Origin of the sequence: Pseudoalteromonas sp. SG43-6, from assembly GCF_014164365.1 — a bacterium.
Classification (GTDB): Bacteria; Pseudomonadota; Gammaproteobacteria; order Enterobacterales; family Alteromonadaceae; genus Pseudoalteromonas; species Pseudoalteromonas rhizosphaerae.
In genome coordinates, this window is sequence record NZ_JACJEZ010000021.1 from 1 (window position 1) to 53,508 (window position 53,508).

The window sequence follows — 53,508 nt, forward strand, 5'->3', positions numbered from 1 at the left end:
GCGACGGCGAGATTATTTGGAAGGACTAGCCTATTTCGTACAGGTAGTAGTGCAAATCGATTGGAAAAATATGGATGTGAGTGATGTAATTGAAACTTAATAATTATTTTTGGGGATCCCTTAGGGTGGAAAGTCGGCTTCTGTTTATCACTCAAATGATGGTGGACTATTTTGGCTAAGGAAAAGTGTTCCTTTGTATCGTAGCGCGGATACTGCTGGTGGTTATGGTCTGGCTTTGAATAGTGATGATGATTTATTTGTTGTTGGTGGTGATTACCTGCAACGTGACAAAAACTATCCAAATATGGCACGGTATGACGTTATAAAAAATCGTTGGAAACATGTTAAATCGGGTGACCGTGGACTAAGAAGTGCGATGGCATGTAACGCATTCGCTTGCATTGCAACGGGTAAAACAGGCAGTGACATTTCATACGATCAAGGAAATACGTGGCAACCACTTGCTAATCCAAAATATGATAATACCGGTTATTTTACATTAAGCGCCAGTAATGCTCGTTTTTTATTTGCAGGTTCTGAGGGCAAAGTAGCTGTTTTAATAATACCGACTGAATAATTAGTTTGATTAAAGAGTCACTAGTGCTTAAAGGCTTTATTTTTCAGAGGTTATCGGCTTTTATCGCTGATTTAGCCTACTTTAGCGCGTTGTTATGGCATCACACTTTTGGCTATAGTAAGTTTAGATTGAAAATTCATCAATAAAAACATAGTTAAACTAACTATGAAGGTACTTTATGAAAAATAATAAAATGACAAAATTTATAGGGTTATTTTGCTGTTTAATTTTTGCAAGCTTCATACAAGCAGAAGAAAATAAGCAGGAAGATAAAAGAGCTGAATATATTCGCTCTCATTATGCTAAATACGAGTACCAAATACCAATGCGCGATGGTACTAAATTATTTACAGCGGTTTATGTACCTTATGATAAATCAAGTAAATATCCAATCATGATGCAACGCACGCCGTATCGTGTTGCTCCCTATGGTGTAGATAAGTATAAAGCCAAGTTAGGGCCCAGTGAGATTTTTGAAGAAGAAGGGTTTATTTTTGTTTTTCAAGATGTTCGCGGTAAGTTTATGTCTGAGGGTAGCTATGTAAATATGCGTCCTCAAGATGCCGGAGACAAAGGTGGTAAAGCGGTTGATGATGCAACCGATACTTACGATACCATTGACTGGCTAGTTAAAAATATCCCAAACAACAATGGCAAAGTAGGCATGTGGGGTACCTCTTATCCTGGTTACTACACGTCGGTGGCTGCAATTAATAGTCACAAAGCATTAAAAGCGATTTCACCACAGGCTCCTATTGCTAACTGGTTTTATGATGACTTTCATCGCAACGGAGCTTTTTCAACACCAATGGCATTTATCTTTTTCGATACCTTTGATAAACAACGGGAAGGTCAGTTTGCTTATTGGCCTGAAGGAATGGATTCTACAACACCCGATGGCTATGAATTTTTCCGTAAATTAGGCCCGCTTTCAAACGTAAATAAAAAATATTTTAATGGCGAGCGTCCTTTTTGGAATGAATTAACTGAGCATCCTAATTATGATGAGTTTTGGCAAAAGCGTGATGTTTTGCAACATCTTGATAATGTAAAGCCAGCGACACTAATTGTCGGCGGGTGGTATGACACTGAAGACTTGTATGGGCCATTAGCGACCTATCAAAAAATGTCTAAGCACAATAAAAAAGATAATGTACATATCATTATGGGCCCTTGGTATCACGGTCAGTGGAATCGCGGAGAAGGCGACAAAATGGGCGAAGCTAATTTTGGCTTTGATACCAGTGAGTGGTTCCAAGAGCATATATTACTGCCATTTTTTAAGCATAATTTAAAAGGCACTAAAGAAGCGTCTTTAGCGAAAGCGACGATTTTTGAAACGGGTGCCAACAGATGGCGTGAGTTTGATACTTGGCCGCCAAAAGAAACGAGCGATGTGACGCTTTATCTTGGTAACAACGAGCAATTATTAACTTCAACAGATAAGCAAGGTGGTTCGAGCGATTATATTAGCGACCCTAATAAACCCGTGCCACACTCTGCACATACAAGTCGAGGTTGGGATCGACCTTATATGGCTGAAGATCAGCGTTTTACAGCTCGACGTACCGATGTATTAGTATTTAATAGTGATGTAGCTAAAGAAGATCAAACTATTGCAGGTGCTATAGATCTAAACTTGTATGTTTCTACCAGCCAAAGTGCAGCGGACTTTGTAGTAAAACTAGTTGATGTATTTCCTGGTATGGATGAATCCACTAACAAAGTTGATGAAGCCACAGGTAACCGCCACGAATTAGTTAGATGGGGCATTATTCGTGGTCGTTTTAGAGACAGCATGAGTGAGCCCAAACCATTTGAGGCAAATAAACCCACTTTAGTTAATTTTGAATTACTGGATGTTTTACATACCATTAAACGCGGGCACAAGTTACAGATTCAAGTTCAAAGTAGCATGTTTCCATTTATGGATATGAACCCACAAAAGTATGTTGATAATATCTTTAAAGCCAAGGCTGAAGATTTCGTAAAAGCGCAACATAAACTTTACCATAGTGAGCAATACCCAAGTTCGATTTCATTTAAAGTTATAGGGCACTAGTTAAATTGTAGCTACTGCTCTTGAATGAGAAACAAATAATAATTGCCAGCTGATAAATATGTTTATCAGCTGGTGGTTATTAACTGTAGTAGCACCTACCTGATCTTAAAGTTTTGACACACCGGTTTATATTTCATCTGATAGACAGTTGTGAGCTGTATGCAGATATTGGTATAAGTTAAATTTAGCCCCACCGCCATAAATATTTTAATTTTGCCCGATAACATTATTCACTGCTGTTTTGATGCAAAATAACAAGCCTTGATTTTAGCTATTTTAATTACTTGTTTACAAAGGTAATTATTAATAGAATTATCAGAGTATGTAATATAGGCCGTTTTGAGGTGTTATAAGCCACCAAAATGGTGTTCAATAAGACGTTAGGCGTAAAGGGAGTTTCAACAATGTTTGGTAAAAATTCAACGATTCGAAAGTATAAATACAAACTTCGTCCCGCATTAGCTAAAAGGTATGGCGGTTCAGCAACGTATGCCAAAGGTCAAGTTGATAAAACCATTGATGAAATGGGCTTTGATAAAAGGCATATTCATTATGCATATTTAATGTATTGTGATGTTGCAACTTTCAAAGCTAATACACCTGTTAATGAATCTAGCGAGTCAATGAACAATACAATTACTTCCGTAACTGGAGTTGGGCTTTTTGGTGCTCTATTTGGTTCTTCACATTATGGCGGAGGGGGTGATGGAGGTTTTTCTAGCAGCGACTCTGGTGGCGGTGACTGATTTATGCACAACACATATAGGCGCGTTACGCAGTAATCTCTTATTGTGATTTCATCGCAGCCAGTTTTTTCCCGTATCCTTTTGGGATCGCTGAGGCACTTCGACTAAATGGATTTAGAAGGTAGAGCGAAGCAGGATGCCAGAGCCGAGACATTCATCAGTTAACCTGATCATGGCATTATTCAAGGCTGCTGGCTTCATTATTGGTAAAAGCATAAACAGTTGCCCTTACGTGGATAAATAGAAGTGAATGCCTTCACATCATTCTGCGGCAACTGTATTGCCTTGTTCATAATCTAGAAAAACTGCAAAACACGACGCACTAATTAGTGTGAGCCATTACCACCTCAAATAAGCCACTCAAACACCTGCAATACCTTCCAAAACGCCATTAAAGCAACAGCAAATCCTCTTTTTATATTTCACATGAAATAGAAGTAAACGATTGAATCAAAATAGGAACTCGGCTATGGTTAATGCATCAATAAAAATAAATTAAAAACGAGTAATTCTACAGGCTCGTTAGTTCTTCGTGAGAAATCGTATGAAATTAGCGATCGGAAACATAGTTTTTACTAAAGTGAAAAGTGAATACGATGAAGACTGGTATGATTGGCTTTCTTCGGAATTATCGATCCCTTTTCTGAACAACTCAAAGCTTCAGATAAGACTTGATTTCAATGATCAAGAATTAGATGAATTCAAATCTGAATTAGAGAAAACACTAAATAATACATTGGCTCTGGACAAAGATGACAGAGAATATCTCAAGGAGCACCTATTCGCATACTATAGAGACTTTGTCTTAGACGTCGGAGAAGAGTGCCTTGAAGATATGCCAGCTCAGGAGAATGAAGATGATATATTTGAGTTCGTACATATATCATCTTTATCAATTAGCAGAAGCTCTATAACTGAGGAATTTTTCTGTCAATTTACAGGTGGATGCGATTGGGAGATTGAACATGGGATTTCTATATCTTTTAAGGACGGGAAGAATCTAGCTAAAGTTGGGGGTTGTGGACACATAAATAACTCTGATGCTTACGCGGATAAATCCATGGATAAGTATATTTATTATGGCAATATCGTCAAAACATATGCAGCGGAATAGCACTAACAAGCGGTTGTAATCTGACCTCGGCAGTTGAGCCGGGAGTTGGTATGACTCCTACTTTTAAGTTAAACACACTGATCCTGTACTAGATCGAGTCAATATTAGCCCTGAGAACTGGTTAAAACTGATAACGCAGTTTACTCGTGTATTCCATGGTGCAGTCGGTCGACTATCTTCACAGACGAGCTATTGTGAAAGCTTAGGCTGGAAACGACGAGCGAACCTTAGTAACAGTGAAAGTTATTAGCCTAGCGCTGAATATCATTAATTAAACATTCACACTGCAACAATGCAATTATTTGGCTGTCTGTAATTAAAATTTTGATTCCGATAATCAGTTTTTATAAGTATTTTAAGCGTGGAAATATTTAGGTTTTTAGCTACACGGCAAGTTTTGTGGTTCAATTTTGAGAGATAAATTAAAGTGGGTATCTACATAAAATCCTTCTTAAAACACCTGTAATACCTTCCAAAACGGCAATTAAAGCAACAGCAAATCCTCTTTTTATATTTCACATGAAATAGAAGTAAACGATTGAATCAAAATAGGAGCTCAGCTATGGTTTAACCATCAATAAACATAAATTAAAAACGAGTTAATCTAAAGGCTTGTTAAATATTACAGTGGAATAAACTATGGCTACACATTTGGTTTCAGAAGTGCAACATCTTGATAGAAACCCACCAGAAATTCACTACCTAATGTTGGAAGAAAGTGATAATAAATATTATTTTCGAGCAGGTGAAGTCATTGGCAGAGGTGTCGCAAGTGGAGGAGGAGAAGCTAAATTCGATATAAGCTCACTTTTGAAAATGAATGGTTATGAAACGTTTTTAAGAGATACTGATTGCGAATGGATGCACGAAATTCTAATAAACGAAAACACAACAGAAAACGAAAAATACTTAAAAGTATTAAATCGGTGCAAATTGAAAAATATTAATATTTAACAAATTGCTCCACTCCAAAAATGCAGCTGAGCAAGGCGTTGAGGCTTTTTGAGAACGATATGACATCCACTGCATTCAAAAAATTAGATGATTTCCTTAACAAGAGCGATCACGAATCAATGGATTGGTGTGATGGCGGGGAGTCCGAAATGGCTGAAAAGCTTATCGAAAAATTTGACGAGCAAGATTGGAAAACACTTAGCGAAGTATCGCAAAACAGAAGTCTTCAATGGCAGGGCTGCTTGGTCAGTATTTTATGTCCTCAGTACGGAGCAGTTGCTCAATATATTCTCGTTAAAATGACAGGTAGCAAAAATCCCGACATTGCGTTTGCAGCGATGTATGCGATCTCATTTTACTGCGGTATAAACGCAAATTCTGCAGGGCCTTTTATAGATGACTGTATTGTACATGAAGAGTTTAGAGCCAAGCTTAGATTGAACTCAGAGTTTTTGGCATCCATTCCCCAAGTAGGTAATTTGGTGGGGCGTAATTATGAACTGTTACAAAGCATTCTACGCGGCAAGCCATAACAAAGAGCTGCTAACAAGGGGTATGAGGTAGCATCTTGCTTTTTGCTACTTTTTGTTTGAATGACCGAAATGACGCATATGCGACTGTCAGATTTGATTGAATCCCACTAACCAAATCTGACAGTTCAAGGTAAGGTTTATTCATATAACGATTTTGAACATTACCTCTTAAACCCCAGCTGTGGTTTAAATTTGTTGGTTTATACACTCTCTAATTTCATTTAAGCTGGTTTCTTTTATTAATTTACCGTCTTCAAAAACAACCTCTAGTAACCCTTGTGTTTCTTCTTGCTCGGTTACGTCATCAAACAAGGTAAGCTCACCATTGACTCGCTCTATTTTTAAGAGTCCTTTCGCTGATTTTTTCTTTGAATCAGTTTTAGGATCTTTAAAAATAGCTAAGCGTTCACCTGCTTTTACTACGCTTGTTGCTTTTACTGCGGAGCCATGTGTATCGCGAGTTACGTATTGATAGCTGTAAGAGCCAATGCCTAGTACGACTTTTGATGCAAAGCCTTTATCCATCAACCTTTGTAAAATTTGGCGTTGACGGGTTAGCGTTATAGCATCACCATAAATAGCGCCAATGTGTTCATCAAGTAGCTTGTAGCCTTTTGGTGTTGTTGTGCCACCAAATATATCCCATAAACATTCAATAAGCCCTTTTACTTCACATTCCATCAATTCAACGGTGTTGTTACCTTCAAAGCCAAAATATTGGCCATTAAAACGATATGCCTCAAAACCTTTTTGTAAGACATCTTTTTCAGCTTCATCTTGAGTGGCGAATAATTCACGGTAATCAGATATCGGTGAAATAGTGTAGCCTGTGAGTACTTTTACTGGATCACCTGAGTCTGGACGTATAACTAAGGTACCGTCGCGGGTCATAATTTCGTTTTTTAATTGCGGTAGGTAATCAGTTACTAATGTCCAAAAGTCCCACGTGTCGGAAACAACACTTAAAATTCCTTTTGGCGATTGCTCTTGCATCAAATATTTGAAGAACTCAACTTCACCTTCCATGATCCACGAACACGTAACCGAGTGTTCTGTTGCATCAACAGAGCAGCCAACAAGCTCATTATCAACATTAGCGCCGTAATATTTCTCAGCAAACAAAACGGCAGGGATGGTATCGGTGCCTACAAGTCCTGACGCTAAATGACCAAAGCCACTCATAGCAGCTGCATGTTTACCAAACATCCCTCTAAAGCTAAAGTCATGCCCTTGAAAAGGAACAAACTCCATAGGCATGCCTGTTTTTTGTGCAAACTCCTTAAATACTTTGAGGTAGGCAACAGAGGTTGTGGTACTTGTTTGTATTGGCCAATTTTCACAGCTAAGTACAGTTTCAATCATATTTGTTAGCCATTGAAAACCAGTTTTAGTATTGACGATTGTCATAGGTGGAACTAAATAAGGAACTAGGGTTCCTTCTGGTAATGCTTTTATTTTTAATGGTAAATAGCCTAAGTCATGTAAGTCTTCTAAATATTTTACGTCAACGGTATAGCCAAGCATTGCGCTCATAATACGTTGGTGATTAGCGACTGCTGTAGCCTTATCTGTTTTGAAAAACTCATTCCATTCCTCTAAAAGGTAGCTTTTAATAAAGTACTGTAAGCCAACAAACGCCACTTTATCGTTGTTTTCTATGTTACTTAGTTTTCCGCTTCGTGATGTGAAATTTGCATATACTTCACTTACGTCAGGGTGATAAGCGCGGCTATGGAATTCTTTATAAACATCTTTTTGCATACTTGCAGCTGTAATAGTCATGGTGTTTTCCTTACATCTCAATAATTTCTAAATTAATATTGTTACTGTGTTTAAATTCATTAGCAGGTTTAAATGAGTCAGTGGTGTAAATTTTGTCTATTAGCCCTTCAAAAACATCCAGTCCTTTTGAAAAAATACCATGGGTAATAAAAAGAGATACTTCAACTGCACCATGACTTTTTAGCACTTTGGCAAGCTCGATAAATGTTCTGCCGCCATCACAAATATCATCAGCAATTAGTACACTTTTACCTTTTACATCGCCAACAATTTCGGTTTTAATTATTTCGCCTGTTTTTAAGTTTCTGACTTTTTGCGCTTGGATGACTTCAGGTACTCCATTGAATTTTTCTGAAATCTTAATGGTTTTTTTGCTCGCCCCTGCATCTGGAGAAATAAGAGTCAGTTCGCCTCGCGATAAACGTTGGCTTAGCACTTCGCATCGAGTGAGCAGCGAAATTTGTTCAATATTAGTCACTTTATTTATTAAAGCGGGAGATACGTCGCTATGAGCATCCCAAATAGTGACTTTAGAAAAATTTAAGCTGTTAATAAAATTAGCCATAACAGCAGCACCTAATGCTTCACCTTCAACGCATACTCTGTCTTGACGTGCATAAGGAAAGTAAGGAATAACAAGTTCAATAGGTGTACTTTCATTTGTTAATCTTTTTAACGCATCGACAGCAATCATTAATCTAACCATGTTTGAAGAGTTGGTTAGTCGTTCAAAAATCTCTATTTTTTTAGAGTCTGAAAAATTAGCGGTATTAAATCTGACATGTTCTTCACCACCAGAAAAAGTGAAATTATCATAATCGATTAACGATTTACTTCCTGTTGAGTCATAGCTAAATACTTTCATTTTTTGTCCTTTAAATGTTTGTGTCCTAGTGACACAAACAAGTTATCAAATGTACTCATTATATTCAAGCTATTTTTTAAACTAAATTACTGAACTTATGCTAAGTGTATAATTGTGCTATAGGTTGAAATTGAGAAGTGTTTGATTTATTGTGTCATTAAGACATTAAATTAGCGTGAGCATATTGTGGCTAATCATTACGATATTACTGAATATAAAAACCCTTTATTTACAGTCGACAGTGTACTGTTCACAGTAAAAGAGGGCGCTTTAAAGGTTTTAATGGTAAAGCGTGCAAGCGAGCCTTTTGCTGGTAGATGGGGGCTCCCTGGCGGATTTGTAAATATTGATATTGATGACAATGTTGGCATGACTGCGCTGCGTAAACTTAAAGAAAAAACCAGTGTTGCCCCTCAGTATTTAGAGCAATTACAAACGTATTCAGGAGTTAACCGAGATCCCAGAGGTTTTAGTGTTACTTTGGTTTATTTTGCATTAATTGCAGAGGCGCAAGTATCAACTCATATAGCAACTGTTGATGATGCAAAATGGATAGATCTAAATAAACTAACTGAATTCCCCGTCGCTTTTGATCATAAGTTTATAATTGAACAAGCAAAAGAGCGGTTAAAACAGAAAGCGCTTTATTCAATGATCCCAGTATATTGTTTACCAGAGCACTTTACTGTTGGGCAGTTTAAGTTAGTCATTGAAACTATTCTTGGTAAATCAGTACAGCGAAAGAGTATTATTAGGCGAATAGAAGCTGCGGATATGTTTGAAAAAGTCGATGAAAAAGTGAAGTCTGGTGGCCGCTTAGCGCAAGTCTACAAAGTTAAACCCGATGTGGATATTATTAACTTTGAACGTAACTTGAGTGTTTAATATAAGGTGAAGCGCTCCTCGTCTAATTTATAAGAGCGTTAGTTTATTCCTGCTTATATGAGTATGTACTAGCTCAGACTTGTTTGATTATATTGAAGTATTTTAAAATCGAGTTCGACTGCACAACCATCTTGGCCATCAGTCCCCTGAAGAGTTTAAAACTAGGTATAAATAGGCAAGCTAGGTGTCTTGAGTTTCAAGGGAAGATCATTTACATGATTTATAGTGAAGTGAATCAAAGTCTTTCAGACTACATTGAAAAGTTATTCAATTCGGAGAAATAAAATGACAATGAAATTTAATATAGAGCATATAGCTTCTTACTACAAGTACCTTCAAGATAGTAGTAACTATCCACAGGATAGCCTTTATGAACTTTTCATAATAGGTAAACTCTACAGAAATAAAGAAGTTGTACAAGAAATTTCAGAAATCTTAACCAAACATGCTAGCAAAGCACAAATCAAAGCATTTAAAACCCGTAATAAGCTTCCTGAAAAATTAGATGATACCGGAAAACTCATCAGTACGCTTGTGCATTTTGCAGCTATAGATCCAGATTTTCCTATTGGCAAGCTATACAATATGCTGGGCTATACACGCTTCTTTTTAAGTGAAGAAAGCGTGGCTAAAAAAATAAGTAAAGACCCTTCTATTATTTTACGACTTCAAGGCATAACTGGTTTGTACATAACTAATGTATTTGCAAGTGGTATTCCAGAAGAATTAGGAACATTAAGTGGAATAAATACGCTTGACATTAAAGGGCCGTATACAGTACTCCCTGATTCTTTCAGTAACTTTAAGGACTTAGAAGTCATATCGCTAAAAACCCCATATTTACAACAGTTTCCAGAATATTTCAGTCAATTAAAGCAACTTAAGGAGCTCACTATTGATCAGACTAAAGAAGGAGAAACGGTAACCTTAGAAATGCCAACCGACTTGCAGCAACTGAGCAACCTTGAAACCTTAAAATTAGAAGGCTTAACCACCACAAGTATTGATCAATTAAAACTTCCAACTTCTATTAAAATATTGGAATTGGAGGATTTAGAAAATTTAAAAACCTTACCGGATCTTTCTTCCTTGAAAGAATTAGAAGAAATAGAAGTTTTTGATTGTCCTAATCTTACCAAAATTCCCGATAACCTCCATCACTTAAAAACACTAAAAAAAGTACAGTTTAGGTATTTGCCAAAAATTAAAGAAGTTGATGATACCTGTGTATTTATGCCAAATATAGGTGTTATCCAATTAGATGGTTCTATACAAATCATAAATACTGGTGCAGCTCTACAAGTTTCTAAATTGATGCTTTATCGAGCAAGCTACCTGGCTTATATACTACAACATCCTGAAAGCTTTCCACATTTAAAGGAAATAGAACTCTATCGTATTGAAGAATTTTCTAACTATCCTTCAGGTTTTGAAAGTTTACCAGCGTTAGAAACTATTGCGTGTTTTGGAGTGAACGAATATGGTTCATTATTGACAAATATTGGTGCTTGCCCGAACTTATCTACTCTAAAAATATGGAATTCTGATATAGAAAAGTTGCCTGAAAATCTAAAAAATATGGACCTGCTAGACTCTTTAGAAATTCAACGATGTCCTAACTTAGTCATTGAAAGTGATAAACTTCCTCAAAAGATCAATAACCTCTACATTCTAAGTATTAAGGAGCTTGTTCCTGGAGAAAAATTAATACAAACTGAAAAAGCTTTATTTCAAACGTTGAGCATCTCTAATATGGTGGGATTTTTTAGTAAGATTGTTGCCGCTAGCTTAGATATATCTTTATATAATGAAACATCAGCCCCTACAACAGATTATTCGTCCTATTTTCCTAAGCCAGAATACTTAAAAAAACTACAGGTTATTTGGTCAACAGCGGCTATAAAAGATGTTTTAAAATACTGTCCTCAATTAGAAAAACTGTTTATAGAAAATCAAAAAGAAAGCGAAGCTGCACTTAATGTGCACCCTGCTGCTCAATTAAAAGGATTAGAATTAGGCTATTATAAAGCGCAAAATGTAAAAGAATTGCTTCAGCAGATGCCTAATTTACAAGCGCTCTCAATAGAAAATAACCAAATTATAAAAGATTTCCCTGCTGTACAGCTTCCTCATTTAGAAAAGCTTTCCCTATCGCGTACAGAGCTATCGTCTTTAGCAGCTTTAGAGGCTCCCAAACTAAAAGATTTAGAGATTACGTTATGCTACTCTTTTGATAAAAAGGCTTATGCTCAGCTTAATCAATTTACAGCTTTACAGCGCCTTCATTTAATGGGCGTAGGCAACGATATTACAACCATACCAGAAAGTTTAATCAGCTTGGATCTTATCGATTTTAACCCAAAACATAAAATTGAGAAACTCCCAGAGTATGTTAAAGAGTTTTCTAATTTAGAAACCCTCTATTTGGAAAGGATACATTTTGTCGATTTCCCTAAATGGATTGCTGATTTAAAACATCTACAGTATTTAGGAATTAATGGTTGTACGTTTGAACATGCTATTCCTGAATATTTTCAGAAACTAAAGTTGAAAGAGGTGAAATACTTCATTTCTAAATTTAGTGGTAGTAACATATCATCTAAAACCTATCAAAATTTGATCACACCCAATTACACGAAACTTAAAGATGAGTTCAGTCATGAAAAGTTTTCTTTTCTTTTTAGTGCCGATTACTACTAAGATGAAAAAAGAGTTAGCTGAGTTAATATACAAAGCTTAACCGTTCGGTAATAGCCAAATTTAAAAACTGACGTTACTTCTGCATGGTGTTCTTTTTCTAAGGAGAACACCAGAGCACAAAAGTGACACCCATCTTAACGCTTTGCGCATCTTTAGCTGCTTTATTTTCTTGCATTTATAAATCGTTTTTTTCAACAATGCGCGGGGGTATTTCTTGTATTTTACAACAACAAAAAACAACAAATATAAATCTCTTGATTTACATTTAGATACAGAGTTAGACTGAAAGTATCAAAAAAATCAAAGGGTTTTCTGTCTGCAACTCGCGGGTTTAGATCCTTTGAATAAGTTGTTATGTTCTTGGGGGACATTGATGATCATCAGGAAGGTGGAAGAGAAGGACCTTGAAGCTGTAAGTGCAATTTGCATGGACTCTTTTTTGCAGTCTGTTGCAAGCACATTGTCTGATGAGGGGATTACAACCTTTTCGAATATCGCTGCGCGCGATGCATTCCTCGATAGGATGAGAGGCGATAACTTGATGCTGGTTGCTGAGAACAACGAAAATGTCGAGGGCGTCATTGAGCTTAAGGAAGGTCGCCATGTTGCGATGCTTTTTATTCGGCCGGAATCACAGAAAAGTGGTATTGGAAGAAAGCTGCTTATATCCGCCTTGAATCATGCGAAGGTTGAAACTGTTACCGTTAGCGCGTCGCTATCTTCAGTGACCGCTTATGAAAATTATGGGTTTGAGCGTAGTGGCGAAATCGGCGAATCGGCAGGCTTGGTTTATCAGCCTATGGAGCTCAAACTTAACAAGCCAATGCACGCGTGATTGCGACGTTATGTGACGATAGGGCTCTATGGAAACTGAAGCAATGAAAGATAACATGGAAAAGGTTTTAACACACCTTGAAAGTTTTCTGTGTGACTCAGAAGAATCAATGTTCAGTAGTAAAACACCTGAAGAGCTACTTGTTGTCGTTTCAGCAAACCTTGCCTCTGTTAAGTCTACTGGGTATCTTTCTAGCCCAGAGCAAATGGTCAACATGTTCTTACCTACTGCCTCCTTGCAAGAAATTGCAATGGATAATGGCTGGGGTAGCCAATACGTTGAGCTAGCAGATCATTTCGAGCAGGCTCTAGAATCGTGCAGTTAAAAGCACATAACAGCTTAGATTATGGCTGTGCAATCGAAAAGGCTTAACAAAACGTTGCAATTGACTTCGTATTGTCACGAAATGTAGTTTCCAACACGTTAAGACCAAATTTATCTTAATTATCTCGATGCTTACGGTATTAAAAAGTAATATCTTCTAAATGGAATAAAATTTTGAGTAGTAAAAATGTACTTTCGTATTACCGCGATTGCTATAAAGAAGATAGCGCGGATTTAAACCTATGGGATTTGAGTAAATTAAAAAAACAAGACTGCTTTGTGCTTGAAGGAAGGGATGATGTAGGCTCAGGTTTTTTACCGCGAATGCCTATTCCTCAAGAGTTTGCTGAGCCAATAATAAAGCGTGTTGAGGTATATCAACGTGAACGTGTTTTGTTGTATGTGCGTTTTATATTAGTCGGTAAGCTTGAGATCAAAGGTGAGATAAAACAAGTTGTTTCACCTATCTTATTTAATGAAGCCTTGATAGAAAAAGATGATGATTATTACTTTTCGGTTATCGACTCTCAACCTGAAATTAATGAATCGCTCACCCAACTGTTAATGCCAGAAGCAGAACCTCTTGATGAAACTGCCGATATTCAATCAGCTTATTTTTGGACTTCATTATTAAAACAAAGCCCATTAGCGCTAAACGTATTTGAACTTTTAAATTATCCTGAGCTTGTTAATTATGCCGAAATAAAAAAAGCCTTAAAAAGTAAAAATTTGACACTTTTACCTGCCTCTATGCTGGTGTTTGTTGAACGTTCAAGCAGCAGTCGAGGGGTGATCCATGAGCTCGAAGAAATAATAGCCTCAAAGATGCTTTCGCCCCCTATAGATGCTTTAATTTCAAATGATTTGCCGCCGAACACGGCTAAGTCGTTAAAGTATGACTACTTACCAGGCTTATTGTCAGCACCACAAAAGAAAGTTATTTCGATTGCTGCTAATGCGCATTTAGGCTGTGTGTCAGGGCCGCCAGGTACAGGGAAAAGTTATACCATTGCCGCAGTTGCTGCAGAGCACATGGCGCGAGGTGAGTCAGTACTTATTGTCGCGAATAATGATCCGGCACTTGATGTGATTGCCGATAAATTGAATGAGAATTTTGCGTTAAGTGAAGTATCAATCAGGGCTGGGCAAAAAGAGTTTTTAAAAAATCTAAAAGCGTATATTGCAGACTTATTGTCTGGTTATTTAGCGGATGAGCAGGAAAAAGCCCCTGCTATTTTTGAATCAGAGCTAAAAGCACAAAATGTGTTACTTAATGATTTAGAGCAACGGTTTGATAAGTTTTGTCGCAAAGCGATAATCCGAGGTCAACGCCTTAAAAGGCTTGAAGATAAAGACATTCAATGGTTAAGCAATTTATATCTCAAGTGGGCTCAGCGCAGTATTAAAAAGCTTGCAAAACAGTGGTCTGCTTTAGATGAAATTAACGATCAACAAACAAAAAGAGAGCTGCTGGCTAGTCGTTATTTAACCGTGTTAAAGAATACTAATTTGCGAACGTTAGTTAACACTCAGCGTAAATCGCTGCAGGCGTTTAATCAGGCTATTCGCAGTCGTACTTCTAAAAGGCAGTTTGAGCTGTTTGATAATATAGAATACTCATCATTGCTAGCGGCGTTTCCTGTGTGGTTAGTGAGTTTGAATTCGCTGTATAGGGTATTACCCTTAAAGCCGCAAATGTTTGATTTAGTTATTATCGATGAAGCAACACAGTGCAATATTAGCAGTTGTTTACCAGCACTTTATCGTGCAAAACGAGCGCTTGTAGTTGGCGATACAAAGCAATTAAGGCATTACTCTTTTTTAGCAAAATCAAAAGAGGCTCAGCTTCGCACTAAGAATCAACTATCACTCTCGAGTGAGGGGGTTGTTAGTTATCGTGATAATTCAATTTTAGATTTGACATTAAATACACTCAATAGCGATCAGCAATTAGCCTTTTTAGATGAGCATTTTAGAAGTAAACCTGAGTTAATTCATTTTAGTAACCGCTATTTTTATCAATCAAAATTAAAAGTAATGCAGCATCGCCCTTGTACAAGCAGTGGGCATTTATTTATCCATCGCGTTAATGGTGAAAGAGATAAAAATGGCGTTAATCAGCTCGAAGCCAACGCTGTAATCGCGAGCATAAAACAGCAAATGAGTGATGATCGAGAAGCGGGTGTTTATCACAGTATCGGAATTGTTTCGCCATTTCGAAGCCAAGCAGATTTTATAGCAAAGCAAATAGACGCTAATTTTAGTGACGCTGAAATAATTAAACATAAGCTCAGAGCCGCCACTCCTTTTGGTTTTCAGGGGGAGGAACGCGATGTTATGTTGATCTCTTTTGCCGTCGATAATGATGCAAAACGTGCGGCAGTATATTTAAATAAAGCAGATGTTTTTAACGTGACTATAACGCGGGCAAGACAAGCACAGCATTTATTTTTATCCATTGATGAAACACAGTTACCAGAACATTATTTATTAAGACGTTACTTAGGCTCGGTAAGTGAGTTTGCAGCCGCTCATACGTGTTTGTCTGATGTCGATGATTTTCAACGCAATGTAATACAAGAGCTGATGAAATTGCAGATAGAAACATGGCCTGGGTATGCTGTTGCGGGGACCGAGGTTGATATTTTATGCCGCTATCATGGCCGCTACTTAGCTGTCGATCTGATTGGTTACCCTGGACCTTGGGCTGATTTCTTTGAACTGGATACCTATAAGCTATTTAGTCGTGCCAATATTGAAATGCTACCCATAAGCTATGGCTTATGGGTTGTCGATAGAGATACCTGTATACAAGCAATTGTTAGTCGGTTGAAGATGAGTAACAACAAGACTTAATATTTATTTAGGCTTGTTGTGTACTGGCATCTTTAACTTCTTTAGTTTCGAACAAGTTTACTTCGGCACTTGATTGGCTGACGCTGTTTTTTTGTAAGGCAATATAGAGATCTGAATGCACGTAGATGCCGTCTTTACCGGATGTCATACCAGCAATTTCAAACCATGATAGTAATTGCCGCTTTCTGCCAGCAAGTTCTAATCGAATACCACGTTTTTTAAATATCACGTCTAAATCGGCGAGCATGGCCATGACACTTAAATCTAAATGGGTGAAGCAGGGGACTGCGTCGATAATAACGCATTGCGTGTCGTCTTTTTGCCGCGCATATTGTTCTAGCAAACGCCGTTTAAAGTAACCGGCATTAAAGTAAGTTAAAGGAGAATTAAAACGATAAATAAAGACTCCTTGTACTGACTTTGCTTTATCTGTGGCATCAAGGCTCCTAACAACGCCCTTAATATCAACACCTAATATATTGTCGGTAGGGCGCATTACGGTGCGAATAAACTGGAATAACCCCAATAGTACAGCGAGAGTGATGCCTGGTATTACGCCAATAAATAACACTGCGAATAAGGTGGCTAGCGCAAGGTAAAATGCTTGTTTGTCTTTACGCTTTAATAGCCAAATGGCTTTTAAGTCTAATAAATGGATTGAAGCAATAATAAGCACAACACCTAATGCTGCACTGGGAATAAATTCTAGGGGAGCGGTTAAAAATAGGGCGATAACAGCAATAATTCCCGCTGCGATAATCGACACTAATTGCGTTTTACCACCGGAATCATCGTTAACAGCTGTACGAGAGTCTGCACCACTGACAGCAAAACCTTGTGATAAAGCAGATCCAATGTTCGCAATACCTAACGCTCTAAACTCTTTGTCAGCATCTATGTCGTAACCATTTTTAGCTGCAAAACTGCGAGCGGTTAGCATCATACTGACAAAGCTAACTATTGCTAAGTTAAGTGCAGGCACGACAAGTTCACGAATAATACCAATATCATAAATAGGGGTGTTAAACACTGGAAGGCCACCGGTTACAGTGCCAATTGTGTTGATATCAAACTGCTTTAAATTAAAAACCCACACTAATAGGGCACCAAATGCGATAGCAAACATAGATGCTGGCCAAGTCGGTTTTAGTCGCTTCATGGCAAAAAAAACACCGAGGGTAAACAGGGCCATTAATAGAGTAGGGATGTGGGTTTGTGATAAATAAGTAGGCACACCTCCTAATCGTTCAAGTAAATATCTGTCATCGAAGGTAAAACCGAATACTTTAGAAAATTGGCTGACAATAATCGTAATTGCAACACCGTTTAATAAGCCCATTAAAATAGGCTTGGATAAGAAGTCTGCTAATACCCCTAATTTAAATCGGCTAGCAATAAAGCACCAAAAGCCAGTCATCGCGGTCATAGTTACAACGAGTTGCCAGTGTTTAACACTGTCCCCAGCTGCAAGTGGTGTCACCACCGCAGCAATAACCGCACATGTTGCTGCATCTGGTCCGACAATCAATTGTTTGGAAGTACCAAACAAGGCATATAAAATCATAGGTAATATGCATGAATATAGCCCGACAGCGGCGTTAACCCCGGTAAGTTGTGCATACGCGATAGCAACAGGTAGAGCAACGGCGGCAACGGATAACGCAGCCCTCACATCATCAGCAAACCACTTTCGTTCATAATGAAGTAAAGTGTTTAAACCCGGCATAAAATCATACAAACGCGACAGCACTAAAGTTTCCTTATTTAATCGTAAGCACACTTGGATAGTAAATTTAATATACCAACAAGTATAGCTCAGGGTTGAGGATTTTTTAATAAATAGCAGATACTTAGGCTTAGGACTACTTTTGGTTCAGTGTTAAGTATGATGAAAGAGTTTAAGGGTGAGCGATATTAGCTGGTTGGTGTTACCACATCGCTAATATCATACTAGATGGTGGTTAAGATAAAACCAGCGCAGAGCAATGGCTTTATCTTAGAGTGTGTAAATGCTTATTAGAAACTTTTAGCGTGCAGAGTATTGGTGAGCCTTTAATACTTCAAGAGAGACTACTTGTAACGATTTTTCATGGGTGGCCTCAAGTATAACCGGCGGAGCTACGTTTTCAGCAACCGCATGGTGCCAGCGCACGGCACATAAACACCATTTATCACCAGCCTTTAGGCCTGCAAAATCGTACATTGGATTAGGCGTTATCAAGTCATTGCCTTGTGCTTTTGAAAACTGTAAAAATTCATCAGTCATGATGGCACATACACTGTGGTTACCAACATCAGATGCAGGGACATAGCAAAATCCTTCTCGAGTGTAGCCTGTATTCCCGCAGCACAAATGCAAGCGCGTACCTAATACATTTAATTGATTGCTCATAAAACTACCTTGTTATAATTTGTATTGTTTTACATTGAGTCTGCTTTCAGACTATGTGAAAACGTGGTGGATGAAAAGCTGAATATTGATAGATAGCATGGAGATCACAAATAACATAGCCATTAAAAATATTAAACGTCAGTTTATTAAACTAATGGCGAGGCCAAAATCAGTTCAATATTCATTTATAGTTGCTTGTTGTGTGATTATTGTGCAATTGTGTTTTTGTTGGCTAGCAATTTTTACGTTTACTGTACTAGTAAAAATTTATTATGGTAGCTTTGCGGCTACTATACGTTTGTCTTATATCCAGAATCTATATATATGTGAATATGGTATTTGAATAGCTTTTGATTTCAAATAAACACTTAATTGTAATTGGCAGTATAATTACAGTTTTTATAAGCTCTCGATGTATCAATACTATGGAGCTTTACATTGTTACACGTGAGGAAAAATGAGTAATCTAAGTCTGAAAAATAAGCTGTTGCTATTAGCTATTTTGCCGCTCACGCTGCTGTTAATTAGTTTAATGGCCAGCTCATATTATTTAGAGTATCAAAATCAGCAGCAAAATTTTGTATCGTTTAAAACAAAATTAATTGCTGACAAAGAAAGTTTATTAGCAACTGAGGTTGAGATAGGCCGCCAAATAATTAATTACGAACTAGCCAAGGGGACTAAAGAAGATGCAAAAAATGCATTGCGAGATCTCACTTTTGGTAAAGATGGTTACTTTTTTATCTATGATACAAAAGGCGTTAGTATTTTCCATGCGTTATTGGGTGATGCAATTGAAGGGCAAAATAAAATAGCCATGACCGATCCTAATGGTAAAAAAATAATTGTTGGGTTGCTTGAGCAAGCAAGACAAGGTGGCGGTGCTTTTTATTATGCTTTTCAAAAGCCTAATACAACGGGTTTAGTTGAAAAAATGGGCTATGCAGCGATGGTTCCTGGTACAGATTGGATGCTAGGAACGGGCGCTTATATGGATGATATTGAAGCTGAGCTAACAAAGTACCAAGCAACAATACAAGCTCATATGAATGAAAAAGTAACGACCCTGTTATTAATTGCATTATTTTGGGTGGTGTTGACGGTGTTTTTTGCCTTAATTGCGGCAAACAATATGGTAAAACCAATTCACAATATGGTGCAAAACTTAGATGATATTGCAAAAGGCGAAGGTGATCTGACTAAGCGCTTAGAAGTGCATAGTAACGATGAAATTGGTCAATTGGGTAATTCATTTAATGTGTTTGTTAGTAAACTACATAGCATTATCACCAATGTGGCAGATGTAACCCGTGATGTAAAAGATTCATCAAATGATATCAATACACAAACACAGTTAATTGAAAATCAGTTAGTAAACCATAATCATGAAACTGAGCTGGTAGCAACGGCGATCACCGAAATGTCAGCAACATCTCAGGAAGTCGCGCAAAATACCACACAAGTGGCGGTATCAACCCAGTCAGCCACGCAAGATGTTGCCAATGCTCAAAAATGTGTAGATGTTTCTTTAGAAGAAGTTTCAAATTTAATGAGTGAGATTAATCAAGCTGCTGAACAGGTTAATTCATTAAGTGAACAATCTAAAAAAATTAACAGTGTATTAAGTGTTATCGGTGGCATTGCTGAGCAAACTAACTTACTGGCCCTTAATGCGGCTATTGAAGCTGCAAGGGCTGGCGAGCAAGGCCGTGGTTTTGCGGTTGTAGCTGATGAAGTGAGAAGTTTAGCCAGTCGTACACAAGAGAGTACGTTAGAGATTAATGAAATGCTTAATGAGTTACATACGCTAGTCACGGCTGCGGTAAAGGCAATGTTGGCAAGTCAGCAAAGCTGTAATCGCTCAGTTGAGTCATCTCGCGCAATTTCTGAAAGTTTAGGAGCGGTAACCAGCTCGGTTACTACAATTAACGATATGAGCACACAAATAGCTACCGCTGCCACAGAGCAAAGTAGTGTAACTGAGGAAATTAACCGTAACGTTTTTGCGATTCAAGAAATCGTTAATGAGCTTACTCGTTCAATTAAAACAACCTCATCAGTCAGTCATCACTTAGCTGGTCGAGGGGAGAGTTTAGGCGATTTGGTAGGTCAGTTTAAGATCTAATATAAACAAAAAATAGCGGTATTATTGTTGAGCAGTAATAAATAAAGATCAGGCTTTAAATAGCCTGATCTTTGACTTTAAATATAAATGAATCAGTTTAAACTGAACACAAAACCGCTAGATTAGCTATTGAGTTTGCCCGTTGACGATTCTAAGTGTGCACGCACAAACCATTGAAACTGTTCTAAATCGGCAAGTTGGCTAATTAGCATATCCTCAGATACAGGATCGAGCTCTGATAGCTTGCCAATCGCACTTCGGTGATCGCCATTAATCCCATTGTATACTTTATCAAGCGCAACTAAATGATCTTTTACCAAGCCCTTACCAATTGCGTAATCTTGCCATGAACGACGATCAACTATCGATTTTGGAGTACCAACCGGAACTCCGCCCAGCGTAGCGATTCGCTCGGCGATGGTGTCGGTCATTGCTCTGATCACTTCAACCTGAGGGTCGAGCATTTCATGCACGCCAATAAAATTTGGGCCAACTACATTCCAATGAATATGTTTTAGAGTCAATTGTAAATCGATCAGTGCGACCATGCGGTTATCAAGTGTAGCAATGGTATTTTTTGCAGATTCTTCATTCATACCTGGGGCAGTAAATTCAGCGATTTTGTTTGTTTCGTTATTGTTACTCATTATTCCTCCTGATTTATAAGGAATGTTCACAGCGTCTAATAAAGTCTATGAACATGCGTTAGTTTATATAAAGCAATGGCTGTGCCGATAAAAATTATTTTTTAAGTTTCTGATATTTAATGATTTATATGTTTTTTGAAGTTGGGTGATGAAAGCATTTCTTTGAAATGCCATGAAAAATATGCACTTTTTTGTAAAATCTGCAAAATAAAAGATGCTGTTACGTGTTAGCGAATTACTTACTCTCAATAATAACTGTGATACAGAAGTGTATTATCATTGTTGATTAATCATCACTTACATATACTCAACCCATCTTGTTATTAAAGGAGAAGTGCATGTTGAGATTTTTTTCTATCGAGCAGGGGGTGATCAGAGAGTTAGAGCCTTCATCCGATACTTCTCTTGAAGCATCAATCAGAAATGCACACTGGATTGACACAATCAACCCAACGGAAGATGAGCGAAATACGCTCGCAAAAACGCTCAATATAACTTTTCCTGAGTCAGGGGATGTGCAAGAGATTGAAGCTTCATCGCGATGTTTTATCGACAATGAAGGCTTGCATGTGCACGCATTGTTTATGTCGCCCAATGAAGGACGTTTTAATACGGTAACAGTGGCCTGTTTACTTCAGGATAACTGTTTGCTGACCATTCGCGATGACGAGCTGGCTGACTTTCGATTGTTACGCTTAAGAGCACGTAAAGGTCAAGTAATGTGTGATACGCCAAAACAGTTATTGGTTACATTATTCGATCAAAAAGTCGAAAACCATGCTGATATGCTCGAGGATATGCATCATCAGTTAGAGAAGCTCAGTGCATATGTACTAGAAGAAGATGACTCTGATCTAGAAGAAGCGGTCAGTCGTATCGCGCGTTTAGAGGATGCGAATGGGAAAGTGCGTTTGTGTTTAATGGATACGCGGCGCAATATTTCGTTTTTAATACGTCGTTTAGGTGTACAAAATGAGGATCGCGAATCACTACGAGAAATTGTACTTGATATAGATACGCTAATGTCTCACTGTACCTTTTTGTTTGATAAGGTGAACTTTTTGATGGATTCAACACAAGGTTTTATTAACATTGAACAAAATCAAATTATCAAAACCTTCTCTATTGCTTCGGTGGTTTTTTTACCACCTACTGTAGTCGCCAGTGTATATGGGATGAACTTTAATATAATGCCTGAGCTGCAATGGGAATGGGGTTACCCATTTGCAATTGGCATTATGTTGCTATCGGGCTTTGCCCCTTATTTATTTTTTAAACACAAAGGCTGGCTGTAGTGTGTGCCAAGGACTACTTGGCATACACGATTACACGAGTTTATATTCATTTTATACGGATAGCGGTCTTATTATCACCTTGCATTAAGATAATAAAGCGGCCGCTAGGCGTACAAAGTCTGACGAGGTAAGTATACCCACGAGTTTATTTTTTTCAGTGATCACAGGCATGCAACCATGGCGGTTATCAACAAAAAACCGAGCAACATCTTGCAGTGGTTGGGTTGCTAGTACAGTGGTAAAATCGGTTGCCATAATAGTGTGTATTTTCGTTTGTTTTTCCTTTCGTTCAAGTGCGCTAGGGCTGTAATTAGCCATAATATTCATCACTTGGGCAATCATGATTTTTTGTGTCAACATACCCACTAGTTCGCCATTGTGATCAATTACCGGAATATGGCGGATATTTTTTTCCTTCATTAGATTATGTGCGTCGTGTAGGGTGTTTTCTGCACTTACGGCATATGGATCTGATGTCATTAAATCTGCAACTGTTTGGCTTATTTTGGCTCCTGTTAAATTACTAACCAGAACTTTGGTTAAAAAGGTTTACTAAAATAGCTACTGGAGATAGATGGATTATCCAGAGCTCATATTATTATTTATTCTAGCCTGGTTTTTTCTTATTGCACTTTATCAAGATCAAGGCTTTGTATTTTGTATAGAAATAGTTTTTAGCTTGGCCATCCATAGCCATTGAGGATAGATTTATTATCCGAAGCTCAGATTATTTATCTTTATGCGAAAAATTATCCCTGAGTGTACCAACCCAGCTTGAAAATTTATGCATCGCCGAGCTGCCTTTGCCCAGTAGCTCATGCATTTCTGCTTCAAAATGGATTTGTTCTTTACTACTTGGCTCTGGTAATGGCGGTAAAATATGAGCAAAGTAGGTTTTATCAAGCAGGCGGTGTAATAACCGCTCGCCAATAAAGGGCTTGCCGCTGTTGAGCGCTCTAGCTCCTTTAATTAGGTTACGAATATCATATTGGGTTGGGCTAATGTCGGGCACTTGTTTAGGGATATTAAGTAACTTATATACCCCAATACGTGCTGTACGAATAGAGGCTTCCATCGTGAATATAATATCGTTGTGGGTTTCAACAAATTGACCAATCAAACCTAAGTTTGTACAACCTTCAGGAACTGAGGTGGGTCTGTCACCAGCTGCACGAGTCATAAATTGAGCTGTGATATAAGGCATTAGCGCTGTACGTATCTTGGTATTGGCAATGATTTCATCAAGCTGCTGTTCAATGCCCAAATGGTAGCAAAGCTCCGTAATTATTTCTTCACCGCTACATTGTGGCATTGTTTTAACGATACGATTACCTTGTTTGTCCATTAATAAACCATAGACCCAAAGTACTAACGTATCATCGGGTTGATCTGGAAAATGAGGTTGGCGGTTACATGTTACACTCAATAGCCAGTTAGAGTCTGTAAAAGTAATAATGCCGCCAGTTACCGTGCGACCAGAGTAAGGATCGTTTACTGATAATGTCTTTAGCTTATCTATAAGTGGGGATGGCTTGCAAGTCAGTGTGGCTGACTCCCACATAGACTTATCAATATCGCCATAAAATTTTTCGGGTTTACCAAAAACAGCTGATTTCTTCGCGAGGTTTTTCCATAAATTCCACCCGCTATTTTCGCCGGGATCGTGTTTTTCACAGTTCAGCTCGGGCACATTTTGCATGTCACCATAAGCGGTATGCTCTGTCATTGAACCCGTTAGTGCATAAACTAAATCGTCTGGAGCAACGTTAATATGCTGTGCTTGACCTTTTATAGTGGCATGGATCCCCGTTACGGTTTTTTTATTACCGGTAAATGTTATATCCAGATCGTTTACACGGCTTGCAAATTGAAAATTCACGCCTTTGTCTCGTAATAAATTAGCAAGCGGTTTAATAAAGGTATCGTATTGATTATATTTCGGAAAAAGTAAAACAGACATGTCGGCAAAGCCATCAATAGAATCAAGAAAGCGATGCAAATACAGTTTAGTTTCTAACAAGCTATGACAATTTTTAAAGGCAAACATAGTACGAAATAAAAACCAAAAATTGCTTTGTAAAAAACCTTTGCTGAAATAGTCTTCAATGCTGAGATCGTCAAGCTCTTCTTTGCGCTTGAGCATTAAACGGATCAGCTCCCATTGCTGGGCTTTATTCAGGCCAAAGTCACTTGCATCGAGTATCTCACCGCATTTATTTATTAAACGGGCTTGTGAGTAATTAGCGTCGTTATCATTAATTAAACGGTACTCATCAAGCACAGAATAGCCTTCGGGCAGTTCAACAGCGGGAACGTCTTGAAACAGATCCCACAAGGTGTCGTAATTCCAGTTCATTTCACGGCCACCACGAATAATATAGCCGTCATCAGGGTTACCCGCGCCATCCATTGAACCGCCTTCAATATCCATTTCTTCCAAAATGGTAATATTTTCAGCGCTCATATGGCCATCACGGATAAGATAAAATGCCGCTGCTAGGCCACCAATACCTCCACCAATGATCCAAGCATTACGTTTTTCTATACCGGGTGTAGGCAGCGTTTTATGACGTGCATAAGGAGCAATAAAATCATGAGGGGGCAAGGTATTAAGTGGTTTATTGCCCCAAAAATCAGCCGTTGCGTCAGCTTCATGTTGGAAATTACTTGCTGCGGTTGCAGAAATATTAAACTTCGCTATTGCTTTATTCGTCATTAGCCATCCCTCTTCATGAATATAGATAAGTGTCAGTACTGTTTGCAAGTCTCTCCATAATTGCACGAGGCAAGCATAGTCATGTTGCAGTAGATCAAAGTTTTAGTTCGCGAGGGGGTTTATAAGTTAGCTGCTGGAAATTGATTTGTTATCCGAAATTGAGGTTAACAATGGCAACTTAACCAAGTTGCCATTGTTAAGGCGTTTATTTTTTTTATTACTCACAGCATACTAAAAAGTACCGAGGCGACTAACAATACAGCCATAAAAATATTGAATGCTCGTAGGCGCTTGCGATCTTTTAGCCATACTTGTAGCTTTTGTCCGACTAACGTCCATGAGCAGACACAGGGTAAATTAACTATACCGAAAATAAGACCTACAAGTACCACTGCACCAATTCCTTTGGATGGGGCATAAACACTCACTGCACTTAATGCCATAGTCCAGGCTTTCGGGTTAACCCATTGAAATAAAGATGCTTGTACAAAAGAAAAAGGTCTAGTATCGCTATTTTTAGCACCGATAGGAGTTTTATTACTGGCAATTTTATAAGCAAGATAAAGCAAATAAGCCATGCAAAGCACTTTTAATAGCTGGTAACTCCATGGAACAAAGTCAAATAATTGCATGACACCTAAACCAACCAATACGAGCATGATCACAAAGCCAATTGTTACGCCGAGTAAATGTGGCAATGAACGTTTAAAACCAAAGTTAGCGCCTGAGTTCATTAACATCAGGTTGTTAGGACCTGGGGTGATGGAAGATACAAGTGCAAATAATGCTAATGCTGATACCAATTCAATATTCATTTATAGTTGCTCAGTTGATAATGATTGTGCAATTATATTCTGTATGGCTCGCAATTTTTACGCTTATTAATCTATTCAAAATTTACTTTAGCAACTTAATATGAAAAAAGATCGAATTAACGACAGGATATTGCAAGAATTAAAGCGCAGTGGTCGAATTGCCAACGCTGAACTTGCTGATTTGGTTGGTTTATCCCCATCAGCATGCTTGCGCCGTGTACAAGAGTTAGAAAAAGCAGGTGTGATCAAAGGCTATCGAGCAGTTATTAATAATCAAGCGTTTGGACTTGGTTTTGTCGCGTATGTGGGGGTGGGTTTAAATGAGCACTCTACGAAATCACAACGAGCTTTTGAACAAGCACTTGAGTTTATTGATGAAGTTAAAGAGTGCCATAATGTCACAGGAGCATTTGAATATTTACTTAGAGTAGAAACCGCTGATATTAAGTCTTATAAAGCATTCCATGCTGATGTTTTAGGATCAATCCCACAGGTACGAACGATCACTTCGCATGTAGTGATGGACTCACCAAAAGATGAGCGGGCGTAAAGTAGTTGGATAATCTATCTTATTAATAGTTGAGGTTAATAGAGCCTTGCTCGCAAAGCTCAAAATTAAGGCGAATTAATTAAATATTATCTTTCATAGTAGTTACATGCGCCTTTAGTTGAATAACCATTTGGGCTTGCTTTATACCATCCAGATCCAGGGCTGGCTTGAGCACACATCCTATAACCATTTACTTTACTTGCATATACATACCATGGATCAGTAGCGGCAGATGCATTAGATGCTATTGCTGTAAATATAAAAGTTGCAAGCAATAAAGTGGTGTTAATTAATTTCATATCATCATCCTTATTTATAATTTAATATATTGATTTTAAATGAGTATTAAATTTAAAACCAATGGTGTACCGATATTAGCACTGTGTATTGTTTGCGTAAAGGGTTCTTTAAAAGCATGTGTTATGAAAAAATTTAGGTGTAGGGAATTTGCACATAAAGGGATTTTCATTTTAATAAGTATGCTGGCGTTATTTATGTTGCTTCGATTTAACATTAGGACATATTAAGGTAAGTTTTTGATAAACTTGTAGCCACATAGAAGTCACAGGCAATAGTCAGCTTTTTATGTGAAGAAGAGCCATTTTATTGTTAGAATGGCTCTTCTTTAGTTAAGAACTATAGTAACTATCATCGCTGATACGCAGTGCCATACAATCGCTGTGGCCGTTTATAATCATGCTTTTATCAACGCGTACGCCAGCACCGGCGTATTTACCTGCTGCGGTAAAACTACATATTTGCACAAAGTAATCAGCTACTTTAGGAAGGGCAAATAACTGCTGGTATATTTGCTCTTGAGAGGCAAAATGACCCGTTGTTTTTTCTATTACGTGTTGTTGTTCATCAACGAGTTGAATATTTGCACCGCATCGACCAACAATCGGTTTAACGACATAGCCTGTTTGCAATAGCTCATCATTTAAATCAAATGCAGTATTGAGTAAAAACGGATGATTTGGAAATAAACTCCACAGTACTGGCAAAATTGCTTTATTACTGGGTATTAATGTCCATAGCGGCTCAAAAACCATCACATTTTTACGAAGTAATACATCGACCAAGCGTGGGGTTTTACCAGATTGCCAGTGCGGCTCAAAATCATCGCTTTGGGATTGATCTGCCTCACACTCTAGTCTTATTTGATCAAGAGCGGTTTCCCATGACCATGTTTTCCAAACGTAACTGAGTTTTTCGCCATCAGCATCAACAATATTGCCCGCTGCGTCCCAGTGTAAATCAGTCAAACCAATGATTACTTTGCACTCAAAACCAGCGGCTTCAATGGCTTCTTTCATAAACAATGCATGGTAATGTTCTTCTGGCTCATCATCTTGCAATATATGGACAAGGCCGTTTACTTCACTTTTTCGCCATGCCCTTACTAAATCTTTAAATAAATCATGGCCGGCATCAATGCCCGTTTTAACACCAAAGTGTTTGGCCCATTTACCTTGTACTTTGCCACTTTCCATATAGCACGATGCTGAATCGCAGTTGTATTCATAGACTTTCAAGCCTGCGGGAGTTAATGCAAAATCAAATCGACTGGTGATCAGTTGATTTAAGCGATTATCCCAGGATTGGCGGATCTTATTGAGCACCGCATCGGGTAAATTAAACTTTTTTAATAGCTCAGGATGCTGCAGTACATAGTCTGTTGCATGCATAAACAAGCCATGTAATTCATTGGTAGCATGTTCAATAGTTTGTTGAGCGGTTTTTGAAATTGTAAAATAATGATGTTGATCAGCATTAACTGAAGTCAATTTATGCCCATGCATCATCTCTACGTAGGCTGCTTCATCGTCATTGGCAATGTTAAGCCATGACTTAGTGGCTTGCCCATAATCAGTGGCATATTGGGCTTTTATGGCAAACAGATCAGTGCTTATTTCAGGCGTCGGTTCACTAAATTCGCTGTGCTCAGTTTGTGTCATCCAGCCTAAAATAGTGGCGTCACTGTAAGAGCACTCAATCCAGTAGTCACCTTCTTTTGTGACTTTCGCTTTGAGTTCGCGACACCACTGTTGATCTTGCGGCCATAGCTGATGGGCCACGTTTTGTTCAGCAAGACGAATTTTATCCTGATGTACTTCAACCACCACCGCAACATGGCCAGTTTCTTCAAATTCACCGCCTTCTTCCCAAATGAGTAAACTTCCTACCACTGGGTGGTGTTTTGCACCATTACGAAATGCTTGTAAAGGCAACCTGGTTTGATTGTTTATGTCACGCACTGAGCGTAGCTCAAAAATATCGTAAGCCATTGCAACATCATCAAAAATATAGCCATGATTGAGATACATCCAGCGTCGCGCAAATTCAACACATTGCCATTTATAGCCCATGTAAATACCATCGAGGTAACTACGATAGGCGCTACGGTTAGGATAAATTGTTTCGTCAGCTGTATCGTAATCAGACGAATAAACAGCAACATTACCAGGCGCATAACCTAATAATTCACCAAACTGACTGACAGGAACGCGGGATTTGATAGACAAAGTAATTCAAAATTAAGGAGTGATAATTTGCAGACTATAGGAGTGAATAAGGCCGATAGCAAGATAATAAATATAATCTTTCAGGCATTTTATATGTTGCTGCTAGATGCGTTAACCAACCGTTATTGCGTATTACAAAGAGCTCATTAATCACTTAATTATCATTTAGTTGATTTACGTCTTTATTGTCCCCATATTAACTAAAAACAGTCATTAAAGGGAAGTTATGCGTCATTATCCATTATATAAAATTGATGAAAAATGTTTACGTCGCTTAGGTCAGGGAGTTTTAAAAACTTATAATTTAAATAAAATTATAGGTTTAGATACTGAAAAAGCAATCGCTAAAGAGTGTGAAGACTTACTTGCGCTGAATGAAGATTGTAATGCAGAGCATTTTGCCGAGCTTCGTCAAAGGCGGGCAATTAGTGACAGCGTGCCAGATGATGATCTATACGCGCAAGTTGTAGAAGCTGATGATGGTAGCTTATTTATAGTCAGTGTTTGTCGTAATGATGATGACGAGACTATGTTTGAAGTGTTTAGTGAGCATCCGTTATCAGAACCATTACTTGCACAGCTGGTCCGCTATATTAGTAAGGTATTTTGCTGGTGTACGCCTAGATATATTTGTATATGGCCAGCACCAGGATCAATACCAGCCAAACAACTGCTAAGTTTGGCCGGTAGCCGCGCTGTTGATTCATTGTTAGCAGCACAAGATCCTAAACTGACTGTTGATGAATTACTCTGTGCAGATATTGCATTGCAGCCGTTTGAACTTGATAAAGATTGGCCTTGGTATGAGCGTGACTATACTCAGTTTTTAATGCAGCATCCTGAAATGGCAACAATAGTACCAATTAGCGAAAAAGACGATATCAGCGAAGCTATTGCAGCCGGATTGTGCAGCGCGGCGTTTTATAGAGGTAAGCCACTGGGTATGATAATGGCTGAGTCGAGCGATGAGCTAGGGTTTAACGGTTTACTAATCAGTGATATTTTTATTACTGGGCAATTTAGAGGACAGGGCTTTGCATCCCCAATGCAGCGTTTATATTATCAACAGCATATGCAAGATTTTGAATTTTTCTTTGGCTACATTCATGCTGATAATAAACCTTCGTATAACAATGCACTTAAACAAGGACGAGAGTTGCTGCGCCAAGAAGTGTACCTTCCTGCGCATTTATTCTTATAGTTGTTTTGCTATTAATTTCAAAAAAATTAATCAGCTAGAGTAAAAACTTGGTGTTGTCTTGTGGCAATATAGTGGTAATTAAGCTAGCCTTTTTATGGTTATTAGTTTTATTAAGTATGATATGAAGCCTAAACGTTTGACTCGTTATTTGCCGCTTAATTCATTAGTTATGTGCTTGGCAGCTTTGCCAAGTTTTTCATATAGTAATGAGCAAGATACTAACCTATTTGAGATCCCGCTTGAGAGCCTACTTAACATTGAAGTTGTGAGCCCGTCACAAACCGTAAAAAAGATAAGCCAAGCGCCGAATATTATTAGCTCAGTTAACGCCACTCAAATTGCAAGTATGGGCGCGCGAACGCTATCAGATATATTGAAAATGTTGCCTGGCGTACAAATACTGTCGCGGCGAAATGGCCGAGACATGGTGTGGATCCGAGGCATTCCATCAGGTCGAAACAGCAAAGTAATGTTAACTATTGATGGCGTACCTCAGCGGGAAGGCTTAGTTGGAGGCTGGTCTTCTGATGAACAGATACAAATAAATAATATTGAGCGAATAGAAGTTATCCGCGGACCAGGATCTGCATTATATGGTGGTGATGCATATTCAGGTTTGATTTCTATTTTTACGAAAGCAAAAGCGCCTGAACGAACTCGCATCTCAGCAGGGGTTGCCAGTTACGACCGTCAATCAGCTACTATCAATACGGGGAAAGAGTTTGCGGGCGGAACATTTGTTTTGTCAGGGCGACTCTTAGATAGCAAAGGCTATCCTCAACAATATGACCGCAACGGTTTTGCATCAACACATGATAATAATGTTGATGCTAAAAGTCTGGGAGTGTCTTTACGCAATGAACAGTGGCAATTTGCTATAAATTATGATGATTACACGACAGAGTATCCTCATTATTCGTCAAATCAATATAAATCTCAACGCTATCAAACACTCAGTGCGCACATTCAAAATAAACTTAGCTTTGATAAATTATCGATAGAAAATCAATTGTATACCTACAAGGTGAAGCGCTACTTTGAGCGCACGATTACCGATCTGCAGGGCAATATTGATTTTTATTCTGACTCAGACTTGGATTCCACATCAAATGGTGTGCGCAGTCAGTGGAGTTACGCGTTTAATCCAAATCACCATGCTATTTTGGGGCTGACCTTTCAACAACGTCAAGTTGGTGAATATCATGAGACGATAAAAAAACAAAACGCGGTAGAAGTTAATGAGTATGAATCAAGGGTGATTCGAGATGGTGACTTAACACCATCAAGCCATAACCGAGCTATTTACTTTCAACAAGAATCACTATTTTTTGAGCAACGCTTAGGATTGACGGTTGGTGTGCGGGTTGATGACTACCCTGAGTTCAGCTCAGAAACTTCTCCGCGGATTGCTGTGACTTATCAAGGTAATGAACAGTGGTCTGGTAAATTGATATGGGGAACGGCTTTTCGAGCGCCTACTTTTTTACAGCAATATGAAGTGCGCAGTGACAATAATATATCAGGAAATCCAAATCTAAATCCTGAACAAATAGAGACATTTGAAGGTGAGTGGGTTTATCATTTTTCAGCTAATAATAATATTACTCTGCGCGGGTTTAGCAGTTACTTGAGTGAGTTTATTCAGTCTGTAAATGGTAAGCCTTACGAAAATAGCAGTGAGCAATTACACGTTCCTGGATATGAAGTTGAGTGGAATAATCAATATTATGCAGATTGGTCTCACTTTAACCGCATTAGTACTTCATTTAATTATACCCGAGTTAATTCAGAGCAAGCGTCATTGGCAAAAGATACATTAAATTGGCTGCTGTTTATGGAGGATGAGCAATTTTCATTTTATGCGGGAATTAATTACCTTAGTCGGCGTAACCAAAGCCTAAGCTATCATACCAGTGTAAAAGTGCCAGAAATTGCACAACGAGATAATAAAGGTAGCTACTGGACTTTGGATGCTCACTTGAGTTATCGCCCTAGTAAGCAAAGTGCGTGGCAATGGACTATTGGTGTAAAAAATATGTTTGATAAACAGCATTATAACCCTACCTATGCGCCAGATAGCTACTATGACGTAAGGAAAGAGCCACAAAGTTATGAAATGAGTGTGGCATTGTCATTTTAATAGGATGACCTGCTAGGTTATTTAAAACAGTTAATGCAAAGCGGGTTATCAAGGTGCTTTTTAAATTCAATGTTTGCTGATAGCCATGTTGAAGGCTAACTTGCTTGTATGGTCCTGGGCAACACTTGTCCTGCGAATAGATATAAATATTGACTTCATCCAATATAGAATATTGCAATATCTCTCCTAAATATGCACAACTTTAGGTCTAAAAATAAATCCTAACAGAGGTAATAGTTAACTTTAGAGCGAAGTTTTTTAATTTGTTGAAATAGTTTTCCTCTTTCGTCGGTCTTTGCATGTGGGCACTAATAATAATAATCATTTCAAGAGGTCGTGAGTAGGATGACTAAAGTTAAACGCAGTAGGTTGGGTATGCCAGCGATACTTTATCGAGGTAGCTTATTACTAGGGTCGATGGCTGTTTTTGCAACGGCGACACTTTATTTTGCAGGCGCATTTAATCGTGATGCAGTAACAGCACAAAAATTTGTTGATTTGCAGCAAGGTGACACACCACATGCCGGTTTTCGTCGTGCGCATGCTAAGGGTATGTGTATAACGGGTAATTTTGAATCAACAGGGGCACTATCTTCTTACTCGGTCGCAGAGGTGTTTAAAAAGGGCAGTACGCCATTTTATGGGCGTTTCTCAATTGCAGGTAATAATCCAACCGCGCCAGATTTAAAAGCACCGGTGCGCAGTCTAGCATTTGCAGTAAACAGTGGCACAGTCGATGAATGGCGTGTTGCTATGAATACGCCTCCTGTAATGGCAGTTGCTACACCTGAGGCATTTTTTCAGCAATTGCAGGCATTATCACCGGATCCTATAACAAAACAACGAGACCCAGAAAAAATAACAGCGTTCTTTAAAGCACATCCAGAAAGTAAAGCATTTAATGATTGGAAAGCTGACTATGTGCCTGCCAATAGTTTTGCCGCTGAACGTTATCATAGTATCAATGCGTTTTATTTACATAATGAGCTAGGTGATAAACAAGCTGTGCGTTGGGTTGCGCGTCCGCACAAAGCGACAAATAATGCTGCGCTGCTCGATACGTCATCGGCCAACGCACTTCAACAAGAGTTGGCATCACGTTTAGATCAAAACGCTGTTAAATTTGATTTAATTTTTACCTTAGCGGCGTCTAATGATGATGAGAATAATCCAACCATACCGTGGCCCTCAGATAGACAGACGGTAAATGCTGGCACATTATCAATCGTTTCTTGGCACAACCAAGAAAACGCAGCCTGTGGCGACGCAAACTTTGATCCGTTGGTGTTACCGCAGGGCATGAGTGCGACAGCCGATCCGATTTTACGTGCGCGTGGTGCCGCGTATGCGCAGTCCTATCGTCGTCGTGCAAAAGAAACATTGTTAGGTGCTAAAGTTAGCGCAACAAACGGAGGTGAATAATGTCAGCAAATAAGGGTTACTCAGCAGGCAGTCGGTTATTACACTGGGTGATGGCGCTGATGTTAATATCGATGCTATTTTTAGGGTTATCAATGGTACAAAGCTTGGCCGTTTGGCAGGTTGAGGCTGTTACCTTACATAAATCTACTGGTATTTTAGCGCTCATTTTAGTTGTGCTGAGATTAATAAATAAAGTGCGCAGTTGCACGCCTACTTTACCCACTGAGTTACCTAGGTTGCAGCGGTTTGCAGCTCATATCACTCACTTTGGGCTTTATTGCGCGATGATACTGATGCCGCTATCTGGCTGGTTAATGCAAAATGCGGACGGGCGTGTGGTGCAGTTTTTTGGGTTATTTCAGTTACCTAATTTGCTTGACGCTGATATTAAATACTTTGCATTTTTCCGAGAAATGCATGGCATTGTAGCTTGGTTGTTTTTAGCAATGATTTTTATGCACATCAGTGCCGCGCTTTATCATGGTTTAATCAAACGTGATGGCGTTATGAGCGCAATGCTGACAGGCAAAAAGTAGCTGTAATAAAGCTCACTTAGGTATTCATTCCAAGAAAAAGGCCAGTTTTACTGGCCTTTATGCATTTTAGTTTATTCATAGCTGCGGGCTTTTTTGGTTTTAATTACGGCAATATAGCCGTGCCAGCTGGCATAGCTAAGTAGTGGCATAATCACTATAAAACCAGTAGCACCAGTGACAAAACCAAGGGCTACGAGTATAAAAATACATGCAGACCAAACAATCATCGCTGAAAAGTTGGTTTTAACGGCATTCATTGAAGACATAACCGCGGTCATTATATCGACCCGTCTTTCCATCATAATTTGTGGAGTAAATGCTGAAATAGCAAATACAGTAACCAGCAAAATTCCGCCGATAATGGTACCTAAAGTTAAAAAAGCGGAGAGTTCTTCAAATGTAGGATTAGCATGACTGGGGTAAAGTGCATGAACTATCGCTGCCAGTCGCATCCATATAATCATTATTACCATCAGTAAAATTGCAAATCCCCATTCACCGACCGGATTTCTGAACATTGATTTTAGAGAATGGCTAAGTGTTGGTGTGTGGCCTTTTTCTAGCTCCCAAGCAACATCATAGAGACCGACCGCAAATACTGGGCCGATCAGAGCAAATGCGACACTGGCTGGTAAAACAACTAAGTAGCTGTCAGTGAACACCGCGAAATAGACAATTGCCAGCGGGATCAGAGTGAAAACAATCCCATAAATCAAGCTTAAAATAGGGGCGCTGGCCATATCTTTAAAGGCCAGTGCCAGCCAATGAAATGCTGCAAAAGTGCTGACCTTATTGCACTCTAAACAGCGCGCAAATTCGGAGTGTTTATCTATTGTGTTTGTTGACGGCATAAGGAACTTCCTCTAAAGGCTACTCTTAAGGTTTAGAACATTTGGCCGCTATTTACAAATTTTCAATTAAGCTTTTTATGCCTCATAAGTGGGGGGAGTATCCTATTTAATGGGATATCAATTTTGACTTTGTTGAATGAGTAAAAGTAATTCTGCGGTTGCGCTGGCATCAGCGAGTGCTCGGTGATGGCTTATTAGGTTTAAGTCAAAATGCGCACTGAGGTTACCTAAAGAGTATGATTTTAAACCAGCAAACGCTTTGCGAGATTCAACCACAGTACATAATTTTGGCATTTTAAAGTGGATACCCGCCATTTCACATTCTTTACGAATAAAGCCGTAATCAAAGTTTACATTGTGAGCCACAAAAATAGTGCCTTTTAGTTTATTAAGTAAAGTCTCAGCTATTTCAGTAAAGCGTGGTGCAGTTGCTACCATTGCGTCATTAATACCTGTTAAAGACACTATAAACTTAGGAATGCGCATTTGCGGGTTGATAAGTGTTGACCAAGTATCAATTACTTTGCCGTGTTGCATTTTGACTATGCCAATTTCGGTGATCCGATTGCCGCCCTTTAAACTACCGGTGGTTTCAATATCGACCACGCTGTAAATACGATTGGGATCATTAACCCATTTTACGGCCGCAATGTGTACATTGAATCCAGTACTTTTTAGGCAATCAATCGTTGTTAACTGATTACGTCTTAATTTATCACCTGGGGCTTTTACTTCTTCAAAATGGAGTTTATTAGCATTTAGCACCATCAAATCAGGGTAACCATCTTTAAGCTGCATAAAGCGCATGGTCATATTCTTTAAGTGACTTTTTAGCGCTGCTAATGAGCTATTTAAAATCAGCACTTCTAATGGTCGTAATAGCTCGCTATGCCAGCGAAACAGCCCATTAGCTTGCTCAAAATAACGGGCGGCACTTTTACAAACGTGTTTTAGTAAATCATCCGGTGTTTGCCAGTTTGCTAGTAGTGCTTCAATTTGTTGGTGTTGGGTATGATAAAAGCAGTCGGTTCTCAATGATTGTGGAAACATATCAAACTCATTGCAAGGTGGGGTGGGAGTATCTATATAAAGCTCGCGCCAAAAAACTAAACCAAAAAGGCTCTGCCAAAGCGTATTTTCGGTATAAAAAACAGTTAACCCTTGTTGAGTGTAGTGTTCTGTAACACCTTGCTCTACATCGTTTCGATAAACTTCATCAATTTCAATAACACATTGCGTATCGGCGAGCATTGCACTTAAGCGAGAGCGAGTTTGCTTGTTAAATTTACGCATTAAAAAGTCATCAGCAAAATACAGTAAATCATCAGTGAGCGGATCTTCGATGATGGTTTCAAGCTGGATTTTTACCCACTCTTTATTACCTTGGCGGTATTGCTCGCGTATTTGTAATTCAGTTGCTTCAGCGCTATTTTCACAGGCATTTAAAAGTGTAAAACACAGCTCAATATTATATTTTTTTAGTTGTTGGTGAAGTCGTAAAAGGAGCTTGTTTTTAAGGTTGACTGCTAATGTACCTTCGGCCGGTTGATTAATAAGCTCAATAGCTAAAGCTTGATATTCGTCATCACTTTGCGCGCTTTTAAATGCCATGCGATAACGATTTAGCGCGTAGTTAGATTGCGCCTCTTCACGTGTATCAAAGCGAGCTAAACTTACTGTATGGTTTTCTCGTGTGGTTCTTAGGCCCAAATCACGCAGTACAAAGCTATTTTGATGGTTAATATCACCAGTGCTTAAGCGGCCTATGTATAGAAATTCAAAGTATTCATACACAGCAAAGCGGTTATTAATAACAAACTGGTTATAAAGGCAGGTTAAATGTTCCGGCTTAGTAGCAAAAAAATCGCAAGTCTGTGCTACTAATTGCGCTTTAGTAACGCTTTTTTTAATACTAGGTTGGATATCGAAAGGCGCAAGTAGTGCTAGCAATGCGGGTTTAGTTAGATGTGCGAGTACGTGTTGATAGTCAGTGTAATTTGGATGACTAATGAGCTGTGCTGTTTTTAGCTCTTCGAGTGCCAGTGCAGGGCTGTCTATTTCATTATAATTAAGTGTGGTGATTGCTACGAGTAAAGGTTTACGAGAATAAATGCGTGCCAGCATGCACTGGCCTTGCTCAGTAAGTCGGTTTGCTTTATTAATGAAATCGACGTGTTTTTGCTCTAATAAGTGTCTGCATTGAGTGTCGATAAATGTTATTAGCTCTTTAAAGTGGGCTAAATAATATTTTTCGGGTAATTCTTTTTTCATAACACACACCGTAACTGTATAAAAAAACAGTATCTAGCATTTGCTTTAAGTAATCAAGAGTCGGTTAGTTGTTTTAGAATATCAGCCATAACTTGATTGTTATATTGATGGACGATGCGTTGACTCTTAAAAAGCTGTGGTAATTCAATTAACAAAACGACGATGATTAAAAATACGCCAAAGCTATAAATAGTGAGTATGCCAATTAGCATCAGCGTTAAATTCACCGCACCACGTTGAAATCTACCTAAGTAAAAGTGGTGTAAACCTGCGGCAAAAAACCAATTCAGTACCGCATAAGTATCAGGGTCTTTAACGAGACGCTTTTCTTGCTGGTAAAATAGTTTACGCTGTTCAGGGGACAATGCATTTACTTCTGAACGAAGCTGCTCTTCTTGAGCATTTAGTTGTTCTGATGTCATGGCATTAATAAGCCTTAAGGAAGTGGATCGGATTTTACGGTTACACAGTCGGGGTTATTGCAACGCCGTATTCTTTTTACGCCAATAAACAGACCTTTCACTAGCCCATATTTAGTAATTGCTTGATGAGTAAACTCTGAGCAGGAAGGACTGAAATTACAACTAATATTAAAATGTGCCTTAGCGCCGCCATTTTTTTGATAGCGGCGAATTGCACTAAGCGTCATTGCTTTAAGCACGGTTTCTGCCTAACGTTAAGATCACAGCTTCGCGTGACCAAAATAGCAAAAAACGTTTGCTTTCGATAACCTGAAATACCAGTTGCCAGCCATTTTGTGCTTCATCATTAAGTGTTGCTTCTAGCCTTTTAAGTGGTAACCCGCTCGAACCTAGCAGCAATGTGCCACAGCCACCTTCAACAACATGCAATACTTTATATTCATTAAAATTAGACATCGAGTTTCCTATAGTTTGTTTTTTTTGATAGATAATTCTGTGATTTTAAAAGTGACACCTGAGACTAACCAGATATGATTTTCAACCTAATATAGCTGATTTTTGTATCATTTACTTAAAAAACAGCTGTTTTTCAATTTTTTTCGCAACTTTTTTCTAAGCCGATTTATCAACGCTAGTACAGTTACTTAGGGTCACTTAGCTCTCTTCATTTTAGCCTATTCACAGTTTGTCAACCTTGAATTATCAGTTCCATTACTTTAACCTTTATTTTTATTGAACGTTCAATTAATAAAAATATGCCTAAAGTTGGAATGGAACCTGTCCGTCGTCAGCAGCTAATTGACGCTACTATTAGTTCGGTTGCTGAATTTGGCTTACAAGCAACAACCATTAATAGTATCAGTAAAAAAGCAGGATTATCGTCGGGCATTATTAGTCATTATTTTGGTGGTAAGCAGGGCTTGATAGAAGCCACTGTGCGTTATTTATTAACCAATCTAAAACACGAGCTGATCAAACAAGTAACGCCAACAACGACCCCTGAGCAAAGGTTAATGCTGATAATAGAAGCTAACTTTGCCAGATTACAACAGCGCAGCGATACCACTAAAACTTGGTTAAGCTTTTGGGCGCAATCGATGCACGATGTTCAGTTGCATCGCTTACAGAACGTAAATAGCCGACGACTTCTTAGTAATTTAGTCAGCTCATTTAAACAATTGATGGGTGATGATGAAGCCAAACTTGCAGCGCAATTATGTGCGGCAATGATCGATGGCTTATGGTTAAGAGCGGTACTAAGTAAGTCTGATCAAGATCAATTTGCACATTGTGAACAGCTAGCAAAAAACTTTGTATGTTCACTTATCAAACAGTATGGAGCTTAATGTGACAACACCTGTTTATCAAAACTTTATCAATGGTCACTTTTTAAAAAATCAAAGTGGCGAAACATTTGCAGTTAAAAACCCAGCAACAGATGACGTAATTTATTATGTAGAAGTGGCAGATGCGTTTATTCAAAATGCGGCTATTCAAAGTGCTAAACAAGGATTTGCTGCATGGTCAACTATGAGTCCGATTGAACGTAGTCGTATCTTACTAAAAGCGGTTGCATTATTGCGCGAGCGTAATGATTTACTTGCAAAAATAGAAGTGCTAGATACCGGTAAACCATGGCAAGAAGCCGAGTGTGTTGATGTGCAAACTGGCGCTGATGTAATCGAGTATTTTGCAGGGCTAGCACCTGCCCAAGTTGGCCAGCAGCAAATGGTTGGCGAAGATTTTTATTATACCCGTAAAGAGCCATTAGGGATTTGTGCCGGAATCGGTGCGTGGAACTACCCGCTGCAAATCGCTTGTTGGAAATCAGGCCCAGCTTTGGCTGCCGGAAATGCATTTATTTTTAAACCTTCTGAAGAAACGCCACTTGGCGCAATTAAGCTTGCCGAAATATTCATCGAAGCGGGTGTACCTGCAGGCGTGTTCAACGTGGTGCAAGGTGCAGCAGAAGTTGGCCAGTGGTTAACACAATCAGCTGATATTGAGAAAGTATCGTTTACCGGCGAAGTAGGCACAGGTAAAAAAGTAGTTGCTAGTGCTGCGGGTTCATTAAAAGATGTCACCATGGAACTTGGTGGTAAATCACCACTGCTAGTATTTGATGATGCCGATATTTCACAGGCAGTAAGTGCTGCAATGTTAGGTAATTTTTATACGCAAGGTGAAATTTGCACTAACTGCACCCGTATTTATGTTCACAAAAATGTTTATCAGCAATTTATTGATGAGCTTAAAACACGCACTGAAGAAAATATTATAGCGGGCGATCCACTCGATCCTAACGTTAACTTTGGCGCATTAATTTCCAAAAAGCATCAACAATTAGTGATGAGCTATATCGATAAAGGCATCAGCGAAGGTGCAACGTTATTAACGGGTGGTAAAACGCTTAGCCCAGCCTCTGCACCAAACGGTTACTTTGTTGCACCAACGGTATTTATTGATTGCACTGATGATATGACGATCGTCAAAGAAGAAATCTTTGGTCCCGTAATGAGCGTATTAACGTTTGATGACGAAGATGATGTAATTCACCGTGCTAACGATACTCACTTAGGCCTTGCTGCAGGCGTGTTTACCAAAGATATTAAGCGCGCACACCGTGTTATTCATCAGCTGCAAGCAGGCATTTGTTGGATCAACAGCTACGGCAATTCGCCAGCAGAAATGCCTGTGGGCGGTTATAAGCAGTCAGGTATCGGTCGTGAAAATGGTATTGAAACACTTGATCATTACACCCAAACTAAATCGATTTATGTCGGTATGACTAATATAGAGAGCCCATTTTAATGACTGCACTAACGTATGATTACATCATAGTGGGTGCAGGGTCGGCAGGCTGTGTACTGGCTAATCGTTTATCCGAAGATAGCAGCAACCGCGTTTTATTATTAGAGACTGGCGGCAGCGATAAAAGCATTTTTATTAAAATGCCTACCGCGCTATCAATTCCGATGAATTCAGATAAATACGCGTGGCAGTTTCATAGTGAAGCTGAACCGTATCTAGATGATCGTCAAATGCACTGCCCGCGTGGTAAAGTGTTAGGTGGCTCATCATCTATCAATGGCATGGTGTATGTACGTGGCCATGCTAAAGACTTTGATGAATGGCAACAACATGGTGCACAAGGGTGGGATTATCAATCCTGTTTACCGTATTTTCAAAAAGCAGAATCATTCTATTTAGGTAAAAACGACTATCGTGGTGATAGCGGCCCTTTGGGTGTGAACAACGGTAATGAAATGGCGAACCCGCTTTATAAAGCCTTTATCAAAGCGGGCCAGCAAGCCGGATATGCAGCCACTGACGATTATAACGCAGCGCAGCAAGAGGGTTTTGGTCCAATGCACATGACCGTTAAAGACGGTGTGCGCAGCTCTGCAAGTCGTGAATATTTAGACCCAGTGAAGTCACGTAAAAACTTAGTTATTGTTACTGGTGCGTTGGCTGAAAAGGTGTTGCTTGAAGGCAAAAAAGCCGTTGGTGTGCAGTACAAAGTTAATGGCGATATTGTTAAAGCAAAGGCCAGTAAAGACGTTATTTTAAGTGCCGGTCCGATTGGTTCACCGCATTTATTGCAACTTTCGGGTATTGGCGACAGCGAAATACTTAAAGCAGTTGGTATCGAGGTTAAGCACCATTTACCCGGAGTTGGGCAAAACCTGCAAGATCACTTGGAGTTTTATTTCCAGTATAAGTGTAAGCAGCCAATTACCTTAAACGGCAAGCTTGGCCTTATTTCAAAGGGCCTTATTGGCGCGCGTTGGTTATTAAACCGCAGTGGCCTTGGGGCGACTAATCATTTTGAATCTTGTGCATTTATTCGCTCAAAACCGGGGGTTGAGTGGCCTGATATTCAATATCACTTTTTACCTGCGGCAATTCGTTATGACGGTAAAAGTGCTTTTGATGGCCATGGTTTTCAAGTCCATGTAGGGCATAACAAGCCTAAAAGCCGCGGTGCAGTAACGATTAAATCGGCTGATCCAACGGTTGCACCTAAGATCCAATTTAACTATTTACAGCATCAAGATGATATTGAAGGGTTTAGAGCCTGTGTGCGTTTAACGCGTGAAATCATTGAGCAAAGTGCGTTTGATGATTACCGCGATGGCGAAATCCAACCAGGTAAAGAGATTCAAACTGATGAACAAATAGATGCTTTTGTACGTCAGGCAGTTGAGAGTGCTTACCATCCTTCATGTTCATGCAAAATGGGTGAAGATGAACTGGCAGTAGTAAACTCAAACACTCAAGTACATGGCATTGAGGGACTGCATGTGGTGGATTCATCAATCTTCCCAACGGTTCCTAACGGAAATTTAAATGCGCCAACCATTATGGTGGCAGAAAAAGCGGCTGACTTAATTTTAGGTAAGCCACCACTTAGTAAATCGCAAGCAAAGGTTGCCATCGATTCACAATGGCAAACTGTGCAGCGTAGTTCGGAGATTTAATAAAGTCACCTGCAGCATACTTTGTGCTGTGGGGCTTGCAGTGGCGCGCATCATAAGTTGTTTGTGGTGCGTTAATGCGAGGCTAAAAACACGGAGACGTAATGATGTATTTTCATTTATTTTGGGGAGGGAATTATGACCTTATGGCTTAGCGCAGGCATTATTTTCACCCTACTAGCAATTGTTGCAATTTTAGTAAAATGGGGCAATGTAAAGTGTGTTGGCGTCACACCGGTAAGAACATTTACCTTTATCGCCATCTTATTTACATCAGGCTTAGATGTTGGCTTGATCATGTTTCCACTCACTGAGTTTGCAGGTTATGCAGACATAAAAGCAAGCCCAGAGTACGCGTTTGCCAATCCACTAGCTATCGAGTTTGGTTATTGGGGCTTTCTGATCTGGGGATTCTATTTCCTTACGTGCTTTTATTTCTGTGTAATAGAACCTAAAGTGAAATTTTTCGAAATTCCTTGGGTTAAATTAATCAATAACGTAGTTATTATTGGTACTTGTGCCTTCACCGCTTTCTTATTGCTCTCTAACCTACCTTGGTATTTACCTAGTCTTGGTGATGGTGAGTCGATTATTCCGTCATTTTATTTAATTGTATTCGCAGCTATTTGCTTTGCGGTGTATTCAAGCACCGATATTAAATATGTACGTTTTCTAAGTATTTCAACTACCTGGTTATTTATAGCGCTAATTGGTTTTATGTGGTTTGGCGCATTTATGGGCGAAAATGGCCAAGTGTCAGATTTTACAAATAATTTAACGTTAATTGGTAGTTACTTTGGCAATATTAATCAGTTTGTACTGCCACTCAATGATTACCATGAGTTTTATTTATTTTGGTGGTTTGCGTGGAGTATTATGATTGGTCAATTCACATCGCGTTTTGTCGGTGGATTAAAAACCTATCAAGTATTGGGGGCAATGTTAATTTTCCCTTCAATCCCAATCGCAATTTGGTTTGGCGTGCTTTATCAGTATCACGAAGCAGGTATTGCTACGCAAGGGATCAAAAATATTGCAATGGTATTTGTTGGCGTAGTGTTTGTGATCAACTCGCTTGATTCACTGATCCGTTTATACACCGACAATATGGGTATGACGGTTAAACGTTTAGGTAAATTTAAATATATTGCGCTAAATGTTGTCGCTCTTTCATTATTAACCCTATTATTTAAGCAGAACTTTCTACAAATCCAGTGGGTCGGGGTGTTAGTGATTGGTTTGTTCTTTGCGTGTGCAGCCTATATTGCCTATAGCAAAGTTAAAACTGTGAGTAACATTGATAGTTCGCCGAAAGACAACAAAATTGACTACACAAAAATTGAATCAGCTAGCTAGATATTAGCTTATACAGTAGCGAAGGAATTAACATGACAACACAAAAAACATTATTAGCAGTCGCATTACCGTTTGCACTTTTTTCAACCTCAGTATTGGCTGATTGGTCAGCAACCGTAACCGGTGCATCAGATTATACCTTTAATGGTGTGAGCCAAACGCAAAACGACCCAGCGTTACAAGGTAGCCTTGATTATTCATTTGGCGAGTCAGGCATGTATGCTGGCACGTGGGCGTCAAACGTTGACTTTGGTGACGACACAAATATTGAATGGGATGCTTACTTCGGTCGCTATGCGCAGTTAAATGAAGCGCTCAGTATTGATTACGGCCTTGCGTATTACAGTTACCATGGGCGAAGCAACTCAAGCGATGGTAACTACTTTGAAGCTTACACTAAATTTGGTTACGCAAGTGAGTTAGGGCAAACAGAGCTTAACTTTTGGTATAGCTGGGATTATTTTGGTACCGGCGCAGGTCATGTGATTTCTATGGTTGCACACACTATTGAACTTGCACCTAATCACGCACTGCGTGCCAGCTTTGATATTTCAAATTCACTCGATGGCGATAAGTTTGCATGGGATACCGATGGTAAATCGTATAACCACTATCGTCTTGCTTATCAAACAAGTTTAGCGGGTTTTGACATTGAGGTAGCGGGCGAGAACACCAGCCTAGATATTGATACTGCAGATGAGCGTATTGTATTGTCGATAGGCCGTACATTCTCACTATAATTACAGTGCTAGGCAATACTTTTTACATGCGCGGCATAAAGCCGCGCATTATATCTATAAGTCATAGATGATTCGTTATCATTTGTTACATAGAAAATAAACTATGTATTGATTAATCGGTGAAACATATAAGGCCATTGTTAAACCGTAAATTTAGCTATTCGTTGTTGCGCTTATCAGTGTTACGCAGCGAGATTTATAATGTCTCGCTGTACTCAGTCATGATCTGTTCAACCCAGTTAGCGATACGCTCATCACTGTGTTCGTATTGGCTGTCTTCATCAAGGGCTAAACCAACGAAGTGTTTGCCATCTTCGGTGAGTGCCTTAGAGGCTTCAAACTCATACGTGCTGTCGTTCGGCCACAATCCTAATAAAGTATATTGTTGGCTACTTATTTCATCATGTAACATACCAAGTGCATCTTGAAACCATTGACCATAACCTTGTTGATCGCCCATGCCAAATAAAGCGATGGTTTTGCCATTGAGATCAACATCTTTAATGTCGTCCCAAATCGACTCCCAATCTTCTTGTAACTCGCCAAAATCCCATGTGGAGATACCAAAGATGATAAAGTCGTAATTTTCTGCATTTTTTAATGGTTCATCTTTGATGTTATGCAGGCTGACAATGTCTTGACCGATAATATCGCGAATTTTTTCTGCTGCTATTTCTGTATAGCATGTGGTAGAACCATAAAATAAACCAATTTGCATCGTATTTATCACTGTGTATTTGCCTGATATGATAGGCTGAAGTTTACCGTAAGGTATTATTAATTGATACCTTGATAACTATGAGAATAACTGTGACCACGTTACCTGATCATGAGTCATTAGACTCAGCCATTACAGATCACGACGAACTACTCGGTAATAGCGATTATCTTGAATCTTTTTTAGATAACCTCTATTTAGAACAACACGTAAGCGATAACACTTTATCTGCGTATCGCAGCGACTTGGATAAATTTTGCCACTTTTTAAAAGGTCAAGATTTGCTCACCGTGAGTGGCCAAGATATTGAAAGCTATTTAGCGCATCGTGTTGATTTAGGTTTAAAGCCTCGCAGTACGGCGCGCAGTATTAGCGCGTTAAAGCGCTTTTACCAATACTTTGTGCGTGAAAAACACATTACTGATTCGCCAATGGTAAATATTGCTCAGCCTAAAGCGGGCCTATCATTGCCGAAAACGTTGTCAGAAAATGAAGTAGAAGCACTTTTGGCGGCGCCTAATGTTGAAGAGCCGATGGGCTTGCGCGACAAAGCTATGTTAGAGCTATTATATGCAACGGGTTTACGGGTTAGCGAGTTAGTTGGGTTGCGTATTGAACAAATTAATTTGCGCCAAGCGGTGGTGTTTGTTAAAGGTAAAGGTAATAAAGAGCGTTTGGTGCCGCTTGGCGAAGAGGCTATGTATTGGCTCGAGCAATTTTTAAAAGTGGGGCGCGCGCAAATGATCAAACATGCCACCGATTTTGTGTTTCCGTCAAAGCGTGGAGTCGGTATGACTCGACAAACTTTTTGGCATCGTATTAAACACTATGCTATTTTGGCAGCAGTTGAATCGCCTTTATCGCCCCATACGTTGCGCCATGCGTTCGCAACACACTTACTAAATCATGGTGCTGACCTAAGGGTTGTACAGATGATGTTAGGGCATAGTGATTTATCAACCACACAAATTTATACCCATGTAGCTAATGAACGGTTAAAATTGGTACATCAACAACATCATCCGCGCGCTTAGTGAGAATTTTTTCGTACTTCGGCGGTCTGAGTAGTTAAGAATTATCAGGATATAAGAGAACATTATGAAAAAGTTAGTATTAGCCGGTGCGATATTAGGCACCAGTATAAGTGCGTTTGCCAATGGCGTTGCAGCCATTCCTGATGCCAACGATCCAATCGTGACTAAGTTTGCAGAGCTAGGTGTTACTGTTAAGCAAATTAGCCCAAGCCCAGTGGCTGGTTTAAAAGAGTTGATCACTGATAAAGGCGTGCTGTATGCAAGCGCAGATGGTCAATACTTAATGCAAGGCACCTTGATTGATTTAAATAACCGTAACAATCTAACCGAGCAAGCGCTTAATGGCGTTCGTAAAGAAGGCCTAGCGCAATACGAAGACTCAATGATTGTTTACAAAGCTAAAAATGAGAAACATAGCATAACTGTGTTTACTGATATTAGCTGTGGTTATTGCCGTAAGTTACACCGCGAGCTTGATGATTTACTTGAAGCGGGTATTACCGTTAAGTATTTAGCGTTTCCACGTGGTGGTTTACAAGGCTCAGGCTATGCAGATCTAATGAATGTTTGGTGTGCTAAAGATCAACAAGAAGCAATGACAGCAGCAAAATCGGGCGCTGATACAAAAGTAATGGCCGGTTGTCATGCCCCAGTTGCAGAACATTATCAGCTTGGCCAAAGTTTTGGCATTAGCGGTACACCAGCAATTATTTTAGAAGATGGTACGATGATCCCAGGTTATCAGCCTGCGGCCGCATTAGCTGCTGCGTTAGACGCTAATAAATCGTCATAGTATTATGCTTTTTATAAAAAGGCCGTTAAGGCCTTTTTTTGTCTTTATTCCTTAATCTAAAAGTACCGCGCCTGCATGAAAAAATTAATTGTTGCTCGTGATCATCATGATGATTCACACCTGCCAAGCCATTTGCACCCTGTTATTAAACAAATTTATGCCAGCCGCCAAGTTAATCATGCCGATGAGCTAAATAATAGCGCAGCCACTTTACATGACTTCAAATTATTTAAAGACATAGATAAAGCCACCGCTTTACTTCAACATGCTCTGCGAGCGCAAAGTAAAGTGCTGATCGTGGGTGATTTTGATGCCGATGGCGCAACCAGCACCGCTACCTTAATGCAAGGCTTAGCGATGTTTGGTTTTGCTCATTTAGATTATTTAGTGCCAGACAGATTCAGCTTAGGCTATGGTTTAAGTCCCGCGTTGGCCGAGCAAATAGTCACTATGGCACCAGATCTAGTGATTACTGTTGATAATGGTATTTCCTGTATTGCTGGCATCGCAATTGTAAAAGCCGCGGGCATTAAAGTGCTGGTTACCGATCATCACTTGCAAGGCGAACAACTACCCAATGCTGACGCTATCGTTAACCCTAATCGCCATGATTGTGAGTTTCCATCAAAATCAATCGCAGGAGTCGGGGTTGCATTTTATTTATTGATTGCGCTTAGAAGTGCATTGCGTGATGTTGGTCATTTTGCGCAGCAACCACCGCCTAACTTAGCCGATCTGCTTGATATTGTAGCGCTAGGTACGGTTGCTGATGTGGTGGCACTGGATGCCAATAATCGCACCTTAGTTCACCAAGGTCTAGCGCGAATTCGTAGCGGCAAAACACGCCCAGGTATTACAGCGCTGATTGAGGTCGCTAATCGTAACGCAGCGCGTTTAAGCGCCAGTGATTTTGGTTTTTCGCTTGCACCACGCTTAAATGCCGCTGGGCGTTTAGATGATATGAGTTTAGGCATAGCTTGCTTACTGGCTACTGATATCAATCAAGCGCGACGCATAGCCGCTGAGCTGGATAGTTTAAACCATGAGCGTCGAGAGATAGAGCAGGGCATGCAACTTGAAGCACAAGCCGTGCTAGATAGGCTTGCTTTTAGCGATGAACAAACACCTGATGCTATCTGTTTATATCAAGAAGACTGGCATCAAGGTGTGATCGGTATTTTAGCGGGACGTTTAAAAGAGAAATACCACCGCCCAACAGTAATTTTTGCTGGTGGCGACAACGGTGAAATAAAGGGCTCTTGCCGCTCGATTGAAGGCTTGCACATGCGTGACTTGCTTGAGCGCTTAAATACCTTGCATCCACATTTGATCAGTAAATTTGGTGGTCATGCTATGGCGGCCGGTCTGAGTATTAATGAGCAGCACTTTAGTGAGTTTAAACGTGAGTTTGAGCAGGCGGTAAGTGGGCAGCTAAGTGAAGAGCATAAACGCTGTATTATCTTAACCGATGGCGAGCTTGCTGATGACTGCTTTAGCATGGAGTTTGCAAATGTACTCAAACAAGCAGGGCCATGGGGGCAGCAATTTCCAGAACCCGTGTTTGAACACACTTTTGAACTCGTACAGCAGCGCATTGTTGGTGAAAAGCACTTAAAGCTGGTATTAAAACACCGTTCAGGGCGTTTGGTTGATGCTATTGCCTTCGGTATTGATGTGCGCGAGTGGCCTGATACTGAAGCGCGCTTGGTGAAATTGGCCTATCAGCTCGATATCAATGAGTTTAGAGGTAAATTTTCATTACAGTTAATTGTCCGTGAGCTGCAAAAAGTAGCTTAAAAAATATCTATTATCGATGCATAAAGTACTAATAAAACGCACGGTTTTTTGTTAAAATCGGGCGTTTTATTATTTAAAGCGAAATTTAAATAATTATTAGCATAATTTTACCTGGCGATTAGCCGCGTAAACCAGCCATTTTGGAGTAATGTACATGTTTGAAGTGAATCCTGTGATTAATCAAATCAAGGAAATTCGCGAACGTACTGAACTGCTTCGGGGGTACCTTTGACTACGCTCTTAAACAAGAACGTTTAGAAGAAGTTAACGCCGAACTTGAAGATTCAGCCGTATGGAATGAGCCCGAGCGAGCACAAGCACTAGGTCGTGAAAAGTCAGCATTAGAAGCGGTTGTTGAAACTATCGATAATCTAGTAACTGGTACTGACGATGTTGAAGGGTTGCTTGAACTTGCAGTTGAAGCAGAAGATGAAGAGACCTTCAATGAAGCACAAAGCGAACTGACAGACCTAAACGAACAGCTTGAAGGTTTAGAATTTCGTCGCATGTTCTCTGGCGCACATGACGCAAATGATGCTTACCTTGATTTACAATCAGGCTCAGGCGGTACAGAAGCTCAAGACTGGTGTAACATGTTATTACGCATGTATTTACGCTGGGGTGAAGCCAAAGGCTTTAAAGTTGAACTGGTAGAGGCCACTGACGGTGATGTTGCCGGTATTAAAGGCGCAACCGTGCGCTTTGTTGGTGAATACGCGTATGGCTGGTTACGTACAGAAACTGGGGTTCATCGTTTAGTACGTAAAAGCCCATTTGATTCAAGTGGCCGTCGTCATACCTCGTTTGCTTCTGCATTTGTTTATCCAGAAGTTGACGATAATATTGAGATTGATATTAATCCGGCTGATTTACGTATCGACGTATACCGTGCATCAGGCGCGGGTGGTCAGCACGTAAATACCACAGAATCTGCGGTACGTATTACCCACGTACCGACAAATACGGTAGTGCAGTGTCAGAACGAACGCTCTCAACATAAAAATAAAGCACAAGCGATGAAGCAGTTAAAAGCGAAGTTATTTGAGCTTGAGCTACAGCAGCAAAATGCTGAAAAGCAAACCCAAGAAGATGCCAAATCTGACATCGGCTGGGGCAGTCAAATACGTTCATACGTACTTGATGATGCGCGCATTAAAGATTTACGTACCGGCGTTGAAAACCGTAATACCCAATCGGTACTTGACGGCAATTTAGATAAATTTATTGAAGCCAGCTTAAAATCTGGCCTATAACCACCAAGCTAAAAAAGAGCTAAAAAATGACTGATCAAATCCAAGACGAAAATAAGTTAATCGCTGAGCGTCGTGGCAAATTAGACGCTATTCGCGCCAATTGCCCTGCTAACGGTCATCCAAATCAATTCCGTCGTGAGCATTACACGGCAGACTTACAGGCCGAGTTTGGTGATAAGAGTAAAGAAGAATTAGTAGAGCTTAACCACGTTGTGTCTATCGCGGGTCGTATCCTAGCTAAACGCGGACCATTCTTTGTAATTCAAGACATGAAAGGTCGTGTGCAAGCGTATGCATCAAAAGATGTCCAAAAAGATCTGAAAGAAAAATACGGTCAATTAGACACTGGCGATATCATTGGTGTTAAAGGCGCGCTTAATAAATCAGGTAAAGGCGATTTATACGTAGAAATGACAGAGTATCAATTACTGACTAAGTCACTACGTCCACTTCCTGAAAAATTCCATGGCTTATCTGATCAAGAAACTAAATACCGCCAACGTTATGTTGATTTGATCACTAATGAAGCAACCCGTGAAACGTTCCGTATTCGTTCACAAGTAGTTGAAGGTATTCGTCGCTTCTTAGCAGATCGTGACTTTATGGAAGTTGAAACGCCAATGCTACAGGTTATCCCTGGTGGTGCATCTGCGCGTCCATTCGTGACTCATCACAATGCACTTGATATCGATATGTACTTACGTATTGCACCAGAGCTTTACTTAAAACGTTTAGTAGTAGGTGGTTTTGACCGTGTATTTGAAATTAACCGTAACTTCCGTAACGAAGGGTTATCAACGCGTCACAACCCAGAATTCACTATGATCGAATTCTACCAAGCCTACGCTGATTACATTGACCTGATGAACATCACCGAAGACATGTTGCGTACTGTTGCGACTAACGTATTGGGTAGCCCAATTGTGGTTAATACGACTAAAAACGAGAACGGCGAAGTGGTTGACTCAGTAGAGTATGACTTTGGCCAACCGTTTACCCGTTTAAGTATGGCGGATGCGATTTTAAAATATAATCCTGAGTTTAATGCTGCAGTATTCAATGATCCAGAAAATCACTTTGACGAATTAAAAGCGTACGCAAAGCAAGTGCACGTTAAAATTCCTGAAAATTGTGTGTGGGGCCCAGGTAAGTTCTTATGTGAAATATTTGAAGAAACAGCAGAGCACATGCTTATTCAACCTACTTTCATCACCGGTTACCCGTGGGAAGTATCACCACTTGCTCGTCGTAACGATGAAAACCCATTTGTTACTGACCGTTTTGAATTCTTTGTTGGTGGCCGTGAGCTTGCAAATGGTTTCTCTGAGCTTAATGATGCACAAGATCAAGCTGAGCGCTTTACTCGCCAAGTGGAAGAAAAAGACGCCGGCGATGATGAAGCAATGCACTACGACGAAGATTACATTCGCGCGCTAGAGTATGGCCTTCCGCCTACGGCAGGTGAGGGGATTGGTATCGACCGTTTAGTGATGCTATTTACTGACTCATCAACAATTAAAGATGTTATCTTGTTCCCGCATATGCGCCCACAAGCTGACTAATGCTATGTTAGATTAAGTTGATATTATAAACGCCGCTTTAATAGCGGCGTTTTTGTGTCTGTAGCGGGTCCCGTCAATGGAAATTATACTGGCAATAATAAAATTTTAATTTTAACGTATTGAATTATGTGAAAATAAAAATTAATTATATAAAATCATCAAAATGAACGAGCATTATTTCTAAATTTAGCTAAACTATTGACTGAAAAAACAGCATAAAGCATGGTTTTTTAAACTCGCGTCAATCTAAAGGGCTTATATAAACGGATTTTATATGAAAGATAATAAACCTGATTCACCCTCTGAAGTACTCAGTATTGAATTACAAAGAGAAACCTATTATCGAGCATGTATTGCTGAATTTCAGCAATTAGGCTACCAAGATCAATATCTCGAACAATTAACTGACGAATTAGTGCCTGTTCTCGGTGTATCCGCTGATATTAAAACCTCTTAATTTGATTAACGATTAAACAAAGTTGACTCTTTTTTGGCTGTTATGGGTGTTCTCTAACCATACAGTTACTTTAAACAAGAAAAGTGTTTGACATATTTTCTGAAATCTTTATTATACGCCCCACAAGACGGAGAGGTGGCCGAGTGGCCGAAGGCGCTCCCCTGCTAAGGGAGTATAGGGTTTGTAGCTCTATCGAGGGTTCGAATCCCTCCTTCTCCGCCATTTATTTTATAAATGGTTATCTTGTAAAGTAAAGAATGGGCGCATAGCTCAGCTGGATAGAGTACTCGGCTACGAACCGAGCGGTCGGAGGTTCGAATCCTCCTGCGCCCACCATCCTTTACACACTCTGCTTAGAGTTTAAATAAGCAAGTAAAAGTGATTGGTTTAGTAAACCAAGCGGTCGGAGGTTCACTCTTTGAAGATACGTCCTGCGCCCACCATCTTTTACACACTCTGCTTAGAGTTTAAATAAGCAAGTAAAAGTGATTGGTTTAGTAAACCAAGCGGTCGGAGGTTCACTCTTTGAAGATACGTCCTGCGCCCACCATCATTTACTTATTAGTAAGAAACTCGAATTAGAGTATAAAAAAGTGGGCGCATAGCTCAGCTGGATAGAGTACTCGGCTACGAACCGAGCGGTCGGAGGTTCGAATCCTCCTGCGCCCACCACTTTTATTTACTACTGAGAGTTATATTAGTTATTGCATACTAATATGTCAGAGAAGACATTAAAATCGAAATAGAATGTGGGCGCATAGCTCAGCTGGATAGAGTACTCGGCTACGAACCGAGCGGTCGGAGGTTCGAATCCTCCTGCGCCCACCACTTTCTATTAGTGTTAATTTATAAAGAGCCCGACACATGGTCGGTTTTTTTATTTTTAAAATTCGTAATAAGCTTTGTTATTAATTAGCTTAATGCGTCAGTCAAAGTAAGACTTTAAAATCAAAATAGAATGTGGGCGCATAGCTCAGCTGGATAGAGTACTCGGCTACGAACCGAGCGGTCGGAGGTTCGAATCCTCCTGCGCCCACCACTTTCTATTTAAAGGTAACCGACGAGAGTCGGTTTTTTTATGCCTGAAATTTGCTGTAGGCTCGGGTTTATCCCGCGCTTTTTAAAGTTGAAACCACCAACCGAGTGGTCGAAGGTTCACTCTTTGAAGATACGTCCTGC

45 protein-coding genes and 5 tRNA genes are annotated in these 53,508 nt (G+C 39.5%); 34 read left to right on the forward strand and 16 right to left on the reverse strand.

All coding sequences use genetic code 11. From position 1 onward, the window contains the following. Positions 1–193 precede the first annotated feature (193 nt). The 6 genes from H5201_RS10555 (at position 194) to H5201_RS10580 (ending at position 5,986) form a co-directional block, all read left to right on the forward strand. A complete protein-coding gene (locus tag H5201_RS10555; RefSeq protein WP_182784540.1) occupies positions 194–577 on the forward strand; it encodes a hypothetical protein in 384 nt (127 codons plus the stop codon). A 178-nt stretch (positions 578–755) separates the two neighbouring features. After that, entirely contained in the window at positions 756–2,639 is a 1,884-nt protein-coding gene (locus tag H5201_RS10560; protein ID WP_259398791.1) for a CocE/NonD family hydrolase, read from the forward strand. A gap of 404 nt (positions 2,640–3,043) precedes the next feature. Next, entirely contained in the window at positions 3,044–3,385 is a 342-nt protein-coding gene (locus tag H5201_RS10565; protein WP_182719565.1) for a DUF6559 family protein, read from the forward strand. Positions 3,386–3,929: 544 nt separating this feature from the next. After that, on the forward strand, positions 3,930–4,499 hold the full coding sequence (locus tag H5201_RS10570; RefSeq protein ID WP_182717984.1) for a DUF6985 domain-containing protein: 570 nt from the start codon (positions 3,930–3,932) through the stop codon (positions 4,497–4,499). Positions 4,500–5,138: 639 nt separating this feature from the next. Continuing rightward, positions 5,139–5,453 carry a hypothetical protein gene (locus H5201_RS10575; RefSeq protein ID WP_182717985.1) on the forward strand — a complete coding sequence of 105 codons (315 nt, stop codon included), beginning with the start codon at positions 5,139–5,141 and terminating at the stop codon, positions 5,451–5,453. Between the two features lie 59 nt (positions 5,454–5,512). Beyond that, a complete protein-coding gene (locus H5201_RS10580; RefSeq protein ID WP_182717986.1) occupies positions 5,513–5,986 on the forward strand; it encodes a hypothetical protein in 474 nt (157 codons plus the stop codon). A gap of 186 nt (positions 5,987–6,172) precedes the next feature. Here H5201_RS10580 and H5201_RS10585 read toward each other — a convergent pair whose 3' ends face one another. Then, positions 6,173–7,768, reverse strand: a complete 1,596-nt coding sequence (locus H5201_RS10585; RefSeq protein WP_182784542.1) for a nicotinate phosphoribosyltransferase — start codon at positions 7,766–7,768, stop codon at positions 6,173–6,175. Between the two features lie 10 nt (positions 7,769–7,778). Next, positions 7,779–8,633 carry a ribose-phosphate diphosphokinase gene (gene prs / locus H5201_RS10590; RefSeq protein WP_182784544.1) on the reverse strand — a complete coding sequence of 285 codons (855 nt, stop codon included), beginning with the start codon at positions 8,631–8,633 and terminating at the stop codon, positions 7,779–7,781. Positions 8,634–8,819: 186 nt separating this feature from the next. On the opposite strand from prs, the gene H5201_RS10595 reads away from it, so the two are divergent. The 5 genes from H5201_RS10595 to H5201_RS10615 all read left to right on the forward strand — a co-directional run bounded on the left by H5201_RS10595 (position 8,820) and on the right by H5201_RS10615 (position 16,233). Continuing rightward, positions 8,820–9,518 (forward strand): NrtR DNA-binding winged helix domain-containing protein, encoded by a 699-nt coding sequence (locus H5201_RS10595; RefSeq protein WP_182784546.1) that lies wholly within the window; start codon positions 8,820–8,822, stop codon positions 9,516–9,518. Between the two features lie 285 nt (positions 9,519–9,803). After that, positions 9,804–12,218 (forward strand): leucine-rich repeat domain-containing protein, encoded by a 2,415-nt coding sequence (locus H5201_RS10600; RefSeq protein ID WP_182784549.1) that lies wholly within the window; start codon positions 9,804–9,806, stop codon positions 12,216–12,218. A gap of 373 nt (positions 12,219–12,591) precedes the next feature. Beyond that, positions 12,592–13,053, forward strand: a complete 462-nt coding sequence (locus tag H5201_RS10605) for a GNAT family N-acetyltransferase (RefSeq protein WP_182717989.1) — start codon at positions 12,592–12,594, stop codon at positions 13,051–13,053. A gap of 28 nt (positions 13,054–13,081) precedes the next feature. Beyond that, positions 13,082–13,378 (forward strand): hypothetical protein, encoded by a 297-nt coding sequence (locus tag H5201_RS10610; protein WP_182717990.1) that lies wholly within the window; start codon positions 13,082–13,084, stop codon positions 13,376–13,378. A 173-nt stretch (positions 13,379–13,551) separates the two neighbouring features. Beyond that, positions 13,552–16,233, forward strand: coding sequence for a DEAD/DEAH box helicase (locus tag H5201_RS10615; protein ID WP_220497163.1), 2,682 nt, complete (start codon positions 13,552–13,554; stop codon positions 16,231–16,233). Positions 16,234–16,240: 7 nt separating this feature from the next. Here H5201_RS10615 and H5201_RS10620 read toward each other — a convergent pair whose 3' ends face one another. Both H5201_RS10620 and H5201_RS10625 read right to left on the reverse strand, forming a co-directional pair. Next, positions 16,241–17,983: a SulP family inorganic anion transporter gene (locus tag H5201_RS10620; protein ID WP_182740135.1), complete on the reverse strand. Its 1,743-nt coding sequence runs from the start codon at positions 17,981–17,983 to the stop codon at positions 16,241–16,243. Positions 17,984–18,259: 276 nt separating this feature from the next. After that, positions 18,260–18,625 (reverse strand): DUF2237 family protein, encoded by a 366-nt coding sequence (locus H5201_RS10625; RefSeq protein WP_149981770.1) that lies wholly within the window; start codon positions 18,623–18,625, stop codon positions 18,260–18,262. Positions 18,626–19,082: 457 nt separating this feature from the next. Between H5201_RS10625 and H5201_RS10630 the strand changes: the two genes are divergently transcribed. Beyond that, positions 19,083–20,750, forward strand: a complete 1,668-nt coding sequence (locus H5201_RS10630; protein WP_182760978.1) for a methyl-accepting chemotaxis protein — start codon at positions 19,083–19,085, stop codon at positions 20,748–20,750. Positions 20,751–20,872: 122 nt separating this feature from the next. On the opposite strand, the gene dps is transcribed toward H5201_RS10630, so the two are convergent. After that, the gene (gene dps / locus H5201_RS10635; protein ID WP_149981768.1) at positions 20,873–21,397 is read right to left on the reverse strand and encodes a DNA starvation/stationary phase protection protein Dps; all 525 of its coding nucleotides are present in this window, start codon (positions 21,395–21,397) and stop codon (positions 20,873–20,875) included. Between the two features lie 338 nt (positions 21,398–21,735). Between dps and corA the strand changes: the two genes are divergently transcribed. Beyond that, positions 21,736–22,692 carry a magnesium/cobalt transporter CorA gene (gene corA / locus H5201_RS10640; protein ID WP_182717992.1) on the forward strand — a complete coding sequence of 319 codons (957 nt, stop codon included), beginning with the start codon at positions 21,736–21,738 and terminating at the stop codon, positions 22,690–22,692. 84 nt (positions 22,693–22,776) lie between these two features. Here the strand turns inward: corA and H5201_RS10645 are convergent, their stop codons facing one another. From H5201_RS10645 to H5201_RS10655, 3 genes are all read right to left on the reverse strand, one after another. Beyond that, positions 22,777–23,196 (reverse strand): HPP family protein, encoded by a 420-nt coding sequence (locus H5201_RS10645; protein ID WP_182784576.1) that lies wholly within the window; start codon positions 23,194–23,196, stop codon positions 22,777–22,779. A 223-nt stretch (positions 23,197–23,419) separates the two neighbouring features. Continuing rightward, positions 23,420–25,408: an oleate hydratase gene (locus H5201_RS10650; RefSeq protein WP_182717993.1), complete on the reverse strand. Its 1,989-nt coding sequence runs from the start codon at positions 25,406–25,408 to the stop codon at positions 23,420–23,422. A gap of 221 nt (positions 25,409–25,629) precedes the next feature. Next, positions 25,630–26,223, reverse strand: a complete 594-nt coding sequence (locus H5201_RS10655) for a LysE family translocator (RefSeq protein ID WP_182760979.1) — start codon at positions 26,221–26,223, stop codon at positions 25,630–25,632. Positions 26,224–26,323: 100 nt separating this feature from the next. Here H5201_RS10655 and H5201_RS10660 point away from each other — a divergent pair, with 100 nt between their 5' ends. After that, on the forward strand, positions 26,324–26,773 hold the full coding sequence (locus tag H5201_RS10660) for an Lrp/AsnC family transcriptional regulator (RefSeq protein WP_149981764.1): 450 nt from the start codon (positions 26,324–26,326) through the stop codon (positions 26,771–26,773). 86 nt (positions 26,774–26,859) lie between these two features. On the opposite strand, the gene H5201_RS10665 is transcribed toward H5201_RS10660, so the two are convergent. Continuing rightward, positions 26,860–27,072 carry a hypothetical protein gene (locus H5201_RS10665; protein WP_149981763.1) on the reverse strand — a complete coding sequence of 71 codons (213 nt, stop codon included), beginning with the start codon at positions 27,070–27,072 and terminating at the stop codon, positions 26,860–26,862. 330 nt (positions 27,073–27,402) lie between these two features. Further along, on the reverse strand, positions 27,403–29,292 hold the full coding sequence (gene gss, locus H5201_RS10670; RefSeq protein ID WP_182718040.1) for a bifunctional glutathionylspermidine amidase/synthase: 1,890 nt from the start codon (positions 29,290–29,292) through the stop codon (positions 27,403–27,405). Between the two features lie 232 nt (positions 29,293–29,524). Between gss and H5201_RS10675 the strand changes: the two genes are divergently transcribed. From H5201_RS10675 to H5201_RS10690, 4 genes are all read left to right on the forward strand, one after another. Next, complete coding sequence (locus H5201_RS10675) at positions 29,525–30,499, forward strand: hypothetical protein (protein WP_182717995.1); 975 nt, start codon at positions 29,525–29,527, stop codon at positions 30,497–30,499. 121 nt (positions 30,500–30,620) lie between these two features. After that, positions 30,621–32,639, forward strand: a complete 2,019-nt coding sequence (locus tag H5201_RS10680; RefSeq protein WP_182784551.1) for a TonB-dependent siderophore receptor — start codon at positions 30,621–30,623, stop codon at positions 32,637–32,639. Positions 32,640–33,014: 375 nt separating this feature from the next. Next, positions 33,015–34,061, forward strand: coding sequence for a catalase family peroxidase (locus H5201_RS10685; protein WP_182784553.1), 1,047 nt, complete (start codon positions 33,015–33,017; stop codon positions 34,059–34,061). After that, entirely contained in the window at positions 34,061–34,597 is a 537-nt protein-coding gene (locus H5201_RS10690) for a cytochrome b (RefSeq protein ID WP_182717998.1), read from the forward strand. Before H5201_RS10685 ends, H5201_RS10690 begins: the two co-directional genes overlap by 1 nt. Before the next feature lie 71 nt (positions 34,598–34,668). On the opposite strand, the gene H5201_RS10695 is transcribed toward H5201_RS10690, so the two are convergent. The 5 genes from H5201_RS10695 to H5201_RS10715 form a co-directional block, all read right to left on the reverse strand. Next, complete coding sequence (locus tag H5201_RS10695) at positions 34,669–35,448, reverse strand: DUF2189 domain-containing protein (RefSeq protein WP_182717999.1); 780 nt, start codon at positions 35,446–35,448, stop codon at positions 34,669–34,671. Positions 35,449–35,565: 117 nt separating this feature from the next. Next, positions 35,566–37,719: an exonuclease domain-containing protein gene (locus tag H5201_RS10700; RefSeq protein WP_182718000.1), complete on the reverse strand. Its 2,154-nt coding sequence runs from the start codon at positions 37,717–37,719 to the stop codon at positions 35,566–35,568. A 53-nt stretch (positions 37,720–37,772) separates the two neighbouring features. Beyond that, positions 37,773–38,141: a TM2 domain-containing protein gene (locus tag H5201_RS10705; RefSeq protein ID WP_182718001.1), complete on the reverse strand. Its 369-nt coding sequence runs from the start codon at positions 38,139–38,141 to the stop codon at positions 37,773–37,775. Positions 38,142–38,155: 14 nt separating this feature from the next. Further along, positions 38,156–38,368, reverse strand: a complete 213-nt coding sequence (gene yidD, locus H5201_RS10710) for a membrane protein insertion efficiency factor YidD (RefSeq protein WP_220491300.1) — start codon at positions 38,366–38,368, stop codon at positions 38,156–38,158. A 4-nt stretch (positions 38,369–38,372) separates the two neighbouring features. Next, positions 38,373–38,597 (reverse strand): DUF4177 domain-containing protein, encoded by a 225-nt coding sequence (locus tag H5201_RS10715; RefSeq protein WP_145240804.1) that lies wholly within the window; start codon positions 38,595–38,597, stop codon positions 38,373–38,375. 299 nt (positions 38,598–38,896) lie between these two features. Here H5201_RS10715 and betI point away from each other — a divergent pair, with 299 nt between their 5' ends. The 5 genes from betI (at position 38,897) to H5201_RS10740 (ending at position 44,715) form a co-directional block, all read left to right on the forward strand. Next, on the forward strand, positions 38,897–39,487 hold the full coding sequence (betI, locus tag H5201_RS10720) for a transcriptional regulator BetI (RefSeq protein ID WP_145240806.1): 591 nt from the start codon (positions 38,897–38,899) through the stop codon (positions 39,485–39,487). Position 39,488: 1 nt separating this feature from the next. Then, positions 39,489–40,952, forward strand: coding sequence for a betaine-aldehyde dehydrogenase (betB, locus tag H5201_RS10725; protein ID WP_145240808.1), 1,464 nt, complete (start codon positions 39,489–39,491; stop codon positions 40,950–40,952). Beyond that, complete coding sequence (betA, locus tag H5201_RS10730) at positions 40,952–42,622, forward strand: choline dehydrogenase (RefSeq protein ID WP_182760988.1); 1,671 nt, start codon at positions 40,952–40,954, stop codon at positions 42,620–42,622. Before betB ends, betA begins: the two co-directional genes overlap by 1 nt. 135 nt (positions 42,623–42,757) lie before the next feature. Then, positions 42,758–43,975 carry a BCCT family transporter gene (locus H5201_RS10735; RefSeq protein ID WP_149981751.1) on the forward strand — a complete coding sequence of 406 codons (1,218 nt, stop codon included), beginning with the start codon at positions 42,758–42,760 and terminating at the stop codon, positions 43,973–43,975. A 32-nt stretch (positions 43,976–44,007) separates the two neighbouring features. Next, positions 44,008–44,715 (forward strand): TorF family putative porin, encoded by a 708-nt coding sequence (locus H5201_RS10740; protein ID WP_182784555.1) that lies wholly within the window; start codon positions 44,008–44,010, stop codon positions 44,713–44,715. A 196-nt stretch (positions 44,716–44,911) separates the two neighbouring features. On the opposite strand, the gene fldB is transcribed toward H5201_RS10740, so the two are convergent. After that, a complete protein-coding gene (fldB, locus tag H5201_RS10745) occupies positions 44,912–45,433 on the reverse strand; it encodes a flavodoxin FldB (RefSeq protein WP_149981789.1) in 522 nt (173 codons plus the stop codon). 80 nt (positions 45,434–45,513) lie between these two features. Here fldB and xerD point away from each other — a divergent pair, with 80 nt between their 5' ends. The 11 genes from xerD to H5201_RS10800 all read left to right on the forward strand — a co-directional run bounded on the left by xerD (position 45,514) and on the right by H5201_RS10800 (position 53,368). Continuing rightward, a complete protein-coding gene (gene xerD, locus H5201_RS10750; RefSeq protein WP_220491296.1) occupies positions 45,514–46,467 on the forward strand; it encodes a site-specific tyrosine recombinase XerD in 954 nt (317 codons plus the stop codon). A gap of 64 nt (positions 46,468–46,531) precedes the next feature. Then, positions 46,532–47,260 carry a bifunctional protein-disulfide isomerase/oxidoreductase DsbC gene (gene dsbC / locus H5201_RS10755; RefSeq protein WP_145240834.1) on the forward strand — a complete coding sequence of 243 codons (729 nt, stop codon included), beginning with the start codon at positions 46,532–46,534 and terminating at the stop codon, positions 47,258–47,260. A gap of 75 nt (positions 47,261–47,335) precedes the next feature. Continuing rightward, complete coding sequence (recJ, locus tag H5201_RS10760; protein WP_182784557.1) at positions 47,336–49,057, forward strand: single-stranded-DNA-specific exonuclease RecJ; 1,722 nt, start codon at positions 47,336–47,338, stop codon at positions 49,055–49,057. 154 nt (positions 49,058–49,211) lie between these two features. Further along, a protein-coding gene (gene prfB / locus H5201_RS10765; protein WP_145240838.1) for a peptide chain release factor 2 occupies positions 49,212–50,310 on the forward strand; the annotation gives its coding sequence in 2 pieces (ribosomal slippage) (positions 49,212–49,286 and positions 49,288–50,310; 1,098 coding nt in all). Positions 50,311–50,336: 26 nt separating this feature from the next. Continuing rightward, positions 50,337–51,872, forward strand: a complete 1,536-nt coding sequence (gene lysS, locus H5201_RS10770) for a lysine--tRNA ligase (RefSeq protein ID WP_145240841.1) — start codon at positions 50,337–50,339, stop codon at positions 51,870–51,872. 274 nt (positions 51,873–52,146) lie between these two features. Next, positions 52,147–52,329 carry a hypothetical protein gene (locus H5201_RS10775; RefSeq protein ID WP_145240843.1) on the forward strand — a complete coding sequence of 61 codons (183 nt, stop codon included), beginning with the start codon at positions 52,147–52,149 and terminating at the stop codon, positions 52,327–52,329. Between the two features lie 129 nt (positions 52,330–52,458). Beyond that, positions 52,459–52,551, forward strand: a tRNA-Ser gene (locus H5201_RS10780). Positions 52,552–52,588: 37 nt separating this feature from the next. Next, positions 52,589–52,665: transfer RNA gene (locus tag H5201_RS10785), tRNA-Arg, on the forward strand. Positions 52,666–52,924: 259 nt separating this feature from the next. Next, positions 52,925–53,001 (forward strand) — tRNA-Arg (locus H5201_RS10790). Between the two features lie 79 nt (positions 53,002–53,080). Beyond that, positions 53,081–53,157 (forward strand) — tRNA-Arg (locus H5201_RS10795). 134 nt (positions 53,158–53,291) lie between these two features. Further along, positions 53,292–53,368, forward strand: a tRNA-Arg gene (locus H5201_RS10800). The last annotated feature ends 140 nt before the right edge of the window (positions 53,369–53,508 follow it).

Bases quoted from the DNA above. Each gene is read 5' to 3' on its own strand.
- H5201_RS10560 (WP_259398791.1), top strand. From the start codon at position 756: ATGAAAAATAATAAAATGACAAAATTTATAGGGTTATTTTGCTGTTTA.
- H5201_RS10565 (WP_182719565.1), top strand. From the start codon at position 3,044: ATGTTTGGTAAAAATTCAACGATTCGAAAGTATAAATACAAACTTCGT.
- H5201_RS10570 (WP_182717984.1), top strand. From the start codon at position 3,930: ATGAAATTAGCGATCGGAAACATAGTTTTTACTAAAGTGAAAAGTGAA.
- H5201_RS10575 (WP_182717985.1), top strand. From the start codon at position 5,139: ATGGCTACACATTTGGTTTCAGAAGTGCAACATCTTGATAGAAACCCA.
- H5201_RS10580 (WP_182717986.1), top strand. From the start codon at position 5,513: ATGACATCCACTGCATTCAAAAAATTAGATGATTTCCTTAACAAGAGC.
- H5201_RS10585 (WP_182784542.1), bottom strand. From the start codon at position 7,768: ATGACTATTACAGCTGCAAGTATGCAAAAAGATGTTTATAAAGAATTC.
- prs (WP_182784544.1), bottom strand. From the start codon at position 8,633: ATGAAAGTATTTAGCTATGACTCAACAGGAAGTAAATCGTTAATCGAT.
- H5201_RS10600 (WP_182784549.1), top strand. From the start codon at position 9,804: ATGACAATGAAATTTAATATAGAGCATATAGCTTCTTACTACAAGTAC.
- H5201_RS10605 (WP_182717989.1), top strand. From the start codon at position 12,592: ATGATCATCAGGAAGGTGGAAGAGAAGGACCTTGAAGCTGTAAGTGCA.
- H5201_RS10610 (WP_182717990.1), top strand. From the start codon at position 13,082: ATGGAAACTGAAGCAATGAAAGATAACATGGAAAAGGTTTTAACACAC.
- H5201_RS10625 (WP_149981770.1), bottom strand. From the start codon at position 18,625: ATGAGCAATCAATTAAATGTATTAGGTACGCGCTTGCATTTGTGCTGC.
- H5201_RS10630 (WP_182760978.1), top strand. From the start codon at position 19,083: ATGAGTAATCTAAGTCTGAAAAATAAGCTGTTGCTATTAGCTATTTTG.
- dps (WP_149981768.1), bottom strand. From the start codon at position 21,397: ATGAGTAACAATAACGAAACAAACAAAATCGCTGAATTTACTGCCCCA.
- corA (WP_182717992.1), top strand. From the start codon at position 21,736: ATGTTGAGATTTTTTTCTATCGAGCAGGGGGTGATCAGAGAGTTAGAG.
- H5201_RS10650 (WP_182717993.1), bottom strand. From the start codon at position 25,408: ATGACGAATAAAGCAATAGCGAAGTTTAATATTTCTGCAACCGCAGCA.
- H5201_RS10655 (WP_182760979.1), bottom strand. From the start codon at position 26,223: ATGAATATTGAATTGGTATCAGCATTAGCATTATTTGCACTTGTATCT.
- H5201_RS10660 (WP_149981764.1), top strand. From the start codon at position 26,324: ATGAAAAAAGATCGAATTAACGACAGGATATTGCAAGAATTAAAGCGC.
- H5201_RS10665 (WP_149981763.1), bottom strand. From the start codon at position 27,072: ATGAAATTAATTAACACCACTTTATTGCTTGCAACTTTTATATTTACA.
- H5201_RS10675 (WP_182717995.1), top strand. From the start codon at position 29,525: ATGCGTCATTATCCATTATATAAAATTGATGAAAAATGTTTACGTCGC.
- H5201_RS10680 (WP_182784551.1), top strand. From the start codon at position 30,621: ATGAAGCCTAAACGTTTGACTCGTTATTTGCCGCTTAATTCATTAGTT.
- H5201_RS10685 (WP_182784553.1), top strand. From the start codon at position 33,015: ATGCCAGCGATACTTTATCGAGGTAGCTTATTACTAGGGTCGATGGCT.
- H5201_RS10690 (WP_182717998.1), top strand. From the start codon at position 34,061: ATGTCAGCAAATAAGGGTTACTCAGCAGGCAGTCGGTTATTACACTGG.
- H5201_RS10695 (WP_182717999.1), bottom strand. From the start codon at position 35,448: ATGCCGTCAACAAACACAATAGATAAACACTCCGAATTTGCGCGCTGT.
- H5201_RS10700 (WP_182718000.1), bottom strand. From the start codon at position 37,719: ATGAAAAAAGAATTACCCGAAAAATATTATTTAGCCCACTTTAAAGAG.
- H5201_RS10705 (WP_182718001.1), bottom strand. From the start codon at position 38,141: ATGACATCAGAACAACTAAATGCTCAAGAAGAGCAGCTTCGTTCAGAA.
- yidD (WP_220491300.1), bottom strand. From the start codon at position 38,368: ATGACGCTTAGTGCAATTCGCCGCTATCAAAAAAATGGCGGCGCTAAG.
- H5201_RS10715 (WP_145240804.1), bottom strand. From the start codon at position 38,597: ATGTCTAATTTTAATGAATATAAAGTATTGCATGTTGTTGAAGGTGGC.
- betI (WP_145240806.1), top strand. From the start codon at position 38,897: ATGCCTAAAGTTGGAATGGAACCTGTCCGTCGTCAGCAGCTAATTGAC.
- betA (WP_182760988.1), top strand. From the start codon at position 40,952: ATGACTGCACTAACGTATGATTACATCATAGTGGGTGCAGGGTCGGCA.
- H5201_RS10735 (WP_149981751.1), top strand. From the start codon at position 42,758: ATGACCTTATGGCTTAGCGCAGGCATTATTTTCACCCTACTAGCAATT.
- H5201_RS10740 (WP_182784555.1), top strand. From the start codon at position 44,008: ATGACAACACAAAAAACATTATTAGCAGTCGCATTACCGTTTGCACTT.
- fldB (WP_149981789.1), bottom strand. From the start codon at position 45,433: ATGCAAATTGGTTTATTTTATGGTTCTACCACATGCTATACAGAAATA.
- xerD (WP_220491296.1), top strand. From the start codon at position 45,514: ATGAGAATAACTGTGACCACGTTACCTGATCATGAGTCATTAGACTCA.
- dsbC (WP_145240834.1), top strand. From the start codon at position 46,532: ATGAAAAAGTTAGTATTAGCCGGTGCGATATTAGGCACCAGTATAAGT.
- recJ (WP_182784557.1), top strand. From the start codon at position 47,336: ATGAAAAAATTAATTGTTGCTCGTGATCATCATGATGATTCACACCTG.
- lysS (WP_145240841.1), top strand. From the start codon at position 50,337: ATGACTGATCAAATCCAAGACGAAAATAAGTTAATCGCTGAGCGTCGT.
- H5201_RS10775 (WP_145240843.1), top strand. From the start codon at position 52,147: ATGAAAGATAATAAACCTGATTCACCCTCTGAAGTACTCAGTATTGAA.